At 67.0% G+C, this 57,671-nt stretch carries 46 protein-coding genes and 1 pseudogene; 39 read left to right on the top strand and 8 right to left on the bottom strand.

Annotated features, from left to right (window positions below):
* The coding region (locus OXU32_05465) for a hypothetical protein (protein ID MDE0073414.1) at positions 1-1,436 on the bottom strand (1,436 nt) is incomplete at its 3' end.
* 146 nt (positions 1,437-1,582) lie between these two features.
* Positions 1,583-1,705, bottom strand: a complete 123-nt coding sequence (locus tag OXU32_05470) for a hypothetical protein (protein ID MDE0073415.1) — start codon at positions 1,703-1,705, stop codon at positions 1,583-1,585.
* 154 nt (positions 1,706-1,859) lie between these two features.
* Between OXU32_05470 and icd the strand changes: the two genes are divergently transcribed.
* The 22 genes from icd (at position 1,860) to OXU32_05580 (ending at position 24,599) form a co-directional block, all read left to right on the top strand.
* Positions 1,860-3,095 (top strand): isocitrate dehydrogenase (NADP(+)), encoded by a 1,236-nt coding sequence (icd, locus tag OXU32_05475; GenBank protein MDE0073416.1) that lies wholly within the window; start codon positions 1,860-1,862, stop codon positions 3,093-3,095.
* 11 nt (positions 3,096-3,106) lie between these two features.
* Positions 3,107-4,597 (top strand): leucyl aminopeptidase, encoded by a 1,491-nt coding sequence (locus tag OXU32_05480; protein ID MDE0073417.1) that lies wholly within the window; start codon positions 3,107-3,109, stop codon positions 4,595-4,597.
* Between the two features lie 152 nt (positions 4,598-4,749).
* The gene (locus tag OXU32_05485; GenBank protein ID MDE0073418.1) at positions 4,750-6,663 is read left to right on the top strand and encodes a Plug domain-containing protein; all 1,914 of its coding nucleotides are present in this window, start codon (positions 4,750-4,752) and stop codon (positions 6,661-6,663) included.
* 10 nt (positions 6,664-6,673) lie between these two features.
* Positions 6,674-7,561, top strand: a complete 888-nt coding sequence (locus OXU32_05490; GenBank protein MDE0073419.1) for a YicC family protein — start codon at positions 6,674-6,676, stop codon at positions 7,559-7,561.
* Entirely contained in the window at positions 7,558-8,220 is a 663-nt protein-coding gene (gene gmk, locus OXU32_05495) for a guanylate kinase (protein ID MDE0073420.1), read from the top strand. The genes OXU32_05490 and gmk overlap by 4 nt, the downstream gene beginning before the upstream one ends.
* A gap of 21 nt (positions 8,221-8,241) precedes the next feature.
* On the top strand, positions 8,242-8,454 hold the full coding sequence (locus OXU32_05500; GenBank protein MDE0073421.1) for a DNA-directed RNA polymerase subunit omega: 213 nt from the start codon (positions 8,242-8,244) through the stop codon (positions 8,452-8,454).
* A gap of 19 nt (positions 8,455-8,473) precedes the next feature.
* Positions 8,474-9,727, top strand: a complete 1,254-nt coding sequence (gene coaBC, locus OXU32_05505) for a bifunctional phosphopantothenoylcysteine decarboxylase/phosphopantothenate--cysteine ligase CoaBC (GenBank protein MDE0073422.1) — start codon at positions 8,474-8,476, stop codon at positions 9,725-9,727.
* A gap of 15 nt (positions 9,728-9,742) precedes the next feature.
* Positions 9,743-10,465, top strand: coding sequence for a uracil-DNA glycosylase (locus tag OXU32_05510; protein ID MDE0073423.1), 723 nt, complete (start codon positions 9,743-9,745; stop codon positions 10,463-10,465).
* Between the two features lie 45 nt (positions 10,466-10,510).
* Entirely contained in the window at positions 10,511-11,947 is a 1,437-nt protein-coding gene (gene dnaB, locus OXU32_05515) for a replicative DNA helicase (GenBank protein ID MDE0073424.1), read from the top strand.
* Entirely contained in the window at positions 11,944-12,657 is a 714-nt protein-coding gene (gene ispD, locus OXU32_05520) for a 2-C-methyl-D-erythritol 4-phosphate cytidylyltransferase (GenBank protein ID MDE0073425.1), read from the top strand. Before dnaB ends, ispD begins: the two co-directional genes overlap by 4 nt.
* Positions 12,654-13,853, top strand: a complete 1,200-nt coding sequence (locus OXU32_05525) for a Sua5/YciO/YrdC/YwlC family protein (GenBank protein MDE0073426.1) — start codon at positions 12,654-12,656, stop codon at positions 13,851-13,853. The genes ispD and OXU32_05525 overlap by 4 nt, the downstream gene beginning before the upstream one ends.
* A gap of 16 nt (positions 13,854-13,869) precedes the next feature.
* Positions 13,870-14,715, top strand: a complete 846-nt coding sequence (gene aroE, locus OXU32_05530) for a shikimate dehydrogenase (protein ID MDE0073427.1) — start codon at positions 13,870-13,872, stop codon at positions 14,713-14,715.
* A gap of 345 nt (positions 14,716-15,060) precedes the next feature.
* Positions 15,061-15,474 (top strand): phosphoribosyltransferase family protein, encoded by a 414-nt coding sequence (locus tag OXU32_05535; GenBank protein MDE0073428.1) that lies wholly within the window; start codon positions 15,061-15,063, stop codon positions 15,472-15,474.
* Positions 15,475-15,565: 91 nt separating this feature from the next.
* A complete protein-coding gene (gene gap / locus OXU32_05540; protein ID MDE0073429.1) occupies positions 15,566-16,594 on the top strand; it encodes a type I glyceraldehyde-3-phosphate dehydrogenase in 1,029 nt (342 codons plus the stop codon).
* A 30-nt stretch (positions 16,595-16,624) separates the two neighbouring features.
* Positions 16,625-17,824 (top strand): phosphoglycerate kinase, encoded by a 1,200-nt coding sequence (locus OXU32_05545; protein ID MDE0073430.1) that lies wholly within the window; start codon positions 16,625-16,627, stop codon positions 17,822-17,824.
* A 63-nt stretch (positions 17,825-17,887) separates the two neighbouring features.
* Positions 17,888-18,640, top strand: coding sequence for a triose-phosphate isomerase (gene tpiA, locus OXU32_05550; GenBank protein ID MDE0073431.1), 753 nt, complete (start codon positions 17,888-17,890; stop codon positions 18,638-18,640).
* A 92-nt stretch (positions 18,641-18,732) separates the two neighbouring features.
* The gene (gene secG, locus OXU32_05555; GenBank protein ID MDE0073432.1) at positions 18,733-19,152 is read left to right on the top strand and encodes a preprotein translocase subunit SecG; all 420 of its coding nucleotides are present in this window, start codon (positions 18,733-18,735) and stop codon (positions 19,150-19,152) included.
* A gap of 23 nt (positions 19,153-19,175) precedes the next feature.
* Positions 19,176-20,204, top strand: a complete 1,029-nt coding sequence (locus OXU32_05560; protein ID MDE0073433.1) for a thiamine pyrophosphate-dependent enzyme — start codon at positions 19,176-19,178, stop codon at positions 20,202-20,204.
* Positions 20,205-20,218: 14 nt separating this feature from the next.
* Entirely contained in the window at positions 20,219-21,247 is a 1,029-nt protein-coding gene (locus tag OXU32_05565) for a pyruvate dehydrogenase complex E1 component subunit beta (protein ID MDE0073434.1), read from the top strand.
* A 72-nt stretch (positions 21,248-21,319) separates the two neighbouring features.
* Positions 21,320-22,771: a dihydrolipoamide acetyltransferase family protein gene (locus OXU32_05570; GenBank protein MDE0073435.1), complete on the top strand. Its 1,452-nt coding sequence runs from the start codon at positions 21,320-21,322 to the stop codon at positions 22,769-22,771.
* 17 nt (positions 22,772-22,788) lie between these two features.
* Positions 22,789-23,574: a lipoyl(octanoyl) transferase LipB gene (gene lipB, locus OXU32_05575; GenBank protein ID MDE0073436.1), complete on the top strand. Its 786-nt coding sequence runs from the start codon at positions 22,789-22,791 to the stop codon at positions 23,572-23,574.
* An 11-nt stretch (positions 23,575-23,585) separates the two neighbouring features.
* Positions 23,586-24,599 (top strand): RelA/SpoT domain-containing protein, encoded by a 1,014-nt coding sequence (locus tag OXU32_05580; GenBank protein ID MDE0073437.1) that lies wholly within the window; start codon positions 23,586-23,588, stop codon positions 24,597-24,599.
* A 552-nt stretch (positions 24,600-25,151) separates the two neighbouring features.
* Here OXU32_05580 and OXU32_05585 read toward each other — a convergent pair.
* Complete coding sequence (locus OXU32_05585; GenBank protein ID MDE0073438.1) at positions 25,152-25,709, bottom strand: ribonuclease HI; 558 nt, start codon at positions 25,707-25,709, stop codon at positions 25,152-25,154.
* Between the two features lie 135 nt (positions 25,710-25,844).
* On the opposite strand from OXU32_05585, the gene carA reads away from it, so the two are divergent.
* From carA to mdh, 6 genes are all read left to right on the top strand, one after another.
* Positions 25,845-26,996, top strand: a complete 1,152-nt coding sequence (carA, locus tag OXU32_05590; GenBank protein ID MDE0073439.1) for a glutamine-hydrolyzing carbamoyl-phosphate synthase small subunit — start codon at positions 25,845-25,847, stop codon at positions 26,994-26,996.
* 165 nt (positions 26,997-27,161) lie between these two features.
* On the top strand, positions 27,162-27,461 hold the full coding sequence (locus tag OXU32_05595; protein ID MDE0073440.1) for an integration host factor subunit beta: 300 nt from the start codon (positions 27,162-27,164) through the stop codon (positions 27,459-27,461).
* 16 nt (positions 27,462-27,477) lie between these two features.
* A complete protein-coding gene (moaD, locus tag OXU32_05600) occupies positions 27,478-27,723 on the top strand; it encodes a molybdopterin converting factor subunit 1 (protein MDE0073441.1) in 246 nt (81 codons plus the stop codon).
* A 9-nt stretch (positions 27,724-27,732) separates the two neighbouring features.
* Positions 27,733-28,200 carry a molybdenum cofactor biosynthesis protein MoaE gene (locus OXU32_05605; GenBank protein ID MDE0073442.1) on the top strand — a complete coding sequence of 156 codons (468 nt, stop codon included), beginning with the start codon at positions 27,733-27,735 and terminating at the stop codon, positions 28,198-28,200.
* Positions 28,201-28,228: 28 nt separating this feature from the next.
* On the top strand, positions 28,229-29,278 hold the full coding sequence (gene moaA / locus OXU32_05610) for a GTP 3',8-cyclase MoaA (protein ID MDE0073443.1): 1,050 nt from the start codon (positions 28,229-28,231) through the stop codon (positions 29,276-29,278).
* 112 nt (positions 29,279-29,390) lie between these two features.
* Positions 29,391-30,320, top strand: a complete 930-nt coding sequence (gene mdh / locus OXU32_05615; GenBank protein MDE0073444.1) for a malate dehydrogenase — start codon at positions 29,391-29,393, stop codon at positions 30,318-30,320.
* A 54-nt stretch (positions 30,321-30,374) separates the two neighbouring features.
* Here the strand turns inward: mdh and OXU32_05620 are convergent, their stop codons facing one another.
* Positions 30,375-31,157 carry a DUF6503 family protein gene (locus OXU32_05620; protein MDE0073445.1) on the bottom strand — a complete coding sequence of 261 codons (783 nt, stop codon included), beginning with the start codon at positions 31,155-31,157 and terminating at the stop codon, positions 30,375-30,377.
* A 225-nt stretch (positions 31,158-31,382) separates the two neighbouring features.
* On the opposite strand from OXU32_05620, the gene dcd reads away from it, so the two are divergent.
* Positions 31,383-31,937 (top strand): dCTP deaminase, encoded by a 555-nt coding sequence (gene dcd / locus OXU32_05625; protein MDE0073446.1) that lies wholly within the window; start codon positions 31,383-31,385, stop codon positions 31,935-31,937.
* A gap of 116 nt (positions 31,938-32,053) precedes the next feature.
* Here the strand turns inward: dcd and OXU32_05630 are convergent, their stop codons facing one another.
* Positions 32,054-34,345, bottom strand: a complete 2,292-nt coding sequence (locus OXU32_05630) for an Ig-like domain-containing protein (protein MDE0073447.1) — start codon at positions 34,343-34,345, stop codon at positions 32,054-32,056.
* An 83-nt stretch (positions 34,346-34,428) separates the two neighbouring features.
* The gene (locus OXU32_05635) at positions 34,429-34,938 is read right to left on the bottom strand and encodes an FKBP-type peptidyl-prolyl cis-trans isomerase (GenBank protein MDE0073448.1); all 510 of its coding nucleotides are present in this window, start codon (positions 34,936-34,938) and stop codon (positions 34,429-34,431) included.
* Between the two features lie 129 nt (positions 34,939-35,067).
* Here OXU32_05635 and OXU32_05640 point away from each other — a divergent pair, with 129 nt between their 5' ends.
* Both OXU32_05640 and OXU32_05645 read left to right on the top strand, forming a co-directional pair.
* The gene (locus tag OXU32_05640; protein ID MDE0073449.1) at positions 35,068-35,307 is read left to right on the top strand and encodes a type II toxin-antitoxin system ParD family antitoxin; all 240 of its coding nucleotides are present in this window, start codon (positions 35,068-35,070) and stop codon (positions 35,305-35,307) included.
* Complete coding sequence (locus OXU32_05645) at positions 35,304-35,624, top strand: type II toxin-antitoxin system RelE/ParE family toxin (GenBank protein MDE0073450.1); 321 nt, start codon at positions 35,304-35,306, stop codon at positions 35,622-35,624. The genes OXU32_05640 and OXU32_05645 overlap by 4 nt, the downstream gene beginning before the upstream one ends.
* Before the next feature lie 34 nt (positions 35,625-35,658).
* Here the strand turns inward: OXU32_05645 and OXU32_05650 are convergent, their stop codons facing one another.
* Positions 35,659-35,850 (bottom strand): transcriptional regulator, encoded by a 192-nt coding sequence (locus OXU32_05650; GenBank protein MDE0073451.1) that lies wholly within the window; start codon positions 35,848-35,850, stop codon positions 35,659-35,661.
* Positions 35,851-35,999: 149 nt separating this feature from the next.
* Between OXU32_05650 and OXU32_05655 the strand changes: the two genes are divergently transcribed.
* From OXU32_05655 to drmC, 8 genes and pseudogenes are all read left to right on the top strand, one after another.
* Positions 36,000-36,842 carry a hypothetical protein gene (locus OXU32_05655; GenBank protein MDE0073452.1) on the top strand — a complete coding sequence of 281 codons (843 nt, stop codon included), beginning with the start codon at positions 36,000-36,002 and terminating at the stop codon, positions 36,840-36,842.
* A gap of 64 nt (positions 36,843-36,906) precedes the next feature.
* On the top strand, positions 36,907-37,119 hold the full coding sequence (locus OXU32_05660) for a 2-oxoisovalerate dehydrogenase (GenBank protein MDE0073453.1): 213 nt from the start codon (positions 36,907-36,909) through the stop codon (positions 37,117-37,119).
* 337 nt (positions 37,120-37,456) lie between these two features.
* Positions 37,457-40,516, top strand: a complete 3,060-nt coding sequence (locus OXU32_05665) for a DUF4268 domain-containing protein (GenBank protein ID MDE0073454.1) — start codon at positions 37,457-37,459, stop codon at positions 40,514-40,516.
* A gap of 144 nt (positions 40,517-40,660) precedes the next feature.
* A complete protein-coding gene (gene drmD / locus OXU32_05670) occupies positions 40,661-44,041 on the top strand; it encodes a DISARM system SNF2-like helicase DrmD (GenBank protein ID MDE0073455.1) in 3,381 nt (1,126 codons plus the stop codon).
* Between the two features lie 602 nt (positions 44,042-44,643).
* Positions 44,644-48,024, top strand: a complete 3,381-nt coding sequence (locus OXU32_05675; GenBank protein ID MDE0073456.1) for an N-6 DNA methylase — start codon at positions 44,644-44,646, stop codon at positions 48,022-48,024.
* Positions 48,025-48,113: 89 nt separating this feature from the next.
* Positions 48,114-51,515: pseudogene (gene drmA, locus OXU32_05680) on the top strand (DISARM system helicase DrmA).
* Complete coding sequence (locus OXU32_05685) at positions 51,512-53,326, top strand: DUF1998 domain-containing protein (protein MDE0073457.1); 1,815 nt, start codon at positions 51,512-51,514, stop codon at positions 53,324-53,326. The pseudogene drmA and the gene OXU32_05685 overlap by 4 nt, the downstream one beginning before the upstream one ends.
* The gene (gene drmC / locus OXU32_05690) at positions 53,323-54,093 is read left to right on the top strand and encodes a DISARM system phospholipase D-like protein DrmC (GenBank protein ID MDE0073458.1); all 771 of its coding nucleotides are present in this window, start codon (positions 53,323-53,325) and stop codon (positions 54,091-54,093) included. Before OXU32_05685 ends, drmC begins: the two co-directional genes overlap by 4 nt.
* A gap of 947 nt (positions 54,094-55,040) precedes the next feature.
* Here the strand turns inward: drmC and OXU32_05695 are convergent.
* The gene (locus OXU32_05695; protein ID MDE0073459.1) at positions 55,041-57,005 is read right to left on the bottom strand and encodes a hypothetical protein; all 1,965 of its coding nucleotides are present in this window, start codon (positions 57,003-57,005) and stop codon (positions 55,041-55,043) included.
* Positions 57,006-57,671: the final 666 nt, after the last annotated feature.

A 57,671-nucleotide genomic window follows, 5' to 3' on the forward strand; every position in this document is an offset into this window, starting at 1 on the left:
GGTGCCGACGCGCGCGGCTGCGGGCGCGGGTTGCCGGGCCGGGACTGGACGCGGGGTGCCGGAGTGGGCCGGGAACGCACGCTGGGTGGTGCCGACGCGCGCGGCTGCGGGCGCGGGTTGCCGGGCCGGGACTGGACGCGGGGTGCCGGAGTGGGCCGGGAACGCACGCTGGGTGGTGCCGACACGCGCGGCTGCGACCGCGGGGTGCCGGGCCGGGACTGGACGCGGGGTGCGGGGGTTGGCCGTGAGCGCACGCTGGGTGGCCCCGACGCACGCGGCTGGACGCGGGGCGTTGCCGACGGTCGCGAGCGCACATTCGGCGGTGCCGACGCACGCGGTTGGGCGCGCGGCGCGCTGGACCGGGGCTGTGCGCTGGACCGGGGCTGCACACTGGACCGCGGCAATGTTCCGGGCCGGACCGATGCCGCATCCGACCCCGACCGGACCTGCGCCGTGCGTGGTTGCGACTGGATGCGCGGGGCCGCGGTCCGCGTCCCGGGCCGGACGGCCTCCGCGGAACCCCCGCTCCCTCGCGGCCGTGCAGTCCTGGTAGAACCTGGCTCCGGGCGCACCACGCGCGGCCGAGCGCTGACGCCCGATCCTCTCTCCACCGCTGGCGAGGAGGCGGCCGCCGATCGCTCCGAAACTCGAGCCACTGTGGTGCGCGGAGCGACGCGCGCGGTACGCGCCACCGCCGTCCGTCGCGGGTCTTCCTTGTACCGCACCCCCGGAGCCGGGGCATACCCGCCCACGTATCCGGATCCGTACCCCAGCCTGCCGCCGCTCACGTACCGGTAGCGCGGCGCGTAGGAGTAGTAGCCATGGTGCACCGGATAGCCATGGTAGACGGGGTAGCCGCCGTAGACGGGATACGAGTACCACGGGTCGTAGCTCCGGCTGCGCCATCCGAAGGCGAACCAGCCGTTCCCGAACCAGCCGTTCCCGTACCAGCCGTTCCCGTACCAGGGGTTGAAGGTGTACCAGGGGCTCCAGAAGGGGTCATGCCAGGCGAACCAGGGGCTGTAATAAGCGGGGTAGTGCCACCCGAATCCGAAGGAGATCGCCAGCCCCCACCGGCTCACCCGCCGCCGGCACCGGTGTGCGGAGTAGTCGTACGGGTCGATCCAGCCGTAGAGGTAGTCGCCCCCGTACCAGCGGCACCGAGGTCCGGAATAGTCGTATCCCGTATACGAATCCATGTAGTAGCGGTCGCTCACCCCGACGCCGTAGAACACTTCCGCCGCCGTGGCGGGGGTCCGCGAGCGAAGGGAGGTCGACCGGTGGTAGGCGAGCCCGACGCCGACTCCGTCCCAGACCGAAGCGCCCACCGCGAAGGACAAGGAGGACTCCTCGGCAAACTCCTGAGCCGCCGCGCCCGGGTTCCAGGCGACCCCTGCCGTCAACACCATCGCCGCACTTCCGAGGATCGCGCGCATGATTCCCTCCCGAGGCTTCAGGACATTATGGGGAATCTGAAGCAGAAACCGTGCCATCCAAACTCTCCGTTACCTGGGCCCGCGCGCGGCCGAGGAACGTCCCATTTGCGGGACGAGGCCGGAACGCGAATGGGACGGGGCCCGGCCTACGGACCCCGGGAGCGCATCCACCACTCGATCATCCCCAGAACCAGCACGAGCAGGAAGGGCGCCAGAACCAGCGCCAGCTTGAAGCCGGCCTGGGATCGATCCTCCTTCGTACGTCGCACCTCTGCTCTCCATGATCCCCGGTAGGGCTCTCATGCAACCCGGCAATCGCTTGTTAGCGCCTTACACCCGCGGTAAACTTCGCGGGTCCTTGAACCCCGGGCGAGATCGGGCTCGCCGGAACTCACCCCTGTATCCTAGCCCCCCTGCAGCCTCATGGCACAATACAAACACGCTCAGGTGCCCTCCGCGGGCGAGACCGTCACCGTTCGGGACGGCGCAGTCAACGTGCCGGCCAAGCCCATCGTCCCGTTCATCGAAGGTGACGGCATCGGCCCCGACATCTGGCACGCCACCCGCGCCGTGGTCGACGCGGCGGTGGCTCACGCGTACGGCGATTCGCGCGAGGTCATGTGGATGGAGGTGTACGCGGGCGAGAAGGCGCAGGAGAAGACGGGAGAGTGGCTGCCCGACGAGACCTACGACGCGCTGCGCGAGTTCAAGGTGGCCATCAAGGGCCCGCTCACCACGCCGGTTGGGAAGGGCATCCGCTCGCTCAACGTGACGCTCCGCCAGCAGCTCGATCTCTACTCCTGCATTCGCCCGGTGCGCTACATCCCCGGGGTGCCTTCGCCGATGCGCGAGCCGGAGAAGCTCGACGTGGTGATTTTCCGCGAGAACACGGAGGACGTCTACGCGGGCATCGAGTGGGCTTCCGGCAGCGAGGGCGCGGAGAGGGTGCGCTCGTTCCTTGTGGACGAGATGGGCGCCAACGTGCGCCCGCGGAGCGGGATCGGGGTCAAGCCGATCAGCCCGTTCGGCACTCATCGTCATGTCGCCGCCGCATTGCGCTACGCGGTGGCGCGCGGGCGCAGTTCGGTGACGCTGGTGCACAAGGGCAACATCATGAAGTTCACCGAGGGCGCGTTCCGCGACTGGGGATACGAGGTCGCCGCCCGGGATTTCGGGGATGAGACGATTCCCGAGTCGGCCATCTGGGAGGGCGCGGATCCCGCGGGCCGCATCGTGGTCAAGGACCGCATCGCCGACGCCATGTTCCAGCAGGTGCTGCTGAGGCCTTCGGAATACGACGTCATCGTGACGCCCAACCTGAACGGCGACTACCTCTCCGACGCGTGCGCGGCGCAGGCGGGCGGCCTCGGGATGGCGCCGGGCGCGAACCTGGGGGACGAAGTCGCCCTCTTCGAGGCCACGCACGGGACGGCGCCCAAGTACGCCGGCCAGAACAAGGTCAACCCGGGGTCGCTGATCCTGTCCGCGGGTATGATGCTCCAGCACATGGGCTGGACCGAGGCGGCGGACGCCGTCGACCGGGGCCTGGAGGGCGCCGTTGCGGCCCGGACGGTGACGTACGACCTGGAGCGCCAGATGGAGGGCGCGACCAAGGTGTCGACCTCGGCCTTCGGACAGGCCGTGATCGACCACATGTAGGCGGGAGGCACATGCGGGTAGAGGTCGTTCGCGGGCCGTCCGGCCGGCATGACACGCCGCTCGTGGCGGGGTTCCTGTTCGAGGGGCGAGACGCTCCCCCGCTGGCCGCCCCGGGCTCGGTTCTCGCCCGCTCCGTGGCGCGCGCTGCCGGGGACCTTCGCGGCCGCTCCGGAAGCAGCCACCTGTTCCACGCCGACCCCGGCGATGCCGGCCCGCGGCGCCTTCTTCTGCTCGGCGCCGGGAAGCGGGCCGACTGCAACCCCGAGGCGATCAGGCGGCTGGCCGCGCGGGCCGTGCGCAAGGCGTCCGAGCTGGAGATCGACCGGGTAACCATCGACGGGCTGGGCGCCCCTTCGATCGACCCGGAGAAGTTTGGGCAGGTGGTGGCGGAGGGCGCCGTCCTCGCGGCCTGGCGCTTTGACGAGCTCAAGACCCGGGCCGACGAGAAGGATCCCCCCGCCTGCACCGTCACGACCGTGGAGATCGCGACGGAATCCGACTTCGATGCGACGGGATCGGGCGCTCGCACGGGGGCGATCCTGGCGGAGGCGGAGAACTTCGCGCGCACCCTCCAGTCGTGGCCCGGGAACGTGGCCACGCCCACCCACCTGGCCGACAGGGCAAGCGATCTGGCCTCGGAGCTGGGCCTCGAGGTGCGGGTGCTCGGGCCCCGGGAGATGCGGGACGAGAACATGCTGGCGCTCCTGGCCGTCGCCCAGGGCTCGGCGCAGGACCCGCGGCTGATCGTCCTCGAGTATCACGGCGGAACCCGCGGCGATGCTCCGCTGGTACTGGTGGGCAAGGGGCTGACCTTCGATGCGGGGGGCATCTCGCTCAAGCCGGCCAAGGGCATGGAGGACATGAAGTTCGACATGTCGGGCGGCGCCGCCGTCCTGGGCGCCATGCGAGGTGTCGCCCGCCTCGGCCTGGACGTCAACGTGGTGGGCATCGTTCCCAGCTCCGAAAACCTCGTGAACGGAAGCGCGGTCAAGCCGGGAGACGTCATCGGGTCCCGGGAGGGCAAGACCATCGAAGTGATCAATACGGACGCCGAAGGCAGGCTGATCCTCGCGGACGCCCTCTCGTACGCGCGCACCTTCGAGCCGGACGCCATCGTGGACTGCGCCACGCTGACCGGCGCCTGCGTCATCGCGCTCGGGCACCATGCTTCCGCGGTCCTGGGGACCGATGATGCCCTCGTGGAGGAACTGCGCGCCGCCGGCGACCTCAGCGGCGAGCGCTGCTGGCCGCTGCCGATCTGGCCGGAGTACCGCCGCCAGCTCAACAGCCACACCGCCGATCTGAAGAACGTGGGCGGGCGTCCCGCCGGCACCATCACGGCCGCCTGCTTCCTGCGCGAGTTCGTGGGGGACGCGAAATGGGCCCATCTGGACATCGCCGGCACCGCGTACGGGGAAGGGAAGCTGCCCTACCAGCGGCCGGGCGGCTACGGGTCTCCGACCCGGCTGCTCATCGAGTGGGTCAGGACGCGCGCCGCGTGACGTCGCCCCCGGAACCGGCAGTAGCGCCTGCGGGCGTTGCCGTTCCGATGCCGCGGAGCCTCCCGCGCCCCTCCCGCTCCAGCGCCATCTGCGTCGCCATCCTGTTCTGCCTGGTTCCCGGGCGATCCGCGGCACAGGAGCCTCCGGACACGGTGCCTCCGCCTCCGGCCGACACCGCCGCGGTCGACTCCCTCGCAGCCGCAGCCGACTCGCTCGCGCCGGTGCCCGACTCGCTGGCCGCGGACTCTCTCCCCGGCGGCGGATTCGCTCCTCCCGGCGGATTCCCCCTCGAGGGGGATTCACTCGCGGACTCCCTCGTCGTCCAGCCCTTCCCGCAGCTTCCCGACCCCTCCCGCGGCGGATGGGCCGCCGGGGTGTGGGAATGGGACCGCGAGGCGCTGCTCGGCAACCAGGCGCTCTCGCTGGCGCAGCTTCTGGATCAGATTCCGGGGACTGTCGCGCTGAGAGGAGGGGACTTCGGAACCCCCAACATCGTGACCGCCTTCGGGGGCGGAGGCGGGCGCGTGCGCCTCTACATCGACGGCTTCGAGATGGTCCCGCTCAGGGCCGGCGCCCCCGATCTGGCGCAGGTCGGGCTGGCCGGGTTCCAGCATGTGCGCGTGCGCCGCTCCACCGACGGCCTGCGCGTGGAGCTGACCAGCCTCGAAGTGGATGATCCACGACCCTATTCCCTGGTCGAGGTGGGAACCGGGGATCTTCAGACCAACATGCTGCGCGCGACCTTCTCGCACCCCTTCTCCCTGGGAGGGAGCCTGGCCTTTACGCTGGACCGCCTCGACACCGAGGGCACCGGGCGCAGGGAGCCTGGGGCCACGACCGGCGGCTGGCTGCGCTACAGCCGCCACGTGGGCTCGCGCGTGAGCCTGCGCGGGGAGCTGCGCCGCATCTCGGCCTCCCGCCCGAGCGCGCTCTACACGCCCGCGCAGCATGGCAGGAGCGACTGGAGCCTGCGCGCGCGAGCCATCCTGCTTGACGGCGTCAACGCGGAGGTGTTTACCGGAAGATCCTCCACGACCGCTCCGGCGGACGAAGCGAACCCCGATGCGGCCGTGGCGTCCCTGAGCCGTAGCCAGACGGGCATCCGGCTCGCCGCCGAGCACGCCTTCGGAGAGCGTGCGGGCGTGTGGACCACCGGTCGCTGGGCATCGATGGGCGGCGACGCATGGCCCGAGCGGACCCTGGAGGTCGCCGCCGGCCTGCACACGTTTCTGGGAGGGATCGAAGGAGACTGGAGCCGTGAGAGGTGGCTCGGGGAGGATCTCTCGCTCCGAAGCCTGCGCGCGTGGACCGCGCCCCTGCTCGGCCTCTCGTTCTTCGGCGAGACCCGGGACGGCGTGACGGGGGTTCCCTTCCGGTTGTTCGATCCCCGCGACACCATCCCGGAGATCCCCCGGCTTGCCGGGCCTCCCGTCTCCTTCACCACCGAGCGAAGCTCCACCCGCGTGGGAGCGCAGTTCGCCTGGCGCGGCCTGTCCCTCGGGGCGGCCCGGGTCGAGCTCGAGCAGGACCAGCTCACGCCGTTCGGGTTCCCGATGGACTCCGCGGGCGTGGTGCAGGAGGGCGGAAAGCGCTCGGGAATCGAGGCCAGCGCCCGGGTGCCCCTGTACTTCAACGGCCTCTACGCCGGGTTGTCCTACCAGGTATGGGACAAGGATGCGCCCGACTGGCGCTATCTGCCGGAAGAGAGCTGGAACGGGCAGCTCGGATACCACAGGACCTTCCTGGAGACGCAGAACTTCGAGATCTGGACCGAGATCGGAGTGGAGGGACGCGAGCCCATGGTCGTGCCCTTCATGGCGCCTGAGGACCCCGGCGGCGAGCTTCCCGGAGAAGCCGACCCCGAAGGAGAGGTGAACGCGCCCGCGTTTCTCACGGTGCCCTATCACCAGAGCTGGTACTTTCGCCTGCAACTCCGGGTTCTGACGTTCCATCTCTTCGTGCTGACCGAAAACTTCACCGCGGAGCGGGAACTGCAGGACTTCCCGGAGCGGTTTCTCCCCGGTGGCCGGTCCATCTACGGGATCAAGTGGACGCTGTGGAACTGAGGCGCGGCGCGTGATTCACAGCATGACCGGATACGGCGAAGCCGCGTGCGAGACGGAACAGGGTCTTGTGCGCGCGGAGATCCGCACGGTCAACCACCGCTTCTTCAACGCCCGGCTCAGGACGCCTCCCGGGTGCGAACGTCATCACGCCCGCATCGAACGCTGGTTGAAGAAGTCGCTGCCCCGGGGGCACGTCAGCTACTCGCTCACGCTGGATCCCGGCGACAGCGCCGAGCCGGAACTCCTCGTGGACGTCGAGCGTGCCCGCGCCTGGGCGGCATCGCTCGAGCGTCTCGCCGCGGAGTTGAGGCTGGACAGCCGGATCGGGCTCGATGCGCTGATCCGGCTCCAGGGCGTGATGCGGAGCAGGGACTCCGCGCGTCGCGAAATCGACATCGACGAAGAAGACCTGCGCGAGGTGACGGGCGAGGCGGCGGACGCTGCTGTCCGAATGCGGCGGGCGGAGGGGGAGCGCATGGAGGCGGATCTCCTGGACGTGCTGGCCGGCATGCGCGAGGAACTCGACCGCGTGGAGGAACGGGCCCCGGAGCGTCTCGTCCGGGAGCGCGACCGCCTGAGCGCGGCCATCCAGGAGCTGCTCGGCGATGTGCCTGCGGACCCGGACCGGATCGCCCGCGAGATCGCGCACCTGGCCGAGAGATGGGACATCAACGAGGAGATCGTGCGCCTGCGTTCGCACATGCAGCTCTTCGAGGAGACGCTCGAGGGAGCCGACGGAGCGCCGGTGGGCAAGCGGCTGGGCTTCATCATGCAGGAGATGCACCGGGAGGCCAACACCATCGGCGCCAAGGCCAACGACGCCCGCATGGCGGAGTCGGTCCTGTCGCTCAAGGGTGGGGTGGAGCGCATTCGCGAGCAGTTGGAGAACGTCCAGTGACGCCGCCGACGCCCGGCGACGGCCCCATCGTGCTGGCGGGCCCCACCGGGGTCGGCAAGACCACCGTGGCCCGTGCGCTGGCCGCGGACCGGGGCGGCTTCGTCTTCTCGGTTTCCGCGACCACCCGCCGGCCCCGCCCGGGCGAGCGCGACGGCGCGGACTACGAATTCGTGTCCCGGGAGGAGTTCGAGCGCATGGTGGACGCCGGCGAGTTCGCGGAATGGGCGCGCGTGCATGACCAGATGTACGGGACCCCGCTGCGCAATCTGGCAGGGGGCGACGGGCGCCGCGTGCTGCTGGACATCGACGTCCAGGGCGCCGCCCAGGTGCGCGGAAATGTCCCTTCGGCCGTGTTCGTCTTCCTGCTGCCGCCGTCGCTCGGGACGCTGCTCGCACGGTTGTCCGGGCGCGGAACCGAGCCGCGGGACGAGGTCGCCCGCCGGCTGGGAGTCGCGCGCGACGAACTGGCGCGGGTGCCGGAATTCGACCACGTGCTGGTCAACGACGACCTGGACGCGACCGTCGCGGCGGTGCGGGCGATCGCGCGCGGAGACGCGAGCGCGGCCGGGTCGCTGCGCGCCGCGAGGGAGGAGGCGGAGTCGCTCCGCCGCGGGATCGCTACACTTCTCGCCCGGGATTTCGATATCTTATCGGAATAGCCACATCTCCGGAGAAGACAGATGCGCGTGTTTACACCCCAGGAAGTCGCCGAACCCGCCATGAGCAAGTACCTGGGCGTCCTGATCGCCGCGAAGTATGCCCGCGAGCTCAACGCGATGCCGCGCGAGGCGATGCCCATGGACGAGAAGAAGCTCACCACCAAGGCGCTCGAGGCGCTGACCTCCGACCACATCGAGTACCGGCTGCAGTTCCGGAGCCAGGGGACGGAATAGCCGCGAGGAGGCCTGATCGGTGTCCCGCGCGCTCGCCCCGCGGCGTCCCTGGCGCGATCGCCGGATCGTCCTGGGGGTTGCCGGTGGCATCGCCGCCTACAAGTCTGTCCAGCTCGCGCGCGACCTCACCCGGCTGGGCGCGCAGGTGGACGTCGTGCTCACCGGGGGCGCGACCCGGTTCGTCACCCCGCTCAGCTTCGAGGCGCTAACCGGGCGCAAGGTCCTGACCGAACTCTTCTCGGCGGACGGGGCGGCCATGCACATCCGTCTGGGCGCCGAGGCCGATGCCGTCTGCGTGGCCCCCGCCACTGCCGACCTGATCGCGCGCGCGGCCGCCGGGCGGGCGGACGATCTGCTCACCACCACCCTCCTGGCGACGCGCGCCCCGGTGGTGATCTGCCCGGCAATGAACGACCGCATGTACGCGCACCCGCAGACCACCCGCAACCTCGCGTACCTGCAGGACGAGCTGGGCTACGCGGTCGCCGGGCCCGCGACCGGACCGCTGGCGTTCGGGGAGGGGGAGGGACCGGGCCGCATGCTCGAGCCCCCGGACATCGTCGAGCACGTGGGAAGGGCGCTCGAGACGGACGCCTTCCTGGCAGGCAGGCAGGTCCTGATCACGACCGGGCCGACCCTGGAACCCGTCGACCCGGTGCGCTTCGTCGGCAACCGCTCGTCGGGGAGGATGGGGCACGCGCTCGCCCGCGCGGCCTGGCGGCGGGGCGCCCGCGTGACGCTGGTGTCCGGTCCCACCCACCTGGCGCGCCCGCCCGGGGTACAGCGCACCCGCGTGGCCACCGCGCGCGAGATGCTCGACGCCGTGGCCGAGGCGATCCCGCGCGCGGACGTGGTGATCTTCGCGGCCGCCGTGGCCGACTACCGTCCCGCCCGCGCTCGCTCCGGCAAGATCAAGCGCGCCCGGGAAGGCGCCTCCCTGTCGGTGGAACTGACCGCCAACCCGGACGTCGCGCTGGACACCAAGCCGCTGCGGAAACCGGGGGCGAGGGTGGTCGGTTTCGCACTGGAGACGGACGACCTCCTCGCCCGGGCGCGCAGCAAGATGGAGCGCAAGGCCTTCGACCTCATCGTCGCCAACCACGCGCGTGGTCCCGGTGACGGCCCGTTCGGCGAACGGAACGCGGTGACCCTGCTGGCTCCCGATGGCTCGGCTGAAGCGCTTCCGCTGATGCCCAAGGATGAGATCGCCGAGGCGGTGCTCGACCGGCTGGACGGCGCCCCCGCGCGCAGGTTCTCGCAGGCGTCGTCGTGAGCCCCGCCGACGCGCGTGGATAGGGAGACCCTTGCCCGCTACCTGAGCCAGCGGAAGGAGCTGGGGGAGGGCGACATCGTGTTCAGCCGTCTGAGCGGGGACGAGGCGCTCGCGCTGGCCCGCGCCCGTCCCGCCGCACCGGCCGGCGAGATGCCGGCCCCTGTGTCCGGAGACTACGAAGAGGTTCGGCGCACGGCGCTCGCCTGTGAGCGCTGCCGGCTTGCCGGAGGCCGCACGCAGGTGGTCTTCTCCGACGGGAACCCGCGGGGCAGGCTGGTCGTCATCGGCGAAGCGCCGGGGATGCACGAGGATCGCACCGGACTTCCGTTCGTGGGCCGCGCGGGCAAGCTGCTCGATCTCCTGCTGGCGTCGGTCGGCCTCTCGCGCAAGGACTCGGTCTACATCTGCAACGTCCTCAAGTGCCGGCCCCCGGGGAACCGGAACCCGATGCCGGATGAAATCGAGGCCTGCACCCCATACCTCGAGCGGCAGATCGAGCTGGTGGCTCCGGAGGTCATCCTGGCGGTGGGCGGGTTCGCGGCGCAGTTCATCACCGGACGCCAGGTTGCTCTGGGCAAGCTCCGGGGCGAGATATACGATTACAGAGGCGTGCCCGCGCTGGTGACCTACCACCCGGCGGCGCTGCTCCGGAACCGCGGCTGGACGCAAGCCGTGTGGGACGACCTTCAGTTGCTGCGAAACACGATGGACCGCACCGGCCGGTCCGGCGGCGGATAGGCGCCCCCGGTCCTTCGACCGTTCACATTCAACCGCCGAGGCACCCTGAGTACCACCGCACTTCCCGTCGCGCAGGAGCAGGCCCCCGCGTACGACCGCCAGCCGCCGGTTTCGCTGGAGGCCGAAGTGGCGGTGCTGGGGGGCATGCTCATCGACCGCGACGCGGTGGCGCGCGCCGTCGAAGTGGTCTCGGACACGATGTTCGCCTCGGAGGCCAACCGGCGCATCTACCGCGCCGTCCTGCGCCTGTTCGAGCGCGGCGACGCGGTCGACGTCATCGTCGTCAGCGACGAGCTCAGCAAGACCGAGGAGCTGGAGGCCGCCGGGGGCTACGACTACCTCGCCGAACTGCTGGACGCGGTTCCGACCGCCGCCAACATCGAGCACCATGCGCGCATCGTGCGCGACAAGGCGCTGCTGCGCCGCCTCATCGACGCCTCCTCGCACATCATCCGCGATGTCTACGATCAGGGCGAGCGCTCCGTCGAGCAGATCGTGGACGAAGCCGAGCAGCGCATCTTTCAGGTGGCCTCGGGGCACGACCGCGAGGGGTTCGTCCGCATCAAGGAACTGCTCTGGCCGGCCTTCGAGCACATCGAGCGATTGCAGGAAGCAAAGGGCGAACTCACCGGGGTGCCTACCGGGTTCCCCCTGCTGGACTATTACACCGGCGGCCTGCAGAAAGGAAACCTGGTGATCGTCGCGGGACGGCCGTCCATGGGGAAGACCTCCTGGGCGCTCAACGTGGCCAGGCACGCGGCGGGTGAGGAGGTGCCGGTGGGGGTGTTCTCCCTGGAGATGTCCAACGAGGAACTGGTGCAGCGGCTGCTGTGTTCCGACGGGCCGGTGGACGCGCAGAGACTTCGCCGGGGCGAACTCACCACCAAGGAGATGCAGAGACTGGCTGTCGCCGCGGGACACCTCAATACCGCTCCCATCTGGATCGACGACTCCCCGGGCAACACCGTGCTCGAAGTGCGCGCCAAGGCCCGCCGCCTCAAGGCCGAAAGCCGGCTCGGGCTGTTGGTGATCGATTATCTGCAGTTGATGGCCGGTTCCCGGAACAGCGAGAACCGGCAGCAGGAGGTGAGCGAGATCTCGCGCGGGCTCAAGGCGCTGGCCAAGGAACTGGACGTGCCGATCGTGGCGCTGAGCCAGCTCAGCCGGGCTCCGGAGCAGCGCGCCGACCATCGGCCGCAACTGTCCGATCTGCGCGAGAGCGGAAGCATCGAACAGGACGCCGACCTGGTCATGTTCCTTTACCGGCCGGAGTACTACGCCGACACCGACCGCGACGGCAACTCGCTGGAAGGCAAGGCCGAGCTGAACGTGAGCAAGCAGCGCAACGGCCCCACCGCGGTTGTCCCGCTCTACTTCGACCGTGCCCACGCGCGTTTCCTGCCCGTCGCGCCGGAGGGAGCCGGCACCACCGCTCCCACCCCCGGCGGACGCAGCGGCGCGCCGGGCGGATACGCGGGGTGACCCCGGGCGATCGGCGATCTCCCTGCCGGGCCGGAGTCGCCGTGCCGGCGGCGGGGGCGGGCCGTCGCATGGGAGGGGTCCGCAAGGCCTTTCTGGAGCTCGACGGACAGCCCATCCTGCTGCGCGCCATCCGCCCCTTTCTGGAGACGCCCGGGGTGGAATGCGTGGTCGTGGCCCTCCCCCCCGATCAGGCCGCGCATCCTCCGGCCTGGCTGACCGGCGCCGACCCGCGCGTGCGGGTCGTGGCGGGAGGAGCCACCCGGGGCGATTCGGTGGCGGCGGCGGTGGCCGCCCTCCCGCCCGCCGTGGAGGTTGTGCTGGTGCACGACGGCGCCCGGCCGCTGGTGGCGCGCGGCCTCGTGGAGCGCTGTCTGCGCGCGGCCGCGGCCGGCCGGGCCGTGGTCGCCGGCGTGCCCGCGGTGGACACGCTGAAGGAGGTCGACGCGAGTGGACGGGTGGTCCGCACACCGCCGCGCGGCCGCTACTGGCATGCCCAGACCCCCCAGGCCTTCCCGCGGCCTCTCCTGGAACGCGCCTACCGGCGGGCACGCGAGAACGGGGTCGAGGGCACGGACGACGCCTCGCTGGTGGAACTCCTGGGCGGCGAGGTCGAGATGGTGGAGGGATCGCCGCGCAACCTCAAGGTGACCCGCCCCGAGGACCTGATCCTCGCGGAGCGCCTGCTCGAGGCGGCGGATGAGGGCGCGTGAGCGCACCGCGCATCATCGCCTGCCGGAACGGCCTGCTTCCCGCGGGCGAGCTGCGCGAGGTGGGTCGGCACCTGCGCTCCGGAGGGCTGCTGGCCTACCCGACCGAGACCGTGTACGGGCTGGGAGGGCTGGTGCAGGACGGCCCCCTGCGCGCGCTGGCGGCGCTCAAGCGGCGCGATGCCGACAAGCCCTTCCTGCTCCTCCTCCCCGACCCGCAAGCGGCCGCCGGGCTCGTCTGGAACCGCTGCGCGCGGAGGCTCGCCGAGCGCCTGTGGCCCGGCCCGCTCACCCTGGTTCTGCCCGACCCCGGGCACTCCTTCCCGGCTCAGGTGCGGGGCGGGAGCGGAGGGGTGGCGGTCCGCATGAGCCCGGCCCCGGTGGCGCGGCAGATCCTGGACGAAGTGGGCGCGCCGATCACCTCCACGAGCGCCAACCCTCCCGGCGGCGCTCCCGCACGCTCACGGAAGGAGGCGTGGGAAACGGTGCGCGCGCTCGCAGCCGACGAGCGCTTGTGGGTGGTGGATGCCGGCGAGCTTCCCCCAGCGCCTGCCTCGGCCATCGTCGACTGCACCGCACGAGACCCGGTGGTGCTGCGCGCCGGCGCATTGGACCTTTCGGAACTCCGGGAGATCTGTCCCTCCGCGAGGGAGGACGCTGACGTGGACGACCGTCGGCAGGACACCGGGGAGAGGTACGCCGAGGTGGGTGATGTGCCGCCGGACGCGGCAACGAAGGACATCCGACTCCTCTACGTCTGCACCGGCAACACCTGCCGGAGCCCCATGGCGGAGGTGCTCACCCGCGCCCGCGCACGCCAACGCGGCCTGAGCGGCATCCGGGTCCGATCCGCCGGAACCATGGCCTACGAGGGCTCGCCAGCCTCGGCCGGCGCGCGCACGGCCGTGGGCGACCGGGGCCTCGAACTGGATCATCACGCCGCGCGGCTGCTCGGCGAGGACGAGCTGGAGTGGGCCGACCTGGTGCTGGCGATGTCTCCGTCGCACCTGGCGGCGGTGGAGTCGCTCGGCCGGGGCCGCTGCTACGCGGAGGTGATCACGGCTTTCGCCGGTGACGTGTCGGGTGGCGTCGCAGACCCCTTCGGGGGAAGCGATGATCACTATCGGGACACCTGCGCGCAGCTCGAGCGGCTGATCGAGGCGGTCCTCGACCGTCTCGACCCGGGAACGGACGCGTGACCGCCGAGGGAACGCCATGACGATCCCGGCCCCGCGCGCCGGCACGCGCGTCTTCGCCATCCTGGGGAACCCGGTGGCGCACTCGCTCTCGCCCGCGATCCAGAACGCCGCGCTCCGTGCCGCCGGACTCGACGGCAGGTACGTGGCGATCGCCTGCCAGCCCGAGGATGTCGCCCCGGTGATGCGCACCCTGGCTCGGGCCGGTGGCGGCGGCAACGTGACGGTGCCGCACAAGCGGCGCGCGGCGGTCGCGCTCGACGACGCGGCCGCCGCCGTCGGGCGGACGGGCGCGTGCAACACCTTCTGGGGCGAGGGAGCGCGCATCCACGGAGACAACACCGACGTCGAGGGGGCGCGCCGCGCCATGTGCGCGCTGCTGGCGGGGCCCGCCCGGGGCGCCCGCGTACTGCTGGCGGGCGCCGGGGGCGGTGCACGCGCAGCCGTCGCCGCCCTCATCGACGAAGACGCCGCGGAGGTGCGGGTCATCAACCGTACGCTCGCCCGCGCCGAAGCCATGGCCGCCGAAGTCGGGGGCGCCCGGGTGCGCGTGGTTTCCGATGCACGAACTCTGGAAGGGCAGGCCTTCGACCTGGTTCTGAACGCGACCTCCCTCGGGTTGGGCACGCGCGATCCGCTCGCGGTCGACCTCCACCGCCTCGGGCGGGTCGGGGCGGTCATGGACATGGTCTACGCTCCGTCCGGGACGCCCCTCACCGATGCCGCCCGGGCGCGCGGCATTCCCGCCATGGACGGGGGCGAGATGCTCCTGCGCCAGGGCGCGGCCGCTTTCGAGCTCTGGTGGGGACGCGAGGCGCCGCTCTCCGCCATGCGCGAAGCCCTCGAGCGGGCGCGTTGCGCATGAGATTGGCGCTCCCCACCGCGACCCGTCGCCGGACCGTCCGCCGCGTGCTCGCCCCGCTCGTGGATTTCCTGCTCCCCTGTGCCTGCATCGCGTGCGGTTCGCGCATCGCGGGCGGTGGGCTGGTGTGCGCGCCCTGCCGGGGCTGCCTGCGCGCACCGCCAGCCCCGCGCTGCGCGCGCTGCGACTATCCCGCGGGCACCGGCGACCGGCCCGGGCGGCCGTGCCTCGAATGCCTGGAGTGGCCCGAAGCGCTCTCGCTAGCCCGCGCCGCGGTCGCCCTGCGCCCGCCCGCGGACGTTCTGGTGCACGGCCTTCAAATACGAGGGCTGGCGCGAGCTGGCGCCCATGATGGCCGAGCTCATGGAGCGCCGCCTTGCGACCCTGTTCGCCGACTTGGAGGAGCACGTCGTCACGTACGTCCCCACGTCCTCCGCCCACCGCCGCCGCCGGGGATACGACCAGGCGGAGCTGCTGGCGCGCGCGCTCGCCGGGCGCACCGGACTGGCCTTCGCGCACCTGCTCGAGCGCCGCCGCCAGAAGCGCACCCAGGTCTCGCTGCACCCGCAGCAGCGGATGGCCAACGTGCGCGACGCCTTCTCTCTCCGGCCCGGCGCCGACCGACTGCACCGCGGGAACGTGCTCCTGGTCGACGACGTCCTCACCACCGGGGCCACCGCCCGGGCGGCCGCCGAAACGCTCGCCCGCGCGGGGGTGGGCCGGGTCGCCCTGGTCACCTTCGCGCGCGCGCTTCCCCGTTAGGTTGTTCCTGGAACTCTGACCCGCCAGCGGGGTGCGTCCGGGCAGATTCCCCAAGGAAGCATCAGACACGCCCCGGGAGACAACGCCACCCATGTCGATTCGACTCGCCATCAACGGATTCGGCCGCATCGGCCGCAACGTGCTGCGCGCCCTCGCCAGGGAGGACGCCCCCGACGTCCAGCTCGTCGCCGTCAACGACCTGATGGACGCGCACACCCTGGCCCATCTCCTCAAGTACGACTCGGTGCACGGCGCGTATCCGGGGTCGGTCGAGGTGGCGGGCGACGGGCTGGTGGTCGATGGCGGCCTGATCCGCGTGTTCGCCGAGCGCGACCCGGGCAGCCTTCCCTGGGGGGAGCTGGGGGTGGACGTGGTGGTCGAGTCGACCGGCTTCTTCCGTGACCGCGAGGGCGCGGGCCGCCACCTGGCCGCCGGCGCCGGCAAGGTGATCGTGAGCGCGCCCGGCAAGGACGTCGACGTCACCCTGGTGCTCGGCGTCAACCACGACGCCTACGACCCCGACAGCCACCACATCATCTCCAACGCCAGCTGCACCACCAACTGCCTGGCCCCGGTGGTCAAGGTGCTGAACGACCGCTTCGGCTTCCAACGCGGCCTGGTCACCACCATCCACTCCTACACCAACGGCCAGGCGCTCCTCGACCAGCCGCACAAGGACCTGCGGCGGGCGCGCGCCGGCGCGGTGTCGATGATCCCCACCACAACCGGAGCCGCCCGGGCCACCGGCGTGGTCATCCCGGAAGTCCACGGGCGCATCGACGGCATGGCGGTGCGGGTCCCCACCCCGAACGTGTCTCTGGTGGACATCGTGGCCGAAGTGGAGCATGCCACCGACATCACCGGGGTCAACCAGGCCATGAGGGATGCGTCCGCCGCGTCCATGCGCGGCATCCTCGACGTCTCCGACGAGCCGCTGGTGTCGGTCGACTACATCGGCAATCCCGCCAGTTCGGTGGTGGACGCGCTGAGCACCAACGTCATCGACGACCGCCTGGTGAAGGTGCTCTCGTGGTACGACAACGAGGCCGGCTATTCGAGCCGCGTGGTCGACCTGGTGCGCTTCGTGGGCGAGCGCATGATGTCTCCGGCGGCGGTCTAGCTCCCCGCTCGGCCTGCCGGCCCGGCAGCGATGCGCAAGAAGACCCTGAACGACCTCGCGGCGCGCGCCGGCGACCTCATCGTGGTGCGCGTGGACTTCAACGTGCCCGTGCGGAACGGGAGGGTCGCCGACGACACCCGCATCGAGCGCACCCTGCCGACCCTCCGCCGCCTCACCGCCGCGGGCGCCCGCCTCGTCCTCCTCTCCCACCTGGGCCGTCCCGGCGGCCGGCCGCGACCCGAGGCTTCGCTCGCACCGGTCGCGGCGCGGCTGGGCGAACTCCTCGGCGCAGACGTTGGCTTCAGCCCCGAGACGACGGGGCCGCAAGCGCTGGCCCGCGCTCGCACCCTCGATCCGGGCGAGATTCTGGTGGCCGAGAACACCCGCTTTCTGGCAGGCGAAACGCGCAACGACCCCGAGCTGGCCACCGCTTTCGCCGCCCTCGGAACGCACTTCGTGAACGACGCCTTCGGGACCGCGCACCGCGCGCACTCCTCGACGGCCGGGCTCGCGCAGGCGATGCGGGCCAGGGGCGGAGAGGCGGTGGCGGGGCTGCTCCTCGAACGCGAAATCCGCTTTCTGGGCGATGCCCTGGAGGATCCCGACCGCCCCTTCGTGGCGGTTCTGGGAGGAGCCAAGGTGTCGGACAAGATCGCCGTCATCGAGAAGATGCTCGCGCGCGCCGACCGGCTGCTGGTCGGAGGTGCCATGGCCAACACCTTCTTCCGGGCGCTCGGGCTCGAGACCGGCCGGTCCCTCGTGGATGAGGAGGGCGTCGATCTCGCGGCCCGGCTGATGGACCGCGCCGGCGACCGCATGATGCTGCCCGTCGACTGCGTGGTTGCACGCCGCATTTCCGCCGACGCAGCCACCCGCGAGGCGCCCCGGGCCGAGGTCGGAGCGGACGACCGCATCGGCGACATCGGGGGCGCAAGCCGGCGCATGTTCGGGGATGAGTTGCAGCAGGCCCGCACCATCGTCTGGAACGGACCGATGGGCGTATGCGAGATGCCGGCGTTTGCGGGCGGCACCGTTGCCGTCGCGCGATCGGCGGCCGCGGCGACCGCCACCGGCGCGGTGAGCATCGCCGGAGGAGGAGACTCTGCGGCCGCGGTGCGCGCCGCCGGGCTCGCCGACGACTTCTCGCACGTATCCACCGGCGGGGGCGCCTCGCTGGCGTTCCTGGCGGGCAAACCCCTCCCGGGACTCGAAGCGCTTTCGGACGCGTAGGGAGCGCCGCGCAGACCCCGCCGGAAAGGACGGCACGGACGCGCCAACCAAGCTGGAGGCCGCATGAGGAAACCGGTCATCGCCGGAAACTGGAAGATGCACCACGCGCCCGAGGACGCCCGCCGGTTCTTCGGCGCCTTCCGCCCCTCCTGGTCCGGGGCGCAGCCCGACATCCTGATCTTTCCCGCCGCCATCTCCTTCGCGGCGGCGCAAGCCGCCCTCCCCGATCATCCCCGGGTGCAGTTGGGCGTGCAGAACATCCATCCGGAGCCGCACGGAGCTTTCACGGGGGAGCTCTCCGCCCCCATGGCCCGCGCCGCAGGGGCCACCCACGCGCTCGCCGGACACTCCGAGCGCCGCCACCTGTTCGGCGAGAGCGACCGCGACGCGGCCGCCAAGGCACGCGCCGCCGCCGACGCAGGGCTGGTCCCCGTGCTCTGCGTGGGCGAGACCCTCGACGAGCGAAAGGCCGGCCGGGCCGGAGAAGTCATCGTCCGCCAGCTCGACGCCGCCCTTGCCGTTCTCACCACCGAGGTCGACGTGATGATCGCCTACGAGCCGGTCTGGGCCATCGGCACGGGTGAAACCGCGACCCCGTCGGACGCGTCCGGTGCGCACGGGATCCTGAGGCGCCGCCTGGCGGAGGCCTGGGGCGGGGAGCGGGCCGCCCGGGTGCGCATCCTCTACGGGGGAAGCGTGAACCCCCGGAACGCCGCGCAGCTGCTGGCCTCGCCTGACATCGACGGGGTGCTGGTGGGCGGAGCGAGCCTCGACCCCGACTCCTTCGCCCGCATCGCCGAAGCCGCGCGGCTGTGAACGGGGGCCGGTAACCGCTTGACAGTGGAGCGGGCCGGGACGATGGTTTACGCCGATTCCTCGAACCGGGCGAAATAGCCGGATATAGACGCATGTATGGCTTTCTTCTGTTCCTACTCGTACTGGATGGCCTGATCCTCGGGGTCGTCATCCTCCTCCAGGCAGGGAAGGGAGGCGGACTGGCCGCCATGGGCGGAGGAGCCAGCCCGACGGAGGGGATTCTCGCCGGCCGCCAGGCCGCTTCGGTGCTCACGCGCACCACCTGGACGACCGGCACGCTCTTCATGGTGCTCGCGCTGGTGCTGTCCATCATGTCGTCGCGGGCCACGGCGCCGTCCTCCATTCTGCGCGAGAGCCAGCAGCAGGTCGCCCCCACGCCGGTCCTGCCTGGGCTCGAGGAAGCCGCCCCCGCGGACGAGGCCGTCCCGGTCGAGATACCTGCCGCGGGCGAGACCCCGCCCCCACCCGACCCGCAGCCGGACGGGACGCCGCCCCCGCCCAACGGAAGCTGACGCAGCTTCGCTCGACGCTGACCGTGGCCGGGCGCGATGATCCCGTCGACCTCTACCGGGCCCTCGCCCTCCATCGGGCCGCCGCCACGCGGCTGAAGAGCCTCCGCGACCAGGGCCAGGTTCCCGCGGCCACCCGCTGCGGTCTGGGATACGAAGCCGTCTCGGCAGGCGCCGCGCGCGCCCTGCGTACCGCGGACAACGGCACCGGCGACGTGATCGCGCCCACCCCCGACAATCCGGGCGCCTTCTTCGTGTTCGGCGGGACCCCGCTCGAGTTCTTCCGCCAGCGTCTTGCGCGCGACTCCGCGCCGAGCCGCGGCCGGGAGCCCGGCATGTGCCCCACAGACTTCGAACGCGGGCTGGCCGGTCCGGCCGTGCTGCCCGGGACCATGGTGGAGGTGATGGCGGGCATCACGCTGGCCCTCCGCCTGCGCGGCCAGGACCGGGTCGGACTGGTGTTCTCGGGCGAGGACGAAACCTCCACCAGCGCATGGCACGAGGGCATCAACTTCGCCGCGGCGCAGCGCTGTCCCCTGATCGTGGTGGTTCAGGCCGGAACCGAGGCTTCAATTGGCGCCCACACGCGGGTGCGCGATTTCGGGCAGAAGGCGGCCGGGTACGGGGTCGCGAGCGCATCGGTGGACGGGGGCGACGTGCTCGCCGTCCATCAGGCGGTGCTGACAGCGGCCGAGCGGGCACGGTCGGGAAAGCGCACCACGCTGGTCGAAGCGCGGGGCTGTCCCGTCTCGCGACGCGTCCACCACGCCGCTCGCACAGGTGAGGGACGTCACCCGGACGAGGACCCACCCGACCCCGTGGCCCGGTTCCGGGAGCGGCTCGTCGGGGAGCGCATGGCCCGCGCCTCCGACCTCGACGAAGTGGAGCGCGGCGCGCGGTCCGAAGTCCGGGCTGCGTGCGAACAGGCGCTGGGTGAGTCGTCTCCCGCTGGAGAACGCGCGCTCGGAGGCGTCCGCGACGGCGACCCGGGCACTCCTCCATGGTATCGCCTCGAGCCCCCGGCGCGCGGGCTCGCGCTGGCGTCCACAACGTGACCGGAAGCCGGGCAATGACCAGCAACTCGAGGCCGGAGCATCTCGGCAAGACCCTGCGCGGAGAGCCGGTGACGCTGCTCGAAGCCATCAGCGAAGCCCTCTTCGAGGAGATGGAGCGGGACTCGTCGGTTTTTCTGATGGGCGAGGATATCGGGGTCTACGGGGGCGCGTTCAAGGTGACGCGAGGCTTCCTCGACCATTTCGGCGCCGAACGGGTCATCGACACTCCGATCTCCGAGGCCGGCTTCACCGGCGCCGCAGCGGGGGCGGCCCACATGGGGCTTCGCCCGGTGGTGGAGATGCAGTTCATGGACTTCATCTCGCCGGCCTACGACGTGATCACCAACTACCTCGCCACCTCCCGATACCGGGGCAGCGGGAGCGTGCCGGTCGTGGTGCGCGGCCCGGTTGGCGGCGGCAACCGGGGCGGTCCCTTCCACTCCCAGAACGTGGAGATGGCTTTCTTCCATACCCCCGGGCTCAAGATCGTCTATCCGAGCACCGCCTACGACGCCAAGGGGCTCATGAAGTCCGCCATTCGCGACGACGACCCGGTCATCTTCGAAGAGCACAAGAGCCTCTACCGGGCGCCCCATCTGCGGGAAGTGCTGCCGCCGGAGGACTACGTGGTGCCGCTGGGCAAGGCGCGGCGCGCGTGCGAAGGCGGGGACGCGACTATCGTCACCTATGGCGCGATGGTGCACGCCAGCCTGGAGGCGGCAGCCGCGCTGGAGAAGGACGACGGGGTCGGGATCGAGGTGCTGGACCTGCGCACCCTCCTTCCCATGGACGACGCGGCGATCGCCGAGAGCGTGAAGAAGACCGGGCGGCTGCTCATCGTGCACGAGGACACACGCACCGGCGGGATCGCGGGCGAAATCGCCATGCGCGTGAACGAGCAGGCGTTCGAGTGGCTGGACGCGCCGATTCTGCGCGTCACCGCGATCGATTCGCCGGTCCCCTACGCGGGCGGGCTGGAGGACTACTTTCTGCCGCGGGTGTCGGACATCGTCACCACGTGCCGCTATCTTACGGGGTATTGATGATGCCCAGAGTATTGCCGATGCCGGGCTCCAGAGCCCGAACGTCCTGCCGCAAGCAACGGAGTGTCTGTCGTGTCCCGCATTGAAGTGCCGATGCCCCAGATGGGCGAGTCGATCGCCGAGGGGACGGTCTCGCGCTGGTTGAAGGCGGTTGGAGACCGCGTCGAGGTCGACGAGCCCATTCTCGAGATCTCGACCGACAAGGTCGACGCGGAAATTCCGTCTCCCAGCGGCGGAGTGCTGGTGGAGATCACCGTCCCGGAGGGAGAGACGGTGGAGGTGGGAACCATCGTCGGCGTGATCGACCCGGCAGGCGACGGGGCCGACGGCGGGGTCGCGCCGACTGCCGCGACCGAAGTGGCCGGCGAGCCCGCCGGAGCGGCGGCCGCCCCGCAGGCGGCTGACGCCGCAACCACCGCCGGGCTCGCCGGAGCCCCGGACGGGAAACCCGCTCCCGCGACCGACCCCTCCCCCGCGACGGCCGACCGCCCCGCCACCCCCGCGACCGCGGAAGAACGCCTCCGCCGCCGTTCCACCCCGGTGGTGCGCCGCATCGCCGCCGAGCACGGTGTCGACATCGCCCGGGTCGCCGGCACCGGCCACGCCGGCCGGGTGACCAAGCAGGACATCCTCAACTTCATCGAGGCGCGCAAGCAGGAAGCTGCGGCTGCGGCCGCCGCCCCCGACGCCGAGCCCCGTGCACCCGCCCCCGACGCAGCTCCCCCAGCTCCTCCCGCTGCTCCCGGTCCCGTGCTCAGCGCCGACGAGCTGTGGACGGCTTTCTACGGCGAGGTGCGCAATCCCGAGTTCCGCGCCCGCTCCGCCGACCGCGTGGAACCGATGGACAAGATCCGCCGCCTCACCGCCGACCACATGGTGGTGGCGAAGCGGGTGGCGCCCCACGTCCACTCCTTCATCGAGGTCGACTTCACCCGCATCGACGAGCTGCGGCGACGCAACCGCGAGGCGTGGCAGGCGCGCGGCGCGCGGGTCAGCTACACCGCCTTCATCGCCTGGGCCTGCTCGCGGCTGCTGCGCGACTACCCGATGGTCAACTCGGTCGTGTCGGGCCGGAGCGTCATCTACCGGGGCAACGTCAACCTGGGCATCGCGGTCGACCTGAACCCCGGCCTGATCGTGCCCGTCATCCACGACGCGGACGACTTCAGCCTGGTGGGCATGGCGCGACGCATCGCCGATCTGGCCGCGCGCGCCCGGGCCCGCAAGCTCGACCCCGCGGACATCCAGGGGGCGACCTTCTCGATCACCAATCCGGGCGTGCTGGGCACGGTGGTGGGCATGCCCATCATCCCCAAGGGGACGGCGGCCATCCTGGGAACGGGCGCCATCGAGAAGCGGGTCGTGGTGGTGACCGACCCGGCCGGCGGCCACGACGCGATGGCGATCCGCAAGCGCGCGTTCTTCTCGCTCGGGTACGATCACCGGATCGTCGACGGGGCCGACGCGGCGCGCTTCATCGCCGACCTGCGCACCACCCTGGCCGAGTTCCCCGGGGACGCCTAGAGCAGCCCGCGCCCCCCGTGCCACCGCCCGCCGCGTCAACGTCCCGCCGCCCGGCCGCGCAGCCGGCTCGGCCCGCCCCGCCGCCTCAATCCGACCGCCGCCCGCCCGCCCCGCCGCCTCGGCCCGCGCCCGCCGCGCCACCGCAGCCGGCGACCCTCGAAGTCACCCGCCTCGGGCTGGTCGAATACGCGCGCGCCCTCGACCTGCAGGCCGGCCTGGTGCGCCGGCGCGCGGCCGGCGAGATCCCCGACCAGCTCCTCCTGCTCGAGCACCCGCACGTGGTGACGCTGGGGTCGAGCGCCCACCGCGACCACGTCCTGGCCAGCGACGCCCAGTTGCGCGCGCGGGGCATCGAGCTCTTCGAGGCGGGCAGGGGAGGCGACGTGACCTACCACGGGCCAGGGCAACTGGTCGGCTACCCGATCCTCCGGCTCCGCCCGGAGCGCCGCGATCTGCACCGCTACCTGAGGGACCTGGAGGAGGTGCTCATCCGCGCGCTGGCGGCGTTCGGGGTGCCCGCCGCACGGGCGGAGGGCTTGACCGGCGTCTGGACCGGGGGACGGAAGATCGCCGCCATCGGCATCCGGGTCTCGTCGGGCTGGGTCACGTCGCACGGCTTCGCGCTGAACGTCGATCCCGACCTCGGCTATTTCACCAACATCGTCCCCTGCGGCATCCACGGCCGCGAGGTCACCTCGCTCGCCGAATGCACCGGCCAGCGCGTGCCGATGGCGGCGGTCGAGGACGCTGTCGTGTCCGCGTTCGCGGAAGTGTTCGCCGCCTCTCCAGCGCATCGCACCTGAGGCGCAGCGCCGTGGCCCGAACCCCTCCCCGATACTCGCGCGGGCGCATCAACCGCGCCGGCAAGGCGCTCGCCAACGCCGACCGGGACCGCTCGTCCCCTGAGCTCCGCGAAGACATGCGCGTGCTCAACAACTGGAGGGCCGCGCACGGCTTCCCGCTGAGCGAGCTGCACGACCGGCTGCGCGCCGAGGCCACGAACATCGCGGCCGACGCCGTCGTCTCCCAGAGGCTCAAGACCACGCCGTCGACGCTGTCGAAGCTGCGCCGCTTCCCCCGCATGCAGCTCGCCCGCATGCAGGACCTGGGCGGCTGCAGGGCCGCGGTCCACACCATCGAGCAGGTGCGGGAACTGCGCGACGCCTACCTGGCCCTGGACCTGGGCCACAAGCTCATCCGCAACATCGACTACATCGACCGTCCCAAGCCTTCCGGCTACCGCGGGGTGCACCTCATCTACCGCTACCAGAGCGACGACGCCTTCAACGGGCTCGTCATCGAGGTCCAGATGCGCTCGCGGCTGCAGCACGCCTGGGCGACCGCCGTGGAAACCGCCGGAGCCTTCCTGCACCACGCCCTCAAGTTCAGCGAGGGGGAACAGGAGTGGCTCCGCTTCTTCGCCCTCGCCAGTTCGGCGCTCGCCCTCAAGGAGGGGAGTCCGACTGTCCCCGACACGCCGTCCCGGGAATCCACCCTTCACCGGGAGGTGCGGGAGTACGCCACGCGCCTGAACGTGGTGGCGCGCATGCGCGAGTACGGGCAGCTCATCCGCAACATGTCCACGTTCAAGCGCATCGGCGCCTACTACTTCCTTCTGGAGCGCAGGCCGGCCGAGGGGATGACCCTCATCATCCCCTACGAAAGGGACGAGCTCGAGGAGGCTTCCGCGGATTACCTCGCATTCGAGGAGGAGGGCCGCGACGTGGTGCTCGTTTCCACGGACTCGCTCGAGGATGTCAGGCGCGCGTACCCCAACTACTGGCTCGACGCACGCCTCTTCCTGCGGGAGATGCAAGGGATCCTCTGAGGCGCCGGCTCAGGCCTCGCGGCCCCGTCGAGAGACGGTCTCCGCCTCGCCACGACGCGGTCTGCGAGCGGTCGAGAGCGGATTTGGGAATTCATCCGAAATTCGTCCCGAATACCCCTTGACACGGCCGAAACGGACCCCTATCATGGTAGTCCGATTCGAGCGCAGCAGGCTCACAGTCGATGGCGATGGTCATCCCTGGAGAGCAGCTCGGAGAGGGAAGCTCGCTGAGGCGGGACGCCGAGGCAGCGGGCGCGAGCCGGGACTTGAGCCCCGGTGAGCCGGCGGAGGGGTCGCTGTCCTCCGCTAGTAGCCCCGAAAGCGAAGGGGCACCTGAGCCGCACGTTGCGCGGCGAGGGGAAAAGGGACCAGGGCCGGTCGGCCGCACGCGGCCGGGATTCAAGCGGCGGAGCTGGTGCCGGCAGCGAGAAGAGGGCCCCCGAGTTCGGTGTGCCGAACCGGGGGCCGCTTCGTTTAACCCTTCCCGCGTTTGACGCACCTGCGAGCGTGACGCTCGGAAGGCTGCCGTCCCCGCCGTGCCCGGGCGAGCCTTCAGTCCTCGGGCGGCGCCCCCTCGAAGAAATCGAAGTAGCGCTCTTTCGTCTCGCGCTGCTCCTCCAGCCACTCCTCGAAGCCGGAGTCCACCGCGCCCCCCGAGTCGAGCTGTTCGGTCGCGGCGCGCACCGCGAGGGCGTGCACGTACTCGTTTCTGGGATTCCCCGAGTGTCCGCGGACCCACTCCCAGCTAACCTTGTGGGATTCGGCCAGGACGAGCGCCCGCTTCCAGAGTTCGACGTTCTCGACCGCGCCCCGCTTGCGCTTCCATCCGCGGGCGCGCCATCCGCGAACCCACTCGTTCATGCCGCGCACCAGGTACTGGCTGTCGGAGACGAAGCGGATTCTGCTGGGCCGCCGGATCGCACCGAGCCCCGCGATTGCGCTCATCAGCGCCATGCGGTTGTTGGTCGTGTCGGCCTCGGAGAGCCAGAAATCCTTGCGAACCCAGGCGTCGCCCCGCCAGAACTCGAGCAGTCCGGCGGCTCCCCCGGGCCGCTGCCGGTCCTTGAACTGGTTCCCGAGGCAGGATTCGTCGGCGTGAATATGGACCATGCTCTCAATCTAACGGAAGGGTCCGGGGTGGTGCGGTCCGCGGCTCCCCTTGGACGCCCGCTCGCGACTTCCTAGATTCCTGCCGACGCTCCTCCGCGCGAGCCGCGCAACCGCCCCCCCACCCATCCGCCGCCCTTGATCCGGACCACGAAGCGCGCCGAAGCCTGCCTGCTCCTGGAGGATGGCCGGCGCTTCGACGGGTTCTTCCTGGGGAAGCGCGGCGAGGCCCTCGGCGAGGTCGTCTTCAACACGGCGATGACAGGCTATCAGGAAATCCTCACCGACCCGTCCTACACGGGGCAACTGGTGACGATGACCTACCCGCTCATCGGCAACTACGGGGTCAACGACGCCGACCAGGAATCGGCGCGTCCGGCCGCCGCCGGCTTCGTGGTACGCGAGGTCGCGCGCGCACACAGCTCGTGGCGCGCCACCTCCGGGCTGGAGGACTACCTGATCCGGCACGGCGTGGTCGGCATCCAGTCGGTGGACACGCGCGCGGTAACGCGACACATCCGCGCGGCGGGGGCCATGCGGGCCGCCATCGCCGACGCCGACACCGCCGAGAGGGCGCTGCTCGAGCGCATCCGCGCCCATCCACGCATGGAAGGGCTCGACCTGGCCGGCGGGGTCTCGACGCCGGAGCGCTACGTGGTTGAGCCGGCGGGCACGGCGCGCTTTCGGGTGTTCGCCTACGACCTGGGGGTGAAGGCCAACTCGCCGCGGCTCCTGTCCGAGCGCGGCTGCCAGGTGACCGTCGTGCCCGCGCAAACGCCGGCCGAGGAGATCGCGCGCGAACGGCCGGACGGGCTCTTCGTGTCAAACGGCCCGGGCGACCCCGCTGCGGTGGAGATGGCCATCGGGACCATCCGCCGGTGCGCGCACGACGGCGTCCCGGTGTTCGGGATCTGCCTCGGGCACCAGCTCATCGCGCGCGCCTTCGGCGCGGAGACGTTCAAGCTGCCCTTCGGGCATCACGGTGCCAACCACCCGGTGCGCAACCTGGACCTGGGCACGGTGGAGATCACCTCGCAGAACCACGGCTTCGCGGTCAGGGGCGGAGACGGGGACGCGATTCCGGGAGCTCCGGAACTGCGCCTCACTCACCTCAACCTCTACGACGGCACCGTGGAGGGGATGGCCCACCGCTCCCTCCCGGTCTTCTGCGTGCAGTACCATCCCGAGGCGGCGCCCGGCCCGCACGACAGCCGCTACCTGTTCGACGACTTCGTTTCGCTGATGGAGGCGGCTGGCCGGACAGTCGGCGCGCGCGCCGCCTTGCCTTGACGCTCCCCCGGATTGCGCCTACCCTAACCCCCGTGCTCGTGCGTCGGTCTGGCCGATTCGTTGTAAGACAAAAACACGAAATCGTGCGACATTTTCGTGAAAAGGGGTGCGGATCCCCGGCGAATGTCGCCTTCCAATCAGCGACTGATTCCCCACAGGTTTCGCATGACCAAAGCCGATCTCGTCCAGCAGGTGGCGGACGCCATTGGACCCGGGGTTACGAGGAAGGACTGCGCTCTGGTGGTGGATGGCTTCCTGAACGCCATCAAGCAGGCCGTGGCGAGCGGCGAGAACATCGAGATCAGGGGCTTTGGCACCTTCAAGGTACGCCGGCGCAAGGCACGGATGGCGCGCAATCCACGGACGGGAGATCCCGTGCGCGTGCCCGCCCGCGCGGTCCCCGTCTTCAAGCCGTCCAGGCTGCTCCGCTCCCAGGTCGTTCGTCTGGACGATACGGGCGGCTGAGCCCGGGCACCTTCCCGTGCGGGTACAGGCGCGCTTCTTCGCCGCGTATCGCGAGCTGACCGGCGCCTCGCGGGCCGAGGTGGACCTCCCCGAGGGGGCCACGGTCGCCGATCTCATCGACACCCTGCGCGGGCGGGGACCGTCGTTCGGCGTACTTCCGCCCAGGCCGGCGGTCGCGGTCAACCTCGAGTACGCGCCTCCGGAGACGGAACTCAGCGACGGAGACGAGGTGGCCTTCATCCCGCCGGTGGCCGGGGGTTAGAGGCACGCCATGCCCTACGCGGAGATCACCGCCGACCCGCTCGACCCGGCGCGTCTGCTGGCGCGCGTGGGCTCGCCCGAAGACGGCGCCGTGCTCCTGTTCCTGGGGACGGTGCGCAACCACGCCGACGGGCGCTCGGTCTCCGGGATGCAGTACGAGGGCTACCAGGAGATGGCGCTCGAGGTGCTGCGCCGCATCGCGGAAGAGGCGAGCGAGCGCTTCTCCACCCCCAAGCTGGCGGTCACGCATCGCCTGGGAGCGCTCGAGATCGGCGAGGTGAGCGTGGTGGTCGCGGTGTCGAGCCCGCACCGTGCGGAGGCCTACGGCGCGTCGCGCTACGTGATGGAAGAGATCAAGCGGCGGCTTCCGGTGTGGAAAAAGGAGTTTTACGTTGAGGGAGCCGCCGAGTGGGTGAGGGGTACGGTTCCACCTGCCGATGGAAGTCCGGCTCCGCACTCCGGCGCCGGCGACCCGTGACCGTCCGCCGCGGACCAGGGAGCGTCCGATGATGCCTGACACCAAGCCGGCTTCTTCGAAGGTGCGGAGTCTTCCGGACGCCGCCGCCTCGCGCTCGATGGTCGACTCCTTCGGGCGCCGCATCGAATACCTGCGCATCTCGGTCACCGACAAGTGCAACCTGCGCTGCGTCTACTGCATGCCCGTGGAAGGGCTGCCCTGGCTCAAGCGCGACGAGATCCTGGACTACGAGGAGATCGCGCGCGTAGTGCGGACGATGGCGAAGATGGGGCTCAGGCGGCTGCGCATCACCGGGGGCGAGCCGCTGGTGCGCCGCGACCTCTCCTCCCTGATCCGGATGCTCTCCGCCATCGACGGGATCGAGAACATCGCCCTGTCCACCAACGCGGTGCTGCTCGAGGACCAGGCGGAGGAGCTGAAGGCGGCGGGCGTCGACCGGGTGAACATCTCGCTCGACTCGCTGCGCGCGGACCGCGCCGACACCATCGCCCGGCGTCCCGGCACCCTCGACAAGGTGCTGCGCGGGCTGGCGGCGGCCGAGGCCGTCGGCTTCGAGCCGATCAAGATCAACGTCGTGCTGATGCGCGACTCCAACGACGACGAGATCGCCGACTTCGCGGCCATCACCCGCGAGCGCCCCTGGCACATCCGCTTCATCGAGATCATGCCCACCGGCTCAAACACCGACCTGTCGGCGGACAGCTTCATCTCGTGCAACGAAGCGCTCGAGCGGGTGCGCGAGCTCGGCGACCTCAAGCCCGTGCAGGGCCCGCTGGGCAACGGCCCCGCCACCTATTACCGCTTCGACGGCGCGCCCGGCACCATCGGGGTCATCACCCCCATGAGCCACAACTTCTGCGACCGCTGCAACCGCATGCGCCTCACTGCGGACGGCCAGTTGCGCCCGTGCCTGTTCGGCTCCATCCAGACCGACCTGCGGAGCCCGCTGCGCCAAGGCGAGGACATCCGTCCGCTCGTCGAGGAGACCCTGCGCATCAAACCCGAGCGCCACTGGCTGGTGCAGGGGAGCACCGAGGGCTCCGGCGGGCTCATCGCCCTGAGTCAGACCGGCGGGTAGTGGCCGCAGGATCTTCCGGCGGCACCGGCTTCTCCGGTCACTGTAACTCACTGAGCATATCCGCTCGCTTGCTTACCTACACCCCTGTCCTGAGGAGAATTCCGAGAATCCCATGAGCGCACGAAAGATCACCGTGGTTGGCGCGGGCCATGTGGGCGAGAGCTGCGCCCAGCGGCTGGCGGAGAAGGAGCTGGCGGAGGAAGTCGTCCTCATCGACATCATCGACGGCATTCCCCAGGGGAAGGCGCTGGACCAGTGGGAGAGCGCGCCCATCGAGGGGTTCGACACCCGCGTCGTGGGGGCGAACGACTACGAGCCCGCCGCCGGGTCCGACATCTTCATCGTCACCGCCGGCATCGCGCGTAAGCCGGGCATGTCGCGCGACGATCTGCTGAACACCAACGCGCGCATCGTGAGTTCGGTGTCGTCGGAGATCGCGCGGGTGGCGCCCGACTCAATCATCATGATGGTCTCGAACCCGCTCGACGTGATGGCGTACGTGGCGCTCGACACCACGGGATTCCCGCGCGAGCGCGTGATCGGGATGGCCGGGGTCCTGGACACGGCCCGCTACCGCTCCTTCGTGGCGCTCGAGCTGGACGTGAGCGTCGAGGACATCCAGGCGCTGGTGCTGGGCGGGCACGGCGACACCATGGTGCCGCTGGTCAACTACACCTCGGTGAGCGGCATCCCGCTGACGGAGCTGCTGCCGCGCGACCGCATCGACGCGCTCATCGAGCGCACCCGCAACGGGGGCGCGGAGATCGTCGGGTACCTGAAGACGGGGAGCGCCTACTACGCGCCCTCGGCGGCCGCCGTGCAGATGGCCGAGGCGATCGTGAAGAACAAGCGGCGCATCCTGCCGTGCGCGGCGTACCTGCAAGGCGAGTACGGGCACGAGGGCATTTTCCTCGGGGTGCCGTGCAAGCTGGGACGGGGCGGGCTGGTGGAGGTGGTCGAACTGACGCTCTCCGACGAGGAGCAGGCGATGCTCGACGGCAGCGCCGAGCATGTGCGCTCGACGATGGGGGCGCTCAGCTAGACAGGATGCCTCGGCGCGGGCGCCGCGATGTGATTCCGGGACGCTCGCGGGCCTCTACGGGCGCGAGAACACCGCCATGTCGAGGTCGTCCGGGTTGATCTCGACTTCGCTCATGCGCAGGATCTTCCACACGCGGCCCTGCCTGACGTGTACGCGGGCGCCGACATAGGGGTAGCCCTCGTCGGTGCGCAGGTCCGTCCAGCGGTTGTGGTCGACGCCGCCGGTTCCCCCGGTCTGGTAGGTCACCTCGACCGGCCAGGTGCGCCCATCCTCGAAGTAGTAGTGCCAGACATCGCTCCCGACCCCCTCGCCGAAGGTGACCATGACGTCGTGGCGGTCCTGGGCATCGCGCCCCTGGTAGGCGAGGTTCACGCCCGGGTCGCGCAGCTTGAAGGGGAGCGCCATCCAGTAGTTGACGTCGCCGGAGACGTAGCGCACCTCGTCGCGGTCGCGGTCGCCGGGTTCGAGCGGCTCGCCGTTGCGGAGGGCCCAGTCGGCGATCCCGTCCCAGCCCTGCTCGATGTAGTCGTTGCCCTCCCAGCGGTCGATGCGCGCTAGCTCGCCCATGTCGGTGCGCGCGATTGTGACGTAGCGCGGGCGGGCGCGGCGCATGCGGCCGGTCTCCGGGTCGTAGAACTCGGTGGTGAAGGTGTAGCGGGCGCTGTGGAACCCGGAGTAGGTCTCCATGCCGCCCACCGATTCGATCCAGGCGTCCACGAGCGCCATCGCCTCCGGATCCGCGTAGTCGGGGCCGGAGCCGGCCTGGGCGGAAAGTTCGGCGCCCCCGGCGAGGGCGAGCGCCACGAGCAGCGTCAGCAGGCTTGAAGTCACACGCATCCCGGGCCTCCCCCGAAAATCCCTCAACAGGTGTTTACGATTCGGCAAACCATATCGTCGCCAAAATAATGCACCACGGGCGGGCGATCCAATGTGGCGCCGACTCGGGGGCCGCGGTTTGGCATCCGGAAGCCGTCTTCCTATGTTGCCTCGCCATCGTTCGCCGCGGGCCGCGCGCCGGCGCCCGGCGGACATCCTCCCCGACCCCATCCCCCGCGACCCCGCATGCCCATCCGAAGCGACCACTGGATTCAGAAGATGGCGGAGGAGCACGGGATGATCGAGCCGTTCGAGGCCGGACAGGTGCGTGATGGATGCATCTCGTACGGCCTGTCGTCCTACGGCTACGACATCCGCGTCGCCGCCGACTTCAAGGTGTTCACCAACGTCCACAACGTGATCGTCGATCCCAAGCGCTTCGACGACCGCTCCTTCGTGGACATCCCCGAAGATGCGTGCATCATCCCGCCCAACTCCTTCGCCCTGGGGCGCACCGTCGAGTACTTCCGCATCCCGCGGGACACGCTGGTGGTGTGCGTGGGCAAGTCGACGTACGCGCGCTGCGGGATCATCGTCAACGTGACCCCGCTCGAGCCCACCTGGTGCGGCCACCTCACGCTCGAGATCTCGAACACGACGCCGCTGCCCGCGAAGATCTACGCGAATGAGGGCATCGCCCAACTGCTATTCCTGCAGGGAGACCGGGAGCCGCGCATCGCGTACGCGGACCGGAAGGGCAAGTACCAGGACCAGAAAGGGGTTACGCTGCCGAAGCTGTAGGGGCGCGCCTGTCCCTGGGGGCCGGCAGAGTCCGCGTCGCCCTTCGCCGGATTTCGTTGTCCTCCACCGGCGGACGCTGTCTCAAGGGGACGGCGTGACGGACCGGGAAGGCTCATTCAGGGCGCCGAACTCGAGCACACGCCTTCGCCTTCGTGGCGGTCGATGCCTGCCAGCCATTCCTGGAAACGGGCATTGGCGGGAGAACACAGGTCGGTGGACACCCAGTTGAACACCTGGAGCGGCAGATGCACGAACTGCTGCGGGAGCGGTCCCGTCAGTTGCTCGTTGCTGCGGAGGTAGAGCCTCTGAAGCCTATGGAGCCCCCCCAGCTCGTGAGGCACGGGCCCGGACAACTGGTTGTAATGAAGCCCGAGAAACGTGAGCGACGCCAACGCACCAAGTTCGTCGGGGATCTCACCCGTCAGCTGATTGCAGCAGAGGCTCAATAGCCGGAGGTGCGTGAGCCTGCCTAGGGTGGTGGGAATGGGACCCAAAAGTAGATTCCCATGCAGCCTGAGCTCGTTGAGGCGGGAGAGGTTGCCGAGGTTCGCCGGAATCGTGCCGGTCAGTCGATTGCCGGAGAGCCCCAGGTCCTCGAGGTTGGCCAGTCGGCCGAGTTCGGGAGGGATCGAGCCGGAGAATCTGTTGCCGTGGAGTCGCAGACTTCGGAGCCTCGCGAGGTTGGACAATTCGCTCGGAATCGGACCTGAAAAGTGGTTCGACACCAGGTTCAGTTCTTCAAGGTCCGCGAATTCGGCCAGGTAGGGCGGCAGCGTCCCATTCAGGCCGTTGGCCGACAGGTTGAGGGTATGAAGCCCGGTGAGGTGCCGGAGTTCATCAGGGAGGGGTCCCACCAGTCCGTTGACCTGGAGATTCAACGAGGTAACCCGTCCCTCCACGTCGGTGACCACACCACGCCAGGTGCCGATCGGCTGATCCGTCAGCCAGTTTTCGCTGTTCGTCCAGGTCGCCCCGCCGGTCGCGTTGTAGAGAGCGACGAGCGCCGCCCGGTCCCGGTTCTGGACTACGATGCGGGCGCTCGCGGTCAGGCTCGAGGCGGGCAACTGCGCCGAGATCCCGGCTGATCCCGGGCGTACCCCGGTCACCAGGCCGGCTGCGTCCACCGTCGCGACCGATTCGTCGTCGGACAGCCAGGTGACGTCGGCATCCGTGACCGCATTCCCGTTTGCATCCCGTACGTCCGCGGTCAACCGCAGCGTTTCCCGTGGGCTGAGCACTGCGGAGTCGGGAGAGACGGTCAGCGATGCCACCTCTTGCTCCACGGTGAAATTCACGGTCGCCGACACCGGGTCGGACGACGCCGAAACCGTAGCGCTGCCGTTTCCGACTGCGGTCACCAGCCCCGACGAACTGACGGTGACGACCGACTCGTCGTCGGAAGCCCAGGTGACGGTCGCGTCCGCGACCGGATGGCCGTTCGCGTCGACAACTTCCGCGGACATCTGCAACGTTCCCCCGAGGGCCCGCAAGACCTGTGGATCCGGCGTCAACCGCACCTCGGCGGCTTCTTGCCCCACGGACAGCTCCGCGACACCCGACGTCCCATCGGTGGAAGCCGTTACCTGGGCGCTGCCGTTACCTGTGGCCGTGACCAGCCCGTCGCGGCTGACCGTAACAACCGCTTCATCACTCGATTCCCAGGCGACTCTGGCACCCGCCACCGAATGACCGTTCGCATCGATGACCTCTGCGGACATCCGCAGCGTGTCGCCGATCGCCCGGAGAACGGTGGAATCCGGGGTCAACCGCACTTCGGCGGTCTCCTGCTCGACGGCGAAGTCCGCTACGGCCGACGCCTGATCGGCCGTAGCCGTTACCTGAGCGCTGCCGTTGCCCGTGGCCGTGACCAGCCCGTCGCGGCTGACCGTAACTACCGCTTCATCGCTCGACTCCCAGGCGACTCCGGCATTCGCCACCGAATGACCGTTCGCATCGATGACCTCTGCCGACATCTGCCGCGTGGTGCCGATCGCCCGGAGAACCAGAGAATCCGGGGTCAACCGCACCTCGGCGACCTGCTGTTCAACGGCTATCGCCGCACTCCCGGAAGCCCCGCCGCCCCGGACGGTGGCGGTCACGTTGGTAGCTCCGTTTCCGACCGCCGTAACGACTCCGGAAGCGTCCACAGTGACGATTCCTGCGTCGCTGCTTGCCCAGTTGACGGCGACGCCGGTCATGGGAGCGCCGGTCTGGTCGCGGACGGTCGCAGTCAAGTGGACGGTCTGCCCGAGGGAAGCCAGCACGGCGGAAGGAGGTGTGATTGCCAGCGTCGTGGGTACCGGCGGAGGTGCCTCGACCACCGTTCCCATGTCTCCGCAGGCGAGAATCAGAGCCGGAAGGAGGAGAAGCACATGCCGGAGGGGAGCGACACTGCCAATGGACGTCATGGAATCCCTCCAACGGGGAAGTCGGCCGTCGAGACGCCGGACATCCGGAAGGCCTGGAGCGAACGCGGAAAGAGTAGAGGCCGCTACGACCCCGGGTTCACCTCCAGCAGCTCGACCTCGAAGATCAGCACCGAGCCCGCGGGGATGAGGGGGCTCGGGGATTGGGTGCCGTAGGCCAGTTGCGGGGGGATGACGAGTTGGCGGACGCCGCCGACCCTCATGCCCGGGAGCCCTTCCTCCCACCCGTCGATGACCCTGCCGGCGCCGGTCGGGACGGCGAACGGCTGGTTGCGAGTGTGCGAGGAGTCGAAGAGAGTCCCGTCGTTGAGCCAGCCGTCGTAGTGAACGACCATGACATCGCCAGAGACCGTGGGTTCGCCCTCGCCTACCTCAAGGTCCCGGATGTAGAGCCCCGAAGACTGGCGATCCATCGCGGAGAGGTCGACGCCCAGGGACGAGGCGTAGCTGATCTGGGCGGGGTCCTGGAGTTCGACTTCGACCGGCCCGTTCTCGTCGCCGCCGCAGGCCGCCAATGTGAGGGCGAGGGGAAGGATGAGGGTGCGGAGGGGGCGCGCGGGAGAGGACGTGAGCATGTTTTTCCGGGTCGGTCGAGTGGGGTTCGATGTGCACAGCAAGCTAGCCGTAGCGGTTGGCGATGCACAGGGCGAAGGGCGACGCCATCCGGGGTTGCCAATTCTTGCCAAACCTCATATCCTCTGAGCATGAGCACCATGAACATCTCCCTGCCCGCCCAACTCAAGACGTTCGTCGACGAGCAGGTGGCGGGCCGCGGCTACGGCAGCTGCAGCGCGTACATCCGGGAACTTATTCGCGACGATCGAGATCGGGTGCACCTTCGCAGCCTCCTGCTGGAAGGCGCTGAGTCTCCACTCTCGGTCCTCGCCGACACCACCTACTTCGAGACACTGCGCACCGGGGTTCGCCGCCACTCGAAGGAATGACGCCGAGGTCCGTGGTCCTGCGGGCGTCAGCCCGACGGGATGTGGACGAGGTGGTCGCCCGCTATCTGGAAGAGGCGGGAGCGCAGGTGGCACTCGGGTTCATCGATGCCCTTGAAGGAGCCTTCCGGCAGCTCGCCGACCACCCGGATTCCGGGTCTCCCCGCTATGGTCAGGAATTGAACTTGCCGAGGCTGCGCTCTTGGCCGGTCAAGGCGCACCCGCATGTCGTTTTCTACATGATGGCGAGCGAGGTCGTCGATGTGTGGCGCGTTCTGCACGGGCGGCGAGACATCCCGGCGGGGTTACGGGACAAGTGACTTGTCGAAGGACAACCCTGACGTTACGTGCGGGTTATGCCAGGCCTCCCGAGATCGGATCGGGAGCCTCGATGGCCCAGTGCTCCGATTCGTACCGTTCGACGAGCGTCACCAGGGCTTCCAGCTTGTCGGACTCCGGCGTTCCTGCGGCGACTCCCATGAGGCGGTCGATCTCAGCGAGCGCCTCATTGTAGTCGGTTTCGCTACTGATGGGTCTGATCGTCATCCTGGATTCCTGGACTGGGAGGCGTCGATCTTGTCGTGCTGCGGGTGGGTTCCCACAAATCGCACGAAGCAAACGAGTTGCCGGCCGAGGCACCCTTGGCCAACGTCTTGGAATCTAACCCGGAATCCCGTTGGGGAGAGAGAGAGCGGATGACGTTGATCGATCGAGTGCAGAAGTGGCGTGAGGAAGGGAGACGGCAATCGCTCGAGAAGGGCATCGAACAGGGTCGGCGTGAGGGCTTCGAGCGAGGTCGGCGGGAGGGCATCGAACTGGGAATCCAGGAAGGTGTCGAGCGGGGTCGGATGGCGGGCGAACGCGAGCTGGTGTCGTGGCTGGTCGCGCGAAGGATCGGTGCCGCCGCAGCCGTCCACTTTGTCCCGGTGCTCAACAGGCTTTCCGAGGAGGAGCGCGTCAGGGCCATCACGCAGTTGCCAACGCACAACAAGTTCGCGGACATCCGGGACCTCGATGCGGTCGACTCCGCCGAGGAGCTGGAAGAGCTGGCCGAGTCGGTGGCGGAGTGGGTCGCGCAAACGGACGCGTCGGAACTTGTGGACCGATTCAGGAAGTGGGTCCACTTGGTGGTTGCGCCGCACCTCTATTTCGCGAGAGGGACGCGGGAACCCGGAATCCTGGGCGAGCCGGCCGCGCCGATTCTGACGGTATTCGAGCAGTCACGGCAACTGGACGAGGAAATCGATGAACAGTGGTTCAACGAGGGCCTCGAACGAGGTCGACGCTGGGGCGTCGAGGACGGTTGGCGGAAGGGCATCGAGGCGGGCATGCAACAAGGACTCGAGCAGGGTTGGACGGAGGTGGAACGCAGACTCGTTGAAGGACTCATCGCCGAGAAGTTCGATCCGGGCGATGCCGAGACTCTTGCACCGGTCCTTGGCAGTCCGTCCGCCCCGGATCGCATGCTGGTGATCGGCGATGTGGTTCTCGACTGCGGGACGGCCGAGGAGGTCGTCGCGCGGATGGGGGATGGGTGAGCAGATCGTGGAGAGCACGTTCCACGACCTTTCTTCGCCGCCTCGACGCGGTGCTCGAGAGAAGATGGACTACAACGAGATTATCTTTGAGGTAGCCGACGCCCCAGAAGGCGGATACGAAGCCCGGGCGCTCGGCCACGGCTTCTTCACGCAGGGCGAGGACTGGGAGGACCTGAAGGAAATGGTCCGGGACGCGGTGCGCTGCCACTTTGCTGTCGACGTTGTCCCCGGCGTGATCAGATTGGACTACGTGAGGGATGAGGCGATTGCCGTATGAGACTCCCCCGCGATCTCTCTGGACGAGATCTCGCCGGTCGGGGGGGAGGATGGGTGAACATGGCCGAGGAAGCTGCCCAACCCTGACGTTACGTGAGGGTTTCGCTCCGGGCGCCAACAGCAACGTCGGAACGCGCCGGTAGCTGCCCATCTCGACCGCATCTTCCTCGACTTCGATATACGGCGGCGCGCGGTCGAACCACTCGCGGGTGGGCCCGGACGCGGACCGCGTCTCGGCACCGCATAGCCTCGTGAGGTCCCGGGCTTGCGACCACCCGGCAGACACGACCACTATCAGTCCCGCTCTTCCGTAGCGACCTCACCCGGCCCGGACCGATATGCATCCCACGAAGGACTCCCTGATCGACATCGTCGGCGACGCGCGCAAGGGAAGAGTCGTTCTCCCGGAGTTCCAGCGGTCGTTCATCTGGAACCGAAGGCAGATCGAGGAGTTGGTGGTCAGCGTCCTGAACGAATACTTCATCGGTTCACTCCTGACCCTCAACGTGGTCCCTGACAACGTACCCTTCAGGCCTCGCATCATTGAGGGCGTCGAGGACTCTGTGCCACACCCGGCGACGATGATTCTGGACGGCCAGCAACGAGTCACAAGCATTCACTACGCGCTCTACGGTCCCGACATCAACCTCAAGGGCACGTCCTTCCCGTATCGCTTCTTCCTGAACATCGAGGCAGCCATCAACGAGCGATGGGACGAAGCCGTGTTTAGCCTCCCGGCCTACCAGAAGTCGGTGCCCGCTCTCTTCGACCAACCTGACCGGCAATACCGTGAGAGTTGCATGGCACTCAGTGCTCTAAGGAGTTGGGAAGCCTGGATGGATTGGCACAGCGGCTATCGTGACTACCTGACAAAAACTGACCGGTTAGACAAGCAACGGCTGGACCAACTCACGGCTTCGGCGAAGCGATTCCTGAACTTCCAGGTGGCGGTAATCTCGCTACCCCAGAGTACACCACTCCCGATGGTTGTCGAGGTCTTCGAGAGGATAAACCGCACCGGTGAACGCCTCGGAGTGTTCGAGCTTCTCACCGCTCGTTTGTGGGGAGATGGAATTGCGCTTCGCGACCTCTGGGACAACGCGATAGAAGAGCACGCTCGTCTCGCTGCCGTGTCGGATCTCAAGAGCGAGCGCTATCCCACGTTCGCCCTTCAGGTACTCGCGCTGCTTCGCGGCAAGGAATGCAAGCGGAAGGATCTGATTCTCCTGGATGGTGCGTCCTTCGAGGAGGATTGGCATCGCGCTACGGGCGCGATCGAAGCCGCGCTCGAGCGCCTACAGTCTACGGCCTCCGGTGGATACGGCATGGTCCCGCGCGTCAGTGCGCCATACTCCACGATGGTGACGCCGCTCGCCTTGATGCTACACCATGTGGACAACTTGCCCGCGTCAGTTGCAGCGGCCTACGACAAGATCGACCACTGGTACTGGAGTTCAGTTTTTCGCGGACGCTACGGGGGCTCTACGGAATCCAAGAGCTACCGAGACGTGAGCCAGGTCAAGGCGTGGATCGGAGATGACAGGGTCGTTCCCGAAGCTGTGCCGACGCACCAGGACGAAGTCAAGCGGGAGCTGACGAACGTTCGTTCGGGTGCGGCCTACCGGGGGATCCTCTGTTTGGTCGCGCTTCGCGGCGCTCAGGACTTTTTCACGGGTCAATCAATCGAGCTACACGACCTCGACCACCACCACATCTTTCCGAAGGCGTTCCTCAGGACCTCGCAGGTCGCAGCAGATCAGCAGAACACCGTGTTGAATCGGACCCTCATCAGTGCCGATACCAACCGGCGGGTCATCCGCGCAAAGCGCCCATCCAGATATCTCGCGGAGATGGAGGCGGACCTCGGTCGAGAACGCGTGCGTGAAGTCCTGGCGAGCCACTTCATCGACGACTCGGCCATCAAGGCCATGCGCGAAGACAACTACGACCGCTTCCTCTCTGCGCGCGAACGCGCACTCCGGGCTGAGATTGTGCGCCGGTGCGTCCATTCTACGATAGGTGCCGTAGTCGAAGCCGATGAGGGGTTTGTTGCTGGCCAGGAGAACGCACGACTGGATCGCCTCGAAACTGCCCTCCGAGATCTGATTGATGAGTTCCTACATGAGATGGCGGGTGATAGGTACTGGCGACAACTCATACCGCCGGACATCCGAGCGGGTGTACACAAGAGGCTGCAACTGGAACAGATGCTCCATCCTCGGGGCGACGGTGCCCCTCAAGTGACCCACCGCGATCGACTCGATTTCTGTGACTTCTCCGACTACGCCCAGATCATCCTGCAGCGGAACGTGTGGCCGAGCCTCGAGCCCGTGTTCACGCGCCGCGGTGAATTTGAGCGCCACGCCACGTCCCTCCGCCGGTACCGCAACGGCCTCAAGCACGGTCGCGAAATTGAGACGGTCGACCATCTTTCCGGCGGGGCGGCGATCATCTGGTTCGAACGGGCCATTGGCGAGACGAGGTTTACTGATCGCGTCGTCGCTGAAGAGGAAGCTACGGTTGAGGACTGTCTTCGTGTGCTGACTCGCCGGACCGTGCCGCGCGGTCAACGTGAGCTGTACCAGGCGCTCGTCAGAGCTGGCCCACGTGGTTTGACGGCGACCGAGCTAGTTGGACAGATGGCCAGGGAATCGTCAACTCTTGGCGGCATCATGGGTGCGCTGGGGAAGCGAGTGAACAAGACCCCTGGTTTCGGAGCAGCGAATAAACCCGGTGCTGAAATGCTGTTGGACACCGCCGAAGACAGCGAAGGCCAGAGCCGCTACAGCCTCACGCCAGTAATGGCCGAAGCGTTGCGAAAGTTCGCACCCGCGTGGATTTCGGAGTCCGATCTTTCGGTGTTCGACGCGGCGCCGGCGGAGTTGATCGGTCGAGGTGAAGCGTCGGGGCAGACTGAACGGACTCAGCACAAGCAGCAAATCACAGAAAACCAGCAGGTTTACTTGCAATTCTGGAGGGAATTCAAGGCATTTCTCGAGAACAACTCGACGACGTTGCGTTCCCGGGAGCCGAAACCGCACTACTGCACTGGTTTCGCGATCGGTCGCACGCACTTCGAAGTCCTAGCAGTCGCGGCGTTCTGGAACGCCCACGACCACACGTACGAGAGTAACGAGTTACGAGTAGAGTTGATCGTCGGTAGCAAGGATGCATACCGACACTTCGAAGTGCTGAGGAGACGGAAGCGTGAGATCGAAAAAGCGTTCGGGTTCCCAGCTGCATGGGACCAGACGCCGGAGAAGCAGAGGTGCCGTATCCTTGTGCGTCGAACCATCGATCTGTCTGACCGGAATGCATGGTCCGATTTCCATGCCTGGCTCTTGAGGCACCTTGAGGCGTTTGATCGCGTGTTGCGCCCAATGATTGCCGAGCTCTAGCCCGACTCGCCGCTCGCATCGTCGGCCACCAAGCTCACCCGCGCCACGGGATGCTTGCCAGGTAACCCAGCGTTCCACCATCCTTGCGCGTCGGCCTCCACAAGGATCGATACGGACACCACCGGTAGAACCAAGACTCCAGACATGCCTTCTCCCACGGTGCTCACCCCCTCTTCCTCCCACCCCGACCTCCCCGAACGCGATCCTCGCATCGGCGAGATGGTCCGCGTCCGCACCCGCCGCTGGCTCGTCGAGGATGTCACGCCGGCCCCCAACCCCGGCGAATCCTCCCGCATCCGCCTCGCCTGCGCGGATGACGACGCCCAGGGCCAGGAGCTGGAGGTCTTCTGGAAGTACGAACTCGACCGCGCCATCCTCGACGACGAGCCTTGGTCCGACCTTGGTGAGCGCGGTTTCGACCGGCCCGATCAATTCGCTGCGTTCCTCAACACCCTCCGCTGGAGCTGCACGACAGCCACTGATCCGTCTCTGTTTCAGGCCCCATTCCGGGCCGGCATCAAGATCGAGGCATACCAGATGGAGCCCTTGCGGAAGGCTTTGCGGCTCCCGCGGGTCAACCTCTTTATCGCGGACGACACGGGCTTGGGGAAGACCATCGAGGCCGGGCTGATCGTCCGCGAACTACTCCTGCGCCGTAAGGTCCGAACCATCGTCGTGGCTGCGCCGCCCTCCGTGCTTGAGCAGTGGAAGGCGGAGATGGAGGAACGTTTCGGAATCATCTTCGAGATTCTGGATCGCCAGTACCTTGCCCGCATTCGACGCGAGCGCGGCTTCGGGACGAACCCGTGGTCGACACACAGCCGTTTCCTGGTCTCCCACAGGCTGCTTGCCGACCCCACTTACGCCGATCCGATGCGGGCGTGGCTGGGAGAGATGCGCCCCGGCAGCCTGCTGGTCCTCGACGAGGCGCACCACGCTGCTCCGAGTCACGGAGGCCGCTACGGCATCGAGTCCAAGTTCACGCGCGCGGTGCGCGATCTTTGCAACCGCTTCGAGCACAGGCTGTTCCTATCAGCCACGCCCCACAACGGGCACTCGAACAGCTTCTCTACGCTCTTGGAGCTGCTTGATCCGCATCGGTTCACACGGGGCGTCAAGATCAGGGGCAAGGCGGACTTGGAAGCCGTGATGGTTCGGCGCCTCAAGGAGGACATCCGCGCGGAGGTGGGGGGCTTCCCGAAGCGCGACGTCAAACCCGTGATCATCGACGGGCTGCCGGAAGATGCCCCCGAACTCGTGCTGTCCCGTTTGCTCGACGACTACCGGAACCTGCGCGACCGCCGCTTTGCGAACGCGACCGCGCGTGGCCGGGCCGCCGCAGGGCTCCTCGTGGTGGGGTTGCAACAGCGCCTGCTTTCCTCGATCGAGGCTTTCGCCCGAAGCTTGAAGAGGCACCGCGAGACCGTAGAGAGACACTGGGCCAAGGAAGCTGAAGCGATCAAGGTCCAAGCCGTAAGGGACCGGCGTGCAAGCGTGGACGCCGGCTTTCTCACGACCACCGGAGCCGACGACGATTTCCCCGACGGCGCAGGGGCGGGCACCGAGTCCGAAGAGGATCGCGACTTGGCCGCCGACGCCGAGGCGACCGAAGCAGCCGAAGAGGAACTCCAGATCGAGGCTGCCAACCGCGAGGCCGAGGGCGAACTCCCGAAGGATGCCACCGCTGAGCAGATCTGGCAGGAAGAACTCCGCCTCTTGGACCGGATGCAGGAGGTGGCGGAGGTCGCCCGCACCCAGCCGGACCACAAGACACACCGTCTGATCGATTGGATCCGCGAAAACCTGTGTCCAGGCCTGCCAGCCTATGGACTCCCGGTCGTGGGCGAGCTGCCCCAGTGGAACGACCGCCGTGTGCTGGTTTTCACCGAGAACCGCGAGGGAACCAAGCGATTCCTCAAGAAGGCTCTGGAGAGCGCGATCGAGGGCACGGACCGAGCCGACGAGCGCATCGAGGTCATCGATGGGTTGACAAGCGGGCCGCGCCGCAAGGAGGTCCAACGCCGTTTCAACACTCCGCCAGACCGGGATCCGCTACGGATCCTCCTTGCCACAGATGCCGCCCGGGAGGGACTCAATTTTCAGGCGCATTGCGCCGATCTGTTCCATTTCGACCTTCCCTGGAACCCCGGCCGGATCGAGCAGCGCAACGGGCGCATCGATCGGAAGCTGCAGCCCGTCGACGTCGTCCGCTGCCACTACTTCAAACTGCCTCAGCGCCATGAGGACCGAGTGCTCGAGGTCCTAGTCCGAAAGACCGGGACGATCCGTCGCGAACTCGGCAGCCTGGGCAAGGTGATCGACGAGGATATCGGCAGACGGCTCAAGGGCGGGATCCGGCGGCGTGACGCGGCGGCGCTGGCCACCGAACTCAAGAACCTGGACCTCAACGCCGACAGAAAGCGAGTCGTCGCCGAAGAATTCGAACCGGTCCGCGAGCGACAGCGAGCCCTGCAAGTGCAAATCGAAAAATGTCGCCACCTGCTCGAGCGATCGCGCAATTGGGTGCGGTTTCAGCCGGAGGCGTTCCGCCGGGCCCTGTCTTGCTCTCTCAGCATCCAACGCGCTGGGCGCCTGAAGCAGGAACGGGACGAGAGGGGCCGAAGTGTGTGGCGGTTTCCAGAACTGGACGGCAGAGTGGCGTCGGATCCGTCGTGGGCCGCCACGCTGGACACGCTTCGAGTGCCCATCAAGCGAGGCCAGAAGCGTTTGGAGTGGAGGAAAGAGGCACCGATCCGACCCGTCGTGTTCAAAGATGCGGGCGAACTGACGGAGGATGTGGTCCACCTGCACTTGGAGCAGCGAGTGGCCCAGCGGCTGCTTGCCCGGTTCCGCGCCCAGGGGTTCGTCCATCATGACCTTTCGCGCGCATGTCTGGCGCATGTTGCCGACTCGGTGCGTCGCGTCGTGCTTCTGGGCCGGCTATCCCTCTATGGGGAACGTGCGGAGCGACTGCACGAGGAGATCGTCACGGTCACGGCCCCCTGGAAGGAGCCCCATCGCCGGAGCGGGCCGCTCACTCGCTACGCGCTTGACGCGGAGCGGCGAACGCTCGCTCTCCTGGATCGGCTGCTCAAAGCAGGACGTCGTTCACAGCCGAGCGAAACCGTCCGCCGCCGGCTCCTCGCGTCTGCAGAACGGGATGTTGCGGAATTGCGGCCACAACTCGAACCTAGGGCAAGTGAACTCGCGCAGCGCGCTGCCCAGAAGTTGCGCGACCGAGGCGAGCGGGAAGCGAAGGAGCTACACGAGACCTTGTCGCGCCAAAGAGATCGAGTGGAAGCCGAGCTCGCGAGGCATGAGGCCCAAACTACGCAGCTCGCGTTGGATCTCGACGCGGCTGACAAACGGCAGCTTGAGGCCAACAAGCGCTCGTGGCGGAATCGGCTGGGTCAATTCGAGCGGGACTTGGTGAGAGAACCCGACCGAATCCGCCGCTTCTACCGTGTCCGCGCCAGCCGAGTGGAGCCCGTGGGTCTCGTGTATCTCTGGCCGGAGACCGGGTAGTTACGATGGCAAAGAAACCCTCCCCCTAGGTTAGGGATCACCTGGAGTGGCTCGGCTTCATCCAGCCGACCGGATTGGTTGTCTCTGCCCACGCGCTCGTTCAGGCAGGCGCGATTCTGAACCGGCAAGACATCGAAGGCCAGCGGCTGCTCCGGGAGTGCGTCCAAGAACGGTCTTTCGGACTCGACCGGGAGCCTGAGCCTTTTCTGCACGACTTCCAAGGCTTCGCTAGAGCCGTCCTGAACTGGAGTTTCTCGCCCCAGGGATATGCGGGAGGGGATTGCTCACCAATCCCCTCAGAACTCGAACTCGCACTACCCGAATACGGCGGCACGCTCCACCCCAATTTCGCGGTCAAAGAGCGGAATCCCACTGGCGGAGACCCGCCTTGGCAACTGCTGGTTCAAGTCGTAGATCCCGAGACCGAATTGGATCGAGTGGTGGTAAAGGGTGGCCTGGAAGCGTCACCCCACGGTCGTTTAGAGCGTCTTCTTCGCGGCGCGGGGGTCCCTGCGGGCATCCTTTTCGACGGTCGCGTCATTCGTCTGATCTCGGCTCCTCGCGGAGAAAGCTCCGGGTGGATGGACTTCCGGGTGAACGACATGCTGCCCACGGCGGGGCGACCGCTCTGTGCAGCGCTGCGCCTGTTGCTCTCCGAGACAAGGCTTTTGGCCTTGCCCCAAGAGAAGCGCTTGGCGGGCCTGCTGGAAGCCAGCCGCAAGTACCAGAACGTCGTTAGCGAACGTCTGGCTGAGCAAGTGCTGCACGGACTCTACGAGCTGCTGCGGGGATTCCAGTCGGCCCACCAGAAGTCGCAAGGCAGGCTCTTGAAGCACGAACTCGAGCAAGATCCCGACAACGTGTACCGCGCCTTGCTCACCGTCATGCTGCGGCTGGTGTTCCTCCTCTACGCGGAGGAGCGCGACATGCTTTCACGGGACGACAGGTTCGTCGAACACTACTCGATCGGGGGACTGTACGAGCGCCTTCGGGAGGATGCCGGCGTGTACCCTGACACGATGGATGACCGCTACGGCGCTTGGGCGCAGTTTCTGGTGCTCTTCCGCATGGTCCACGACGGGGCGACATCAGGTGAGATGCGGTTGCCCCGCCGGCATGGCGATCTCTTCAATCCGAGCCGCTTTCCCTTCCTAGAGGGATGGCATGGCAGCGGCGCACCGCAGGTCAGCCAGGCAATCGAGCCACCGCTGGTACCCGACGGGACGGTCTACCGTGTCCTCGACAAGCTCCTGGTGCTGGATGGCGAGCGGATTTCCTATCGGGCTCTCGACGTGGAGCAGATCGGATCCGTCTACGAGACAATGATGGGGTTCCGATTGGAGGCCGCGACCGGGCGATCGGTGGCGATCAAGGCCCAGAAGAAAGGCGGCGCGTCGACGACGGTTGACCTGGAGCAACTGGCGGATGTGGGACCTCGTGCACGGGCGAAATGGGTGCAGGACCGTACTGAGCGGAAGCTGACAGCGGCCGTGACCAAGCCGCTTGGAAAGGCGACGAACGTGACGGACCTGCACGCGGCGTTGGCGAAGGTTGTCGATACCGCAGCTACCCCTGACTTGGTGCCCCGCGGTGCATTGATCCTGCAACCGAGTGACGAAAGGCGGCGTTCCGGGTCACACTACACGCCCCGGGCACTGACTGAACCGATTGTCAAGAAGGCCTTGGAGCCGCTTCTGGATCGGCTAGGAAACACGAATGTTCCGACGCCTTTCGAATTGCTTGATCTGAAGATCTGCGATCCAGCGATGGGATCCGGGGCGTTTCTCGTCGAGACGTGCCGTCAACTGGCAGAGAAGCTCGTGGGAGCATGGAAAGTCCACGGCGGCCGCCCGGACATCCCAACCGCCGAAGACGAACTCGTGTTCGCACGTCGTCTGGTCGCACAACGATGCGTTTACGGCGTGGACCGCAATCCGATGGCTGTCATCCTCGCAAAAATGTCTCTTTGGCTGGCAACCCTCGCCAAGAACGAGCCACTGACTTTCGTAGACCATGCGCTCCGGGATGGGGACTCGCTGGTGGGACTCAAGCGCAGACAGATAGCAGCGTTCACATGGAGCAGGGGTGTGTTCCAACCGGAGTTGGGCATGCGCATAGACGATGCGGTGGACGACGCACAGGTGTGGCGCGGTGAAATCCGGAGAGCCGCGCGGGATGTGCCGCAAAGGGAACTGGAAGAGATGTGGCGGGAAGCGGACAGGGTGCTGGCAGAGGTCCGATTCTATGGTGACTTCGCGGTCGAAGCATTCTTCTCGGAGGCGAAGCCTGCCGCGCGGAACCGGCGGAGATTGGAGCATCTGGCAGCCGTGCAGCGCCGCGAAACGACGGTCCAACGAGAGCGACTCACAGACAAGCGAAACGGCCATCCACCGCTCGCCCCGTTCCACTGGGAGATCGAGTTTCCCGAGGTCTTCGACCGCGACAATCCGGGATTTGACGCGGTTGTGGGGAACCCTCCGTTTGGAGGGAAGAACACGGTGGCTGTCTCGAACGTTTCAAACTACCCGCGGTGGCTGAAGCAGCTCCACGAAGGGAGCCACGGGAACTCGGATCTGGTCGCACACTTCTATCGGCGCGCGTACGATTTGCTTCGTCGACAGGGAACGTTTGGTCTCATTGCAACGAACACGATCGGCCAAGGAGACACGCGTTCGACAGGATTGCGGTGGATCTGTCTGAATGGCGGCGAAATCTATCGGGCGCGAACTCGAGTCAAGTGGCCAGGGTTGGCCGCCGTGACCGTGAGCGTCGTGCACGTTGCGAAGGGGCAGCTACCGATACGGAAATGGCTCGATGGCAGGCCTGTCGAAGAGATCACCGCATTCCTATTCCACGCTGGTGGCCACGATGATCCGGCTAGGCTCAAGGCCAACGCTAGGCAGAGTTTCCAAGGCAGTATTGTCTTGGGAATGGGATTCACCTTCGACGACACAGATGCCAAGGGTATCGCGACTCCGTTAGGCGAGATGCATCAGCTCACCCTGACGAATCCTCGGAATGCCGATGTGATCTTTCCGCACATTGGCGGCCAGGAACTCAACACTAGTCCCACTCACAGCCATCATCGTTACGTGATCAGTTTTTGGGATTATCCTTTGCTTCGGGCCAGACTGGAAAAGGAATGGCGAAATGCGAGCGGGGACGAACGTTTGAAGTGGTTACGCCAAGGGACGGTTCCTTCTGACTACCCAGACCCGGTAGCGGAGGATTGGCCAGAATTGCTGTCGATAGTCAGGGAGAAAGTCAAACCGGATCGTGATCGGCAGAAGCGCAAGGCGCTCCGTGAACGGTGGTGGCAGTATGCCGAGAAACGTCCAGGACTCTACGGTGCGATTGCCGATCTAGACCGTGTCTTGGCGATCTCACAAGTGAGCCAGTACGCCCCATTTGCGTTCTTGCCCACAGGTATGGTTTACTCGCAGCGCCTCAATATCTTCCCGTTTACTCAATACGCTGTATTCTGTGCGTTGCAATCCCGGCCTCACGAGATCTGGGCGCGCTTTTTCGGCTCAACCTTGGAAGATCGCCTCACCTACACCCCTTCCGATGTCTTCGAGACCTTCCCATTCCCGCGCAACTGGACCACCGATCCCACGCTCGAAGTCGCTGGTGAAGCCTACTACAACTTCCGCGCTGACCTCATGGCAAGGAACAACCAAGGCCTCACGAAAACCTACAACCGCTTCCACGACCCCGAAGACGACGATCCGGACATCGCCAATCTTCGTGCTCTCCACGAGGACTTGGACCGAGTCGTCCTCGACGCCTATGGGTGGACCGACGTCCCAACGGGATGCCAGTATCTTCTCGACTACCCCATCGATGATGAGGAGTGGAGTCCCAGAAAAAAGAGGCCCTATCGCTATCGTTGGCCAGACCACGTTCGTGACGAGGTTCTTGCCCGCCTGATGGAAATGAACGCCCAGCGCGCCGACGAGGAACGCCGTGACGCGACGCGGTAGCCACCTCCCAACCTTTCGAATGACACACCGATGATCGATTCTTCGACCCTTTGTGCCCTATCCTTACTCAGCAGGGAGGACCGCAATCCGTGAGTGCTCAACCAAACAGCACCGGATACACGACCTCCGAGGACATCCGTGCCGCACTGACCCACGCCCTCCACCTCGACCTGATTGGTCCGGGCCCGGGCGGCGAGCACGCCGGCGAGTTTCTCCCCGGCTGGGAACGCCCGTCCGTGTGGTATCTCACAGGTTTCCTGGTACCTTCTGGCACACCCGCTTCGGAGCGAGCAGATGATGATGCAGACGACGAGCTACACTCGGAGGTAACGGAGCGCGCGGGCTTGGCCGAGGAGTCCACGCAACAGGGGAAGCGGGCCAAACGGCGCTTCTTCCCGTCATCGATGGGACTCAGCTTCTTGGTCCCGCCCGCCGCCGCCGCCATCCGGGTCACTATTGACTGGGGAGACTACCGAAGGGCGAAGCGGGAGAACCACGCGGGAAGACAAATTGAGGGGTGGCAACGGGCTCCGAGAGCCGAGACGGTCACAGTCCGGTTGCACGGAAGCGGTTCTCCAGCGGTTGACCCTGTACCCGGTTCCGATGGTCTTGTCCTACACACGACGGAACGTCCAATCCCCACGGAACGTCTCCGGGGCCAGATTGAACCCGGCACCCGTGCGATTTCCGTCTTCCTCGTGAACGAGCGCGCACTGGCGGAAGACTCCAACGACTCGGACGAAACGTACGCCTTTCAGACACGCCTTTCGGTCGAGTGCAATCGTCCTTTCCATCCCCGTCCCGACCTCTCCGGACAGCAGACTCCCAACTGGGACGACAAAGTCAGCCAGTTGCACTACGCCGACACGCCCGCTTACGCCACGGGGCATGGTGTTTCGGCCGACTGGACGGTCGAAGGCGGTGTATGCCGCCGAGTCCGCACGAAGTGGATCGGTAGCTCGCAGGTCGAAGCCACGAAGCCGCGTCCCGTTCCCGGAGTTGAGCTATCCATGCGGCAGTTGGGCCGTCTGCCTGATGGCCCGGCGGTGCGGGGTGCGCTGTCGCCCCTCGTGTCCGAGTACCGACGCTGGATCGAGTTGGGACGGGAAGCCGTAGCCGAACTCGACGAGAGGCACCGGGCCACCGCCGAAGTACTCCTCCACCAGGCCCGATACGCCTCGGACCGAATGGAACGAGGTGTCGACGTGCTCGTGGCCGCCCCCGATGTGCTTGACGCCTTCCGCATGGCCAACCGCGCGGTCAGACGGGCCCTCTCGCGCCGCATCGCCGAGGACGACCCGGAGTGGCGCCCGTTCCAGCTCGCGTTCATGCTCCTTAACCTTGCCGGAATGGCCGATTCGGAGAATCCGGACCGTGAAACCGTGGATCTGCTCTTCTTCCCGACGGGTGGTGGCAAGACGGAGGCGTATCTAGGTCTGGCAGCCTTCGCGATGGTCCTCAGGCGGCTGCGAAATCCGGCGCAAGCGGGGCACGCCGGGGCAGGGGTCAGCGTCATCATGCGCTACACGCTGAGGCTGCTCACGCTCGACCAGCTGTCCCGTGCCGCTGGGCTGGTGTGTGCACTTGAACTCGAACGCGTCGACAACCCAGGCCGATACGGCGAATGGCCGTTCGAGATCGGTCTCTGGGTCGGCAAGGCCGCGACTCCGAACAGGATGGGCCGGAAGGGCGACGGCCGGACCGATACCGCTCGTTCGAAGACGGTCAGGTACCAGCAGAACCCGGGGTACAATCCCTCGCCGATCCCGGTAGAGAGCTGCCCCTGGTGCGGCACGCACTTCACCGCGGACTCGTTTTCCCTGCTGCCGGACGCTGATCGTCCGCGGGATCTTCGGGTCGTGTGCACCAACTTCGAGTGCGACTTCTCCGGCGATCGTTCGCTTCCCATCCTCGGAGTGGACGAGCCCCTTTAAAGGAGGCTTCCCGCCTTCCTGATTGCGACGGTGGACAAGTTCGCGGCTCTCCCTTGGGAGGGTCCTTCGGGTGCCCTGCTCGGCGGGGCCGAACGATACGACTCGGAAGGGTTCTACGGCGCCGTCGACCCCGGCCGCGGGTCACGGCTCGATTCGCCGCTGCTATCACCCGACCTGGTGATCCAGGACGAGCTCCACCTGATCACCGGCCCCTTGGGGACCATGATGGGCCTCTACGAGACAGCCATCGGCGGGCTGTGTTCCGCCAAGGGGACGCACCAGGTAGGTAAGCCAAAGATCGTCGCGTCCACAGCTACCGCGCGTCAGGCTCGGGATCAGGTGCAGGCCGTCTTTGCCCGCGCGGACACTCGAGTTTTCCCGCCTCCGGGGCCGGATCGGCGGGATTCGTTCTTCGCCGGCACAGTTCCGGCCAGCGAGGTTCCGGCGCGGCGCTACCTGGGCATCGCGGCAGCCGGCCGCAACCCGAAAGTCATCATGCGGCGTGTCATGCTGGCGCTCATGGGTGCGGCGCAGAAGCACTACGTTCGCGCGGGAGGCCGGAAGAACTCGAAGAACCCTGCCGACCCCTATATGACGCTGCTTGCCTACTTCAACAGCCTGAGGGAGTTGGGGGGAGCGCGCCGAATCGTCGAGGAAGAGGTGCAAAACACCCTGAAGGGGAGGGGAGGCCGCCGTCGTTTGGGCGAACAGACAGGTTTGTTCCGCGACCGCACGCTCCACAGTGAAGTCATGGAGCTAACCTCCCGGGTGAGCACCGCCCAGGTTGCCATGGCCTTCGAACGACTCGCGCGTGGGTTTCACGAGCAGGGCAGGGTAGATTGTGCGCTGGCCACCAACATGATCTCGGTCGGGCTGGATGTGTCGCGGCTCGGGCTCATGGTGGTCAACGGACAGCCGAAGACGCACGCCGAGTACATCCAGGCCACCAGCAGGGTCGGACGCGCGGATGACCGGCCGGGTCTTGTCGTTACGCTTCTCAACATCCACAAGCCGCGAGATCGATCGCACTACGAGCGTTTCCGTCACTACCACGAGACCTTCTACCGTTCCGTCGAACCGGCATCCGTGACACCGTTCTCGGCTCGGGCGCTCGACCGCGGCTTCGCTGGCGCGCTCGTTGCGCTGGCTCGTCATTCGGAACCGATTCTGACCCCTGCCCGGGGTGCCGAGGCCATCAAGCAAGCCCGCGCCGAACTGGAAGATTGGCTCCAGGCGACCTACGCCGAACGCCTGCAAAACCAGCCCATCCATGATCCCAGCGAGCGGGAGGAGGCCGTCGACGCAGTCCGGAATCGAGTCGTGGATCTGCTGGATTCGTGGATCAAGATCCTCGATGACTACCGGGCCAATGGCGTATCGTTGCAATACCAGAGCTACGAGAAGCCGCCGGCCAAGCCATTGCTTCGCTACCTGCTCGACCAGGATTTCGAGACGGAGCACCATCGGAAGTTCCGTGCCAACCGCTCTCTGCGGGACGTGGAGCCCGAGGTGCATGTCTACGTCAAAGACCTCAAGGACGCGGGGAAGCCGGCATGAATCCGAGCTCCAATGGCCAGATCCGCCGCAGCCAGGTCATCACGACCTACGGTCCGGGCTCGTTGATCGACCTTCCAAAGGACTCGGCGATCGTCGCCGGTGTTGACGACTGGCACCAGCCGTTGGAACGGCTGGATGAACCCCGGGTGCAGCGCACGCTCTCGCGGATTACCGGGGTGGCCAACCCGTATCTCTACGTGCCTCCGACACCCGATCCGGCCCAGTATTGGCTCAAGTTCCCCAAGGGAATCGACGCTTACCGCTTTCCCGAGTGGTTCGTGGTGCAGGAATCGGGACGCGGAGATGGCAGCGACCCCTCTCCCACCAAACCCCGCTCCCGCAGGCTCGTCCACCGCAAGCATCTTGACGAGAAGCGGAAGTTCGACGGTAACCCCGTTGTCGCGACGCGCTTCGTGAGGGCATGCCCGAAGGGACACGTTGATGACTTCCCATGGCAAGACTTCGCTCATAGCGGCCCGACGAAGTGCCTCGGTCAACTGTGGCTCGATGAGACGGGCGCGACCGGAGAACTGGCCAACCTGCGTGTCCGGTGCAGCTGCGGGAAGTCGCGCCGGATGACGGAGGCCAATGACATATCGAAGACTACCTTGGGGATATGCACCGGGGCGCGTCCATGGCTCGGGCCGAACGCAAATGAAGACTGCCACCAGCGCAGCCGACTGCTCATCCGGACAGCGACCAACGCGTACTTCCCGCTGTTGGTCCGTGCTCTGTCGATTCCGGAAAAGTCAGCGGAGATTGACCTGGTTGTGGCGGAGCAGTGGCAACTGCTTGAGGTAGTCGAAAGCTTGGACGAACTGGCGATCTTCAGGAAGCTGCCACAGATCGCCCAGTCTTTGGCCGGGTTCGATGACGACGAAATACTGGAGGCCATTCACCGACGCCGCGAGGGTCCGCTCGGCGACCAGTCTGTGAAGGGAGTCGAAATCGAGGCCATGCTCGCGGTGCCGGAAGGGTTCGGCGACGATGTGCCCATCGACCCGAACTTCCACGCGCGGAAGTTCCCGGATCACCTCCGCACTGACGGGTTTCGTCAACAGGTGTCGGGTGTCTACCAGGTTCACAGGCTACGCGAGGTCCTCGCACTCGGCGGCTTCACGCGATTGGAAGCGCCGATGCCGGACATCGACGGCGAGTATCGGGATGAGGTCGAGCGAGCGGACATCTCGATCGACCCGGCTTGGTTCCCGGCCGTGGAAAACAGGGGCGAGGGAGTGCTTCTCCATTTTTCGGCGGCAGCCGTTCGCAAATGGAAGGCAAGGGCTGGCGTGGCTCGGCGGACCAAGGCGCTGCAAACCGGCTATCTCCACTGGAGAGAGCAACGTAAGAATGCACCGGACTTCCCAGGGGGGACCTATGTGATGCTGCACACGCTGTCGCACATGCTGGTGCAGTCGTTGTCGTCACGCTGCGGATATCCTGCGGCTTCGATTCGAGAGCGCATCTACGTGGATGACGAGAATGAGCTGTACGGCGTTCTCCTCTACACCTCCAGCCCGGATGCCGAAGGGACATTGGGCGGGCTCGTGCAGCAGGCGCGCCATATCGGGGGCCACATCGAGCAGGCGCTGGCGGCGGCCGGCCTCTGCTCTAATGATCCTGTGTGTGCCCAGCACTCGCCAGCAAGCAGCGTTGAAGAACGCTGGCTCCACGGGGCTGCCTGCCACGGCTGCGTCCTCGTTGCCGAGACGTCCTGTGAGATGTGGAACGACAACCTGGATCGCGCTCTCGTTGTCCCGACTCTCGACGAGCGCGACGCAGCGTTCTTTCCCGACCCGGGGTGGGCGTGATCGACACGCTCGCGATCCTGCCGGCACATCTGCGCAAGCGGCTGGCGCGCGCGTTGAGTACGGGTGAGTTGAGGGCACCGTACTCGGCACCGGAACTTCTATCCGCCCTTGGGCAACCCGTCCCCGGTGTATTGAGCGCCCTTGAAGCGCTGTCAGACCTTGGCGTGACCGACCGCGCCGCCGGCGCTTGGGTCCGCGCCCTCGACCAAGCGGCCAGGCCGGTTCCGAAACCCGACCTTGTTTGGTCGGGCCCCGAGGTTCCAGGCCTCCATGCCCGCGACACGCGCCGGGTCTACGACCAGCTTTTCTCCTCCGCGAAGCGATCTCTATGGGCCGTCAGCTTCGCGTACTTCGACGGTCCGCAGGTCTTCGAACAGCTGGCGCGGAGGATGGAGGATGTTCCCGAGCTGAGGGTGAAGCTGCTGCTCAACATCCATCGCGGTCACAAGGACACTTCGAGCCAAGACGCCTTGGTCCGCCGGTTTGCCGTCCAGTTTTGGCAGAAGGACTGGCCCGGCAACGTGCGGCCGGCCGTGTACTACGATCCCAGATCCGTCGATCCCGAGGTTCGGGGCGTGCTCCACGCGAAGACCGTGGTAGCGGACGACAAGAGCGTGTTCATCACCTCAGCAAACTTTACTGCCGCGGCTCTGGACGATAACATCGAATTGGGTTTGCTCGTTAGGGATGGACCTCTTGCGTTGCGCGTTGTGAAGCACTTGAGGCGGCTGATCGATCGGAGGATGTTGAAGGCGTTGCCGGGCTGAGGGTGGGTCCCTCTGCTTACAGTGCGGGCAGCTCGAAGGAAGGAACTTGTAGCACACGACATGGCGGACTGAGGCAGGCCCACTTAAGGACACAAGTTTTTCTTCGGTACGCGACAGCAGAGGGACATCCATTGAACAAGAAGCAAGTCGAAGACATTGAGAGGGGCGTGCTCCGAAGAAGGGCGCAGAAGGTACTCCAGGAACACCGGCTTCCCCTTACGCGAGTACTCTCTCCTCCACCGGACGCCCCAATTCGGCAAGAAGCGAGGGAGCGTCTGTCACGACCCATGCGCTCCGTATCCCCAACGTTCTTCAGAGGCGTGGGACCAGCTAGCGGTGTCCATCGTTTCTTCGACCGCTATGTGGAATACGAGCAGTATGACCCCGAGACTGTCACGGACACGTTGATTGCCGGCGGTATTCCGTTCTTGGATCGAAAGACCCTCTTGGGCTCCGTCCTATTGGTCGCCGGAGCGATGACCATCCTGGGCATCTGGCCGCCCTTCTGGTACTCCTTGAGCGGATCCGTCTACCATTTCATGTCCCAGTGTACCAGGGGCAGTAGCATTAGACCCAAGAACTTTCGAGGTGGCACGAATGGAAGACCACCTTGCAAAGAGTGTGCAAAGTATTGGAAAGGAGCGTTCTATTACGTTCCCGATAAGTTGCGCGATGAACTCTCCGCGGAAGAATGGGCCGATGCCAAGGCCTGGTCCGAGAGCGGTATGAAGTCTGACGTCTGAATATTGGAACGGTTGTACAAGTACGGTATTCACCTGACACCCGGGTTCAACCGAGGTTCAGGTCCTACGCTGCTTTCTTCACTGCCTTCCTGGCCGTGGGTTGGGGTGCGGGGGATCCCGACCTTGAAGATCTCATAGGACGCGTCCCTCCATGCCGTGGCTGCGAGCGCCTGGATCTGCTCCTCGATGAGCTTGAGCGGCGTGTCAGTCCATGACCGTTTCTAGGACAGACAGTTCATCGAGAATCTGCCGTGTGTCTCGGAACTCGCCTTCCAAAGCCGGCTTACTCTCAAAATGATAAGACACAAGCCGGATCTCTTCCCCACGCGCTCTATTGAAGAAATAGCAAGCGTTGCTGGCTTCGTCTGGACTCGGCTCCAGAGTTATGAAGGGGAGTATTGGCAGCGCCCGACGCTCCGCCTCTCCGAGGAAGTAGAGTTGCCCATAGGTCACGGGTTCCTCCAACGACACACTTCGTGACGGAAACGGATAGCTTCTGCCCATGATCACCTCAACCCGCGTCTGGTAAGTCCCATCGGGCAGGCGTCTCATGTCGCCGGCGCGAACCAACCGGTAGCGCGTCCAAACAGTGCCAAAGCTCTCTCGAACTTCGTTGAGGATGTCGAACAGCGTTACCCTGAGCTGGTAAGCTTGGCTGGCGCTAACGATTCCTCCATGGCCGCGCCACATATTCCGGCTGGAATTCGCCTTTTTGACGGCGCTCACGAGATTCTTGCTGAGCAACGCGCCGAGTACGGAGCGATCCGCCGTGCAGAAGGCTTGGAGGCACTCGTCGCACTCACTAACTTCCTGACTCCCGAGCATCTGACGGGCTCTCTTAAAGAGACGTTCCGCGATAGTGATCCACGTACCCATAGTGGCTGTTCGAATCGACAAAGAACGGCTCTCAAGAGTGCTACGGACAGATGGCCATTCGCGCTCGAACATTGGCTTGTCCGTCCAAAAGGCACTCAAGGCCAAGGTGGCGAGGAACGCTGACAGTGCTTCGAAGAAATGGTCAAGGTGTTCATACTGTTCTTTGTCATTCCCCGCAGCCGCATGATAAGCCCAGAGAATGGATGCCAGTGGGAAGGGCAGTTTGTCCAACCACGCCGGAAGGCTGTCGTCGCGGTTGACGCCTTCGAGACGATCTCGTACCCGGGCTTCCGCGAGAGGGCGCTGCCACAGTTGTTCTCGGATTTCGCGCACCTCGCTCATCAATGACGCGGCTTTGGAGTCGGTCTCGAGTATGCGGAGCTGAGTTGCTTTGTTGGGAAGGAACAGCACGAGATCTCCAACTCCTCGTGGAGGAAGCCTGCGATAGGCCCCGTAGGCTACGACGCCGGCCTCGCGGACCATTCGTCCAGCGGCAGAGTTGAGGAAACGCGCGACGTAACTTGGATCTGCGATGTCTTCATTGAGTACAACCTGCACCCAATCGCGAGCCTTGACCTGGAGCTGCCCAACCTCAGTAGCGGCTCGTTCTGAAGGAATAAGAGGCAGATAGATGACATCAGATCGTTCCTCGAATCCCGAAGGCCCACCGCGCCCAAGGGGCTTGATCTCCTGAGCGATATCGCCCAGTCTTTGCGGCTTCAGACGTAGTGTAGTGGCGAGTCGATCGACTCGTTCCGTAGAAGCGAGTGTCTCGGGGCTCACGAAGTCACTGCTGGCGACGAGTCGACCAGTTGCTACGCTCCCAGAATCAACCCTTTCAATCAAGTTCTTCAACGTCGCTTGGTTGCGTTCTTCGTCTTCCGAGAGGATCCCACCGAAGACATGGCTGGATTCGCCTTTACGGATGAATGCTAGCCCGACTCTGTGCCGATAGGTTCTTGGTTGTGGAGGAACGGATACATATGCTGCTAGACTAAGACCAAAGTCTGGTAACATTCGTCGGACACTATCGTTACGTCTGTTGGACAAGAATCTCGGTGAGACAACGAAGACGCCGATCCCGTTGACGGACAGCGCACTGCATGAGCGGGGTATCAGGAGATGACCGGGGCTGTCACGGACAGCCCATGAGACACCTGCAAAGCGGCGCTTCACAGAGGTCGTACCCAGCGGTGGGGAGCAGACGATGAGATCGAATTGCCCCTTAAGGACCTGTGGATTCTTGTCTACACCGCCCGGCAGCCATTTCACCTCGTTGTGATGATCCAGCACCTGGACAGCCTCAAGCACTTCCTGACGAGGGCATAGCGCGGTCGCCCGACAAGACGGGCTCCCAGCCAGAGGGAACACGGGACTCCCCAGACTGGCGTGGAGGTCCAAGACCGACGTGGCACCCCACCCGGTAGCAAAGGCGGCTAGGAACCTTGAGGGCATCTCGGGCCATATCCCCTCCCCGTACAACCGCCCTCGGATCGCAGCCAACCAGACATCATCGTTCGTCGGGGCTATCCCCCGGTCCCGAGCCTCAACAACCAACGCCGCGAGGTTACGGGCGGTGTCGATGTCGCCCCGAGTGAAGCGATCGAAACTGGTCCGACCGCCTCTTGAATGGCTAGAGGCTCGGACCGGTCGAGAACCCGTCATTTCGATTGCCCGTTGGTCGGCTCCTTTGCTGACGGTATCCTGGGTCGCGCTGATGACTAGCCCTCCCGTGCGAAGGCCGACTGCGGCAAGAATTTCGCCATGCGGCGAGGACGGCAAATGCTCTATCAAGACTAGTTGAGCCGCTCTGAAGATGAGTTTCTCATCGGACTTCAGAAGGGCAAACACTCCTCGCGGGAACCCCCCCTTCACGTTGTGGTCTCGTAGCTCCCGAGGTGACAAGTCGGCCTTGTCCCGCGACGGCAGGACTGCAATCTCAGGGATTTCCCACAGCTT

Source organism: Gammaproteobacteria bacterium, assembly GCA_028819075.1.
GTDB lineage: Bacteria > Gemmatimonadota > Gemmatimonadetes > Longimicrobiales > Gaopeijiaceae > BD2-11.

Coding starts and splice junctions, on each gene's coding strand:
- moaA (MDE0073443.1), top strand. CDS start 28,229: ATGATGCCTGACACCAAGCCGGCTTCTTCGAAGGTGCGGAGTCTTCCG.
- aroE (MDE0073427.1), top strand. CDS start 13,870: ATGACGATCCCGGCCCCGCGCGCCGGCACGCGCGTCTTCGCCATCCTG.
- OXU32_05605 (MDE0073442.1), top strand. CDS start 27,733: ATGCCCTACGCGGAGATCACCGCCGACCCGCTCGACCCGGCGCGTCTG.
- OXU32_05480 (MDE0073417.1), top strand. CDS start 3,107: ATGCGGGTAGAGGTCGTTCGCGGGCCGTCCGGCCGGCATGACACGCCG.
- icd (MDE0073416.1), top strand. CDS start 1,860: ATGGCACAATACAAACACGCTCAGGTGCCCTCCGCGGGCGAGACCGTC.
- mdh (MDE0073444.1), top strand. CDS start 29,391: ATGAGCGCACGAAAGATCACCGTGGTTGGCGCGGGCCATGTGGGCGAG.
- OXU32_05665 (MDE0073454.1), top strand. CDS start 37,457: ATGCATCCCACGAAGGACTCCCTGATCGACATCGTCGGCGACGCGCGC.
- OXU32_05675 (MDE0073456.1), top strand. CDS start 44,644: ATGCTGCCCACGGCGGGGCGACCGCTCTGTGCAGCGCTGCGCCTGTTG.
- drmD (MDE0073455.1), top strand. CDS start 40,661: ATGCCTTCTCCCACGGTGCTCACCCCCTCTTCCTCCCACCCCGACCTC.
- OXU32_05685 (MDE0073457.1), top strand. CDS start 51,512: ATGAATCCGAGCTCCAATGGCCAGATCCGCCGCAGCCAGGTCATCACG.
- OXU32_05655 (MDE0073452.1), top strand. CDS start 36,000: ATGACGTTGATCGATCGAGTGCAGAAGTGGCGTGAGGAAGGGAGACGG.
- OXU32_05620 (MDE0073445.1), bottom strand. CDS start 31,157: ATGCGTGTGACTTCAAGCCTGCTGACGCTGCTCGTGGCGCTCGCCCTC.
- OXU32_05500 (MDE0073421.1), top strand. CDS start 8,242: ATGCGCGTGTTTACACCCCAGGAAGTCGCCGAACCCGCCATGAGCAAG.
- OXU32_05545 (MDE0073430.1), top strand. CDS start 16,625: ATGCGCAAGAAGACCCTGAACGACCTCGCGGCGCGCGCCGGCGACCTC.
- secG (MDE0073432.1), top strand. CDS start 18,733: ATGTATGGCTTTCTTCTGTTCCTACTCGTACTGGATGGCCTGATCCTC.
- gap (MDE0073429.1), top strand. CDS start 15,566: ATGTCGATTCGACTCGCCATCAACGGATTCGGCCGCATCGGCCGCAAC.
- OXU32_05650 (MDE0073451.1), bottom strand. CDS start 35,850: ATGACGATCAGACCCATCAGTAGCGAAACCGACTACAATGAGGCGCTC.
- OXU32_05585 (MDE0073438.1), bottom strand. CDS start 25,709: ATGGTCCATATTCACGCCGACGAATCCTGCCTCGGGAACCAGTTCAAG.
- tpiA (MDE0073431.1), top strand. CDS start 17,888: ATGAGGAAACCGGTCATCGCCGGAAACTGGAAGATGCACCACGCGCCC.
- dcd (MDE0073446.1), top strand. CDS start 31,383: ATGCCCATCCGAAGCGACCACTGGATTCAGAAGATGGCGGAGGAGCAC.
- OXU32_05630 (MDE0073447.1), bottom strand. CDS start 34,345: ATGACGTCCATTGGCAGTGTCGCTCCCCTCCGGCATGTGCTTCTCCTC.
- OXU32_05640 (MDE0073449.1), top strand. CDS start 35,068: ATGAGCACCATGAACATCTCCCTGCCCGCCCAACTCAAGACGTTCGTC.
- OXU32_05645 (MDE0073450.1), top strand. CDS start 35,304: ATGACGCCGAGGTCCGTGGTCCTGCGGGCGTCAGCCCGACGGGATGTG.
- OXU32_05595 (MDE0073440.1), top strand. CDS start 27,162: ATGACCAAAGCCGATCTCGTCCAGCAGGTGGCGGACGCCATTGGACCC.
- OXU32_05565 (MDE0073434.1), top strand. CDS start 20,219: ATGACCAGCAACTCGAGGCCGGAGCATCTCGGCAAGACCCTGCGCGGA.
- OXU32_05535 (MDE0073428.1), top strand. CDS start 15,061: ATGATGGCCGAGCTCATGGAGCGCCGCCTTGCGACCCTGTTCGCCGAC.
- OXU32_05635 (MDE0073448.1), bottom strand. CDS start 34,938: ATGCTCACGTCCTCTCCCGCGCGCCCCCTCCGCACCCTCATCCTTCCC.
- OXU32_05660 (MDE0073453.1), top strand. CDS start 36,907: ATGGACTACAACGAGATTATCTTTGAGGTAGCCGACGCCCCAGAAGGC.